Source organism: Streptomyces sp. NPDC002701, assembly GCF_042889045.1.
Lineage (GTDB): Bacteria > Actinomycetota > Actinomycetes > Streptomycetales > Streptomycetaceae > Streptomyces.
This window is the reverse complement of sequence record NZ_JBIAQL010000005.1, coordinates 1-57,671: the sequence shown is the minus strand read 5'-3', so window position 1 is coordinate 57,671 and position 57,671 is coordinate 1. Positions and strand designations below refer to the sequence as shown.

Sequence of the window (57,671 nt, the reverse complement as noted above, 5' to 3'; positions counted from 1 at the left end):
GGGGCACGACGAGTACTGGTCCCCGACGATGCGCCGCGCCGTGGACGTGGCCCGCGAGCAGGGCACCTCGCTCGTCTTCCTCTCCGCCAACACCATGTACTGGCGGGTGGAGCTGGCGCCCTCCGCGTCCGGTGTCCCCGACCGGCTGCTCACCTGCCGCAAGCGCCGCGGTCCCGGAAAGTCGGCTCTGTGGCGCGAGATCGACCGCCCGGAGCAGGAGGTCCTGGGCATCCAGTACGCGGGCCGGGTCCCCGAGGCGCACCCGCTCGTCGTCCGCAACGGCGACCACTGGCTGTGGGAGGCGACCGGAGCGCACGAGGGCGACGAACTGGAGGGCATGGTCGCGGGCGAGGCCGACCGCTACTTCCCGCGCGTCGCGCTCCCCGAGCACCAGGGCCGCATCCTGCTCTCCCACTCCCCGTACCGGGACAGTGAAGGGACGATCCGCCACCAGGAGACCTCGCTGTACCGCGCGCACTCCGGCGCCCTCGTCTTCGCGGCCGGCACCTTCGCCTGGTCCCCGGCCCTGGACCGCCCGGGGCACGTCGACACCCGGGTCCAGCGCGCCACCGCCAACCTCCTGGACCGTATCTGCAAACGGGACTGAAACCGGCAGCGCGGCGACCCGCACAGTCTCCACACCGACCCCTGGCCGAGCACGGACCTCCCATACGGGAGAATCGAGCCATTCACCCAGAACCACGGGGAGGAACCGTGTCCGGATTCGTCGAAAAGCCCGAGCCTTCCGAGGTTCCGGGCCTGGTGCACCTGCACACCGGCAAGGTGCGCGACCTGTACCAGAACGAGGCGGGCGACCTCGTGATGGTCGCCAGCGACCGCATCTCCGCGTACGACTGGGTGCTGCCCACGGAGATCCCCGACAAGGGCCGCGTCCTGACGCAGCTCTCGCTCTGGTGGTTCGACAAGATCGCCGACCTGCTGCCGAACCACGTCCTCGGCACCGAGCCGCCGCCCGGCGCCCCCGCCGAGTGGCAGGGCCGCACCCTGGTCTGCAAGTCCCTGCGGATGCTGCCGGTCGAGTGCGTAGCCCGCGGCTACCTCACGGGCTCGGGCCTCGCCGAGTACGAGGAGACCCGTACCGTCTGCGGTCTCGGCCTGCCGGAAGGGCTGACCGACGGTTCGGAGCTGCCCGGCCCGATCTTCACCCCGGCCACCAAGGCCGCGGTCGGGGACCACGACGAGAACGTCGCGTACGAGGAGGTCGCCCGCCAGGTCGGCGCGGAGACCGCGGCCCAGCTGCGGCAGGCGACCCTCGCCGTCTACAGCCGCGGCCGTGACATCGCGCGCGACCGCGGGATCATCCTCGCGGACACCAAGTTCGAGTTCGGCTTCGACGGCGAGACGCTCGTCATCGCCGACGAGGTGCTGACCCCGGACTCGTCCCGCTTCTGGCCCGCCGACCAGTGGGAACCGGGCCGCGCGCAGCCCTCGTTCGACAAGCAGTACGTGCGCGACTGGCTGACCTCAGCCGAGTCCGGCTGGGACCGCGGGAGCGAGCAGCCCCCGCCGGCCCTGCCCCAGCGGGTGGTGGACGCGACCCGCGCCAAGTACGTGGAGGCGTACGAGCGCCTGACGGGCACGACCTGGGTCTGAGCGCGTCCGGACAACGAAGAACCCCCGGTCGGTGACCGGGGGCTCTTCTTCGCGAGCGGACGACCAGGTTCGAACTGGCGACCTCAACCTTGGCAAGGTTGCGCTCTACCAACTGAGCTACGTCCGCGCTGCGCCGTGGCGCGAGAGCAACTATACCCAACCTCGCTCGCGTGCGAGACGCACCGCCGAGTGACGGTTCTCGACCCCCAGCTTGGACACGGCCGACGACAGATAGTTCCGTACGGTCCCCTGCGACAGGGCGGCCCGCTCCGCGATCTCCACGACGGGCGCCCCGTCCGCGGCCAGTTCCAGCACCTCGGCCTCGCGCGCGGTCAGCGGCGAGTCCCCGGCGGAGATCGCGTCGGCGGCCAACTCCGGGTCGACATAGCGGTTTCCCGCGTGGACGGTACGGATGATCTCCGCGAGCCGTTGCGCGCTGACCGTCTTCGGGACGAATCCGCGCACACCGGCCGCCAGTGCCCGCTTCAGATGCCCGGGCCGCCCGTGGCTGGTCACGATCAGCACCCGGCAGGAGGGCAGTTCGGTCCGCAGCGATGTGGCCACCCTCACACCGTCCGCGCCGGGCATCTGGAGATCCAGTACGGCCACGTCCGGTTCGTGCGCGCGGGCCATCGCCAGCGCCTCCGGCCCGCCGGCCGCCTCCGCGACCACGAGCAGGTCCTCCTCCAGACCCAGCAGCGCGGCGAGCGCCCCCCGGATGAGGTGCTCGTCGTCGGCGAGCAGCAGCCGGATGGGTCGTACGGACGTCATGGGGTGACCTCTTCACTCACGGAACGCGGAACGGAGGACGACGAAGGAGCCGAGGACGAGGAGGACGAGGAGGCCGGCGGCAGTGGTACGTCGGCCACGACCCGGAACAGGTCTCCGTCGACGGGCCCCGCCTCCAGCGTCCCGGCCACCGCGGCCAGCCGCTCCCGCAGGCCGGCGAGACCGGAGCCGCCGGCGAGCTCGCGGCCTCGTTCGCGCTCGGGCGGGGAGGCGCCGGCGGGAACCTCCGCCGGCTGCTCGACCCCGTCGTTCTCGACGGTGAGGACCACGTGGTCGCCCGCCGGCTCCAGCGACACACGGCACCGCCGGGCGTCCCCGTGCCGCAGCACGTTCGTGGTGGCCTCCCGTACGACCCAGCCCAGCGCCGACTGGACCGCCGGAGGCAGCCCCACCGCGGAACCGGTCACCGTGCAGACGACCCCGGCCGCCGTCAGGACGCCCTGCGCGCCGGAGAGTTCGGCACCGAGGTCGGCCTCACGGTAGCCGCGTACGACCTCGCGGACCTCCCGCTGCGACTCGCGGGCGATCCGCTGGACCTCGATCATCTGGTCCACGGCCTCGGGGCGTTCGCGGCGAGCGAGCTGTACGGCCAGCTCGCTCTTGAGGGCGATCACCGCGAGGTTGCGGCCCATGACGTCGTGCAGGTCGCGGCCGAAGCGCAGCCGCTCCTCGGCGACGGCGAGACGGGTACGGGTCTCGCGGGCCGCGTCGAGCTCGTACACGGCGTCGAGCAGCCAGACGGAGAAGAGGCAGGTGAAGGCGAGGAAACCGGCGGTGAGCAGAACGGCGAAGGACGTGCCGACCACGGCGGGCACGGCGACGCCCAGGGCGAGCGCCACAACTGCCCCGCCCACCGTGAACCCCGCCACGATCGCCAGCACGCGCCGCCGGCCGCGCACCCCGAGCGCCATCGTGCCCGCCCCGAAGGCCAGTACGCCCACGAAGAGCGAGGCGGGCGCCGAGGCGGCGTCCTTCCCGCCGGGTCCGTGCTCCATCAGGGCGATCGCGGCGGTCGCCAGCAGCGCGGAGACCACACCGAGCAGGACGAGCAGGCGTACGGGCTGGGGGCGGAGGCCGCGTGTCCAGTCGAGCGACCGGGACGCGACCACCGTGCACAGCACGGCGTGCCCGCACAGCAGGAGGAAGAGCCAGACGGTGTACGTGGCCTCCGCCCGCCCGACCATCGGAAGCCCGATCGCGGCGATCTCCACCACCCCGAAGAAGTGGAAGGACCAGCGGGTGTACGTCTCGACCTTCGCCGGCGTGCTCTGCCCGCGCCACCAGACACTCGGCCTGCGTATCACCGGTCTCCTCGTTCCCGTCGCCGGACGTCCCGCTCCCGCGCCGGTCAGCGCCTCGGCTCCCAGCGGAACCACTTCTGTACAGCAAACACCGCGAGCACGGTCCAGGCCAGTGCCGTCGCGACGGCACCCATGGCCTCGTACGCGGAGAGGTTCCCGGTCCAGCCGCCGCGGATCAGAGTGATCACCGGGGACAGCGGCAGCAGCTCGCAGACGGCGGCGACCCGGTCGGGCATGACCTCGAAGGGCACGACGGTGCCGGAGGCCAGCATCGACACGAGCAGCAGCGGCATCGCCGCGACCTGGGCGCCCTCCACGCTCTTGCTGAAACTCGCGGTCACCGCCGCGAGCGCCGGCCACATCACGAGCCCCAGCAGCAGGCCCAGCACGGCCAGCAGCGGTGCCTCGGGCGCTCCCACGTCCAGCAGCGCCGCGCAGACGCCTACCAGCACCAGGCACTGCACCAGGCCGATGAGGACCGACGGGACGGCGGCGCCGATCAGGATCTCCGCGTCCCGCAGTTCCCCGGTGCGCAGCCGCTTGAGGACGAGTTCCTCGCGACGGGCGGCGTAGACGCTCACGAGCGAGCTGTAGACGGCGAAGAGCAGCGAGAAGCCGACGGCGGACGGCAGGATGACCGAGCCGACGGAGAGCCCCGCCCCCTTCAGGTCCATGTCCTCGACGGTCGAGCGAACGCTGAGCGGCAGGACCAGCGGCACGAACACCGCGGCGAAGAAGGTGGCCCTGCTGCGGGCGATCAGTGTCAGTTCGGCCCGGGCGAGGGAGGTCATGCGCCCGACCGCGGTCACGGTCGGCGCCGCGGGTGCGGTCTCGGTCACGGTGTCCGTGCTCATGCCACGTGCTCCTTCTCGGACTGCTTGGCGTTCTTGGCGCCCTTGAGACCCCACAGGCCCCTGGGGTTCCGCGGTGGTTCCGGCTGGGCCGCCCGGGCGTCCTGCTGCGCCACGTCACGCGCGATGCGCAGGAAGGCTTCTTCCAGGGACCCGGACCGCACGTCGAGCCCGCGCAGTTCGACGCCGGCCCGCTCGGCCCACACGAGCAGCCCGGTGGCGGCCCGCTGCAGCTCGTTCGTACGCAGCCGGAGCACTCGCCCGGCGAGCTCGTGTCCGAGGACGCCGAGGGAGTCGAGCGGCGGCAGGTCGCCGGGGAAGTAGCCGGCGGGAAGTTCGAAGGAGATGCGGGACGGCTGGGAGGCGGTCACCTCGGCGGGGGTGCCGGAGACCGCGATCTGTCCGGCGTGCAGGATGGCGAGCCGGTCGGCGAGCTCTTCCGCTTCCTCCAGGTAGTGGGTGGTGAGCAGCACGGTCGTGCCCGCGGCACGCAGTTCGCGCACCAACTCCCAGGTCTCCTGGCGGCCTTCGGCGTCGAGGCCGGTGGTCGGCTCGTCCAGGAAGAGGACCTCGGGCCGCCCGAGGAGGGCGAGAGCCAGGTCCAGCCGGCGCTTCTCGCCTCCGGACAACTGCTTGACCCGGACGCCGGCCCTGCGGGTGAGGCCGACCAGTGACAGGGCCTCGCTCTCGGGGCGGGCTCCGCTGGTGCAGCCGGACCACATCCGTACCGTCTCCGAGACGGTGAGTTCGGACGGGAAGCCGCCCTCCTGGAGCATGAGGCCGATGTGCGGGCGGACCACGGAGCGTTCGGTGTACGGATCGTGGCCGAGGACGCGCACGCGCCCGCCGGCCGCCGGCGCGAGGCCCTCGATGAGTTCGACGGTGGAGGTCTTGCCGGCGCCGTTGGTGCCGAGCAGGGCGAAGAGTTCGCCGCGGCCGACCTCGAAGGAGACGCCTCGGACGGCTTCGTACCCTCCCGCGTAGACGCGTCGCAGATCAGTGACCTCGATCACGGGCTCGTTCGTATCCATGCCTCAAGCGTCCCGGCCGCCGGGGGGATGCGGCAGTGCACGCTGTCACTGCTGGACATGACAAATGTCAGACGCCAGCGACGACGGACGCACGCAGGTGCGCGCACACGAGAAAGGCCCCGGTCGATGACCGGGGCCTTTCTCCTTCTCTGGAGCGGACGACCAGGTTCGAACTGGCGACCTCAACCTTGGCAAGGTTGCGCTCTACCAACTGAGCTACGTCCGCATTGCCTCCGACCGGCTCTCACCGATCGGCGCGAGCACCAGCCTACCCGATCCCTCAAGGGGACCGGACCGGCGATGCAGAGCGGGTGACAGGAATTGCACACTGCGCCTTCCCCCTGGAAGGGGGATGTTCTGCTACTGAACTACACCCGCGTGACTCCGGTGAGCCGGGCCTTTCGGCCTTGCCCCTCGGCGTGCTCCAGACTCTAGCCGATGGCCAGGGGTACAACGCAAGTCGAGTTCCCCCAGGGCGGGATGCCCCCCACCCGACCCCCGCCAGGACCGCGCCCTTCAGGGCCACGGCCTTCAGCCCCGCGGCTTCCAGGGGCACGGGGAACGGCGTGCTCAACCCTCACGCACCCGCACCCGCCCACGAGGGCTCAGCCCGGCTTTTTGGGGGCGCGGGGAACTGCGCGCTCAGCCCCCACACACCCGCACCCGCCGAACACCGGACCCCATCCGCCCGGGGGGGCGAGGCCCCAGGCCCAAGGGGGCGAGGGCCCAAGCCCGAACCCTCACTCACTGCGCCGCGGCGAACGCCTCATACACCCGCTTGGGAATCCGCCCCCGAGCCGGCACCTCCAGCCGATTCGACTGCGCCCAGGCCCGCACGGCGGCCGGATCGGGCGCCACGGCGGTCTCCCGGTACGCCCTGCCGGACCGCGACCGCTTCCGCCCGGCCTCCACGTACGGCTCCAGCGCCCTGCGCAACCGCTCGGCATTCGTCGGATTCAGGTCGATCTCGTACGACTTGCCGTCCAGACCGAACGCGACCGTTTCCGCCGCTTCCGAGCCGTCGATGTCGTCGAAGAGAGTGACTACGACACGCTGCGCCACGAATATCGGTCCCTTCGTGCGGCACCTCTCCGGCGACGCGCGATGACGTGCGGAGATGCCGACTGTCCTGCTGCTTTTATGGGTGATTGGGCAAAGTATCTGCTATTGCCAATTCATTTGTACAGTGCCCGGCAATCCAATGTGAAGCTCGACTAAATCCCTTGGCGTGTCCTCGGGGCAATAGGTAGCCCGGTCTCGATCCGGATCTTTCCCAGGATTTTTCGTGAAGGCAGCCCGACGATAGGCCCTTGATGCCTGATCGTGATGACCGTCACGTAGTTTCCTACGAATCTACCCGCGTAGAAATTTTGTACGGGTAGTCTGAAGGAACCTGCTCAGCACCACACACCGGGAGTGCCAGTGGCACGCGTCGTAGTCGACGTCATGCTCAAGCCGGAGATCCTCGACCCCCAGGGCCAGGCGGTGCAGCGTGCACTGCCGCGTCTCGGTTTCGAAGGCATCTCCGACGTACGTCAGGGAAAGCGATTCGAACTGGAAGTTGACGGACCGGTGGACGACACCGCGCTCGCCCGCATCCACGAACTCGCCGAATCCTTCCTCGCCAACACCGTGATCGAGGACTTCACCGTCAAGGTCGAGGAAGTCGCGGAGGCCGGAAAGTGACCGCTCGTATTGGCGTCGTCACTTTCCCGGGAAGCCTCGACGACCGGGACACCCAGCGTGCGATCAGGCTCGCCGGCGCCGAACCCGTCGCTCTCTGGCACAAGGACAAGGACCTCCAGCAGGTCGACGCGGTGGTGCTCTGCGGCGGATTCTCGTACGGCGACTATCTGCGCGCCGGTGCCATCGCGCGCTTCTCGCCGGTGATGGAGACCGTCATCGAGCAGGCGAAGGCGGAAATGCCGGTGCTCGGCATCTGCAACGGCTTCCAGATCCTCACCGAGGCCCACCTCCTCCCCGGCGGGATGCTCGGCAACGACCACCTCCACTTCATCTGCCGCGACCAGAAGCTGAAGGTGGAGAACGCGTCGACCGCCTGGACCACCGACTACGAGTCCGGCCAGGAGATCCACATTCCGCTGAAGAACATGGACGGGCGGTACGTCGCGGACGAGCACACCCTCGACATGCTGGAGGCGGAGGGCCGGGTCGCCTTCCGTTACGTGACCGGCGGCGACGCGGCCGACGGTTACGGCAACCCCAACGGCTCGCTGCGGGACATCGCCGGCATCTCGAACGCGGCGGGCAACGTCGTCGGTCTGATGCCGCACCCGGAACACGCCGTGGAGCCCCTCGTCGGCTCCGGCCGCACGGACGGCCTCCCCTTCTTCACCTCGATCCTCAAGAAGCTGGTCAACGCATGAGCCGGACTCCTCTGGACACGGTCGAGCACGCGGCCGAGACCCCCGACGTCGACCTCCCCTGGGCCGAACTGGGCCTGAAGAAGGACGAGTACGAGCGGGTCGTCGAGATCCTCGGCCGCCGGCCCACCGGTGCCGAGCTCGCCATGTACTCCGTCATGTGGTCCGAGCACTGCTCGTACAAGTCCTCCAAGGTGCACCTGCGCCAGTTCGGCGAGAAGGCCCCGCAGAGCGACGCCCTCCTCGTCGGCATCGGCGAGAACGCCGGTGTCGTGGACGTCGGCCAGGGCTACGCGGTCACCTTCAAGGTCGAGTCGCACAACCACCCGTCGTACGTCGAGCCCTACCAGGGCGCCGCCACCGGTGTCGGCGGCATCGTCCGCGACATCATCGCGATGGGCGCCCGCCCGGTCGCGGTCGTGGACCCGCTGCGCTTCGGCGCCGCCGACCACCCCGACACCAAGCGCGTACTGCCCGGTGTCGTCGCCGGCATCGGCGGCTACGGCAACTGCCTGGGCCTGCCCAACATCGGCGGCGAGGTCGTCTTCGACGCCTGCTACCAGGGCAACCCGCTGGTCAACGCCGGTGCCATCGGCGTCATGCGGCACGAGGACATCCACCTCGCGAAGGCGTCCGGCGCCGGCAACAAGGTCATCCTGTACGGGGCCCGCACCGGCGGCGACGGCATCGGCGGCGCGTCGATCCTCGCCTCCGAGACGTTCGACGACGCCAAGCCGTCCAAGCGTCCGGCCGTCCAGGTGGGCGACCCCTTCCAGGAGAAGCTCCTCATCGAGTGCACCCTGGAGGCGTTCGCCGAGAAGCTGGTCGTCGGCATCCAGGACCTGGGTGCGGCGGGCCTGTCCTGCGCGACCAGCGAACTCGCCTCCAACGGCTCCGGCGGCATGCGCGTCACGCTGGACGACGTACCGCTGCGCGACTCCACGCTCTCGCCCGAGGAGATCCTCATGAGCGAGTCGCAGGAACGGATGTGCGCGGTCGTCGAACCGTCGAAGGTCGACCGCTTCCTGGAGATCTGCGACAAGTGGGACGTCATCGCCACCGTCATCGGCGAGGTGACCGACGGTGACCGCCTCGAGATCTTCTGGCACGGCGGCAAGATCGTCGACGTCGACCCGCGGACGGTCGCGCACGACGGCCCGGTCTACGAGCGCCCCTACGCCCGCCCCGAGTGGCAGGACGCCCTCCAGGCGGACGACGCGAACAAGCTGCCCAGGCCCGCCACTTCGGAGGAACTGCGCAGCCAGGTCCTCCAGCTGGTCTCCTCGCCGAACCAGGCGTCCAAGTCCTGGATCACCTCCCAGTACGACCGTTTCGTGCAGGGCAACACCGTGCTGGCGCAGCCCGAGGACTCGGGCATGATCCGCATCGACGAGGAGTCCGGGCTCGGGGTCGCCATCGCCACGGACGGCAACGGCCGGTACGCGAAGCTCGACCCGTACACGGGCGCGCAGCTCGCGCTGGCGGAGGCGTACCGGAACGTGGCGACGACCGGCGCCAAGCCGCTCGCCGTCTCCGACTGCCTGAACTTCGGCTCGCCCGAGGATCCGGCGGTGATGTGGCAGTTCGCGGAGGCCATCCGCGGTCTGGCCGACGGCTGCCTGCAGTTGGGCACCCCGGTGACCGGCGGCAACGTCTCGCTCTACAACCAGACCGGTGAGGTGGCCATCCACCCGACGCCGGTCGTCGCGGTCCTCGGCGTCATCGACGACGTCGCCCGCCGTACGCCCGTCGCCTTCGAGGAAGAGGGGCAGCTCCTCTACCTGCTCGGTGACACCCGTGAGGAGTTCGGCGGTTCGGCCTGGTCGCAGGTCGTCCACGATCACCTCGGCGGGCTGCCGCCGGCGGTGGACCTGGAGCGGGAACGCCTCCTCGGCGAGATCCTGATCTCCGCCTCCCGCGACGGCATGATCGACGCCGCGCACGACCTGTCCGACGGCGGTCTGATCCAGGCCGTGGTCGAGTCGGCGCTGCTCGGCCGCAACGGTGTGCGGCTGGTCGTGCCCGACGGGCTCGACGCGTTCACGTTCCTCTTCTCCGAGTCCGCGGGCCGCGCCGTCGTCGCGATCCCGCGCTCCGAGGAACTGCGCTTCACCGACATGTGCGGGGCGCGGGGGTTGCCTGCGGCACGCATCGGTGTCGTGGACGGGGACGCGGTCGAGGTGCAGGGCGAGTTCACGCTCCCCCTGACGGAACTCCGCACGGCCCACGAGGCGACGATCCCGGCGCTCCTGGCGTAGCGCACACCCCCACCGGGCAGTGCTTCGACCTCCGCCCGGAGGGGGCTGACCGCGCCGTTCCCCGCGCCCCTGACGGGGCACGGGGCCGACCCCCGTCGCTTCCAGGGAGCGCGGGGAACGGCGCGACAAGCCCCCGCGGGGCCGCACCCGACGACGTACCGGGGCGCCCCGTAAGGGGCGCGGGGAACTGCGCGACCAGCCACAGCCGGGCGGCACCCGACGTGCGACCCCAACCCCACAAGCGCATCGCTAGGCTCACCGCATGCCCCCGGCCAAGAAGCGACCCCGTACCTACGACCCCGCCAAGACGCGCACCGCGGTCCTGGCCCAGTTCGGGAACGTACGGGCGGCCGTACGCACCCTCACCCCCGACCAGCTCGCCGCGCCGGCCGGCCTCGGCGGCTGGACCGTACGGGAGCTGGCCGCGCACCTCACCATGGCGCTGGAGGCCGTGAGCCGCGGCCTGGACGGGGACGAGCCGGCCGGCCCCCCGCTCGCCCTGCTCGACTGGCCGTCCAGCACGGCCCCGCGAGCGGCCGAGGTCGACGACGACGTACGTACCCTCGCCGCCGCCGAGCCGGACCTCGACGCGCTGTACGAGCGCGCCGAGACCCGCTTCACCGAGCGTCTGCCGCGGGCGACGGACGCCCGGCTGCTCGCCACCCGGGTAGGGCCGATGACCCTGGCCGACCACCTGGTCACCCGCACCGTGGAACTGGTCGTCCACACCGACGACCTGAACACGGCCGTCCCCGGCCTCGACGTCCCGCACGACCGGCAGGCCCTCGCCACGTGCACCCGCCTGCTGGCGGACGCGCTCGCCGCGAAGGCGCCCGGCGCCTCCACCGAGGTCCGCGTACCGCCGTACGCGGTCGTGCAGTGCGTGGAAGGCCCGCGCCACACGCGCGGCACCCCGCCCAACGTCGTGGAGACGGACCCGCTGACCTGGATCCGTCTCGCGACCGGGCGTACACGGTGGCAGGCGGCCCTGGACGCCGCGAAGGTCAGCGCGAGCGGAGAACGCGCCGACCTGGGCGGACTGCTCCCCCTCATGGGCTGACCCCGGCGGCGGACCGCGGGGCACGGCCCCGGCGCCGGACCGGGGCCGCCGTCGCGCCGCCGTCACCCCGTGAGGGAACCAAGCACCCCACCCGCCCCGTCAAAGCGGCATGCACACGCAGCGAGTCAACCTCAGCGTCCTCGGCACCCGGGCCGGACTCAGCGCCCTGGCGGTCACCGGGCTCCTCGCCACGGCCGCCTGCGGCACGGAAAGCGGCGACAAGGAATCCGGTTCCCGTTCCGTCGGCACCCGGCAGGCGGCAGCCGAGATCACCGGCAAACAGTGGAACGTGGAGAGCGTGACCGTCGACGGCACGAAACACGACGCCCCGGACGGCGCCCACATCGAGTTCGCCGAGAACGGCACGGTGGGCGGCAACTACGGCTGCAACCACTTCGGGGCGAGCGCGAAGATCAAGGGCGACACGATCACCGTCGGCGACGACACCGTGAAGACCAAGATGGCCTGTACCACCAAGGGCACGATGGACTTCGAGTCGCAGCTCGGCGAGGCCATCTCCGACAGCACGATCAAGGCCGCGGTCGAGGGCGACAGGCTGACGCTCACCACCGGGGACGGGTACACCGTGAACCTCACCGCCGAGAAGCAGGCCGACCTCCATGGCACGAAGTGGGACGTCACCGGCACGGTCAGGGGCGACGCGAAGGGCGGCTCCGCCGTCGCCCTGTCCTCCCAGGCCAAGGGCAAGGTGCACCTCACCTTCGACAAGAAGGGGACCGTCGGCGGTCAGCTCGGCTGCAACAAGGTCACGGCGAAGGCGACGGTCGGCGACGGCACTATCACTCTGGGCACGCCGGGCACCACCCGGAAGATGTGCTCCGACTCACTCATGGACACCGAGCGGTCCCTGCTGAAGCTCTTCGGCGGCACGGTCACGTACCGGCTGACGGGCAGCAACCTGACCCTGACCAGCGAAAACGGTGCCGGTCTCGAAGCGGTCGCCGCGAAGTGACCCCCGGCGGGCGGCGCCCCGCGGCGCCGCCCGGGCACTTCCCCAATTCGGACCAGTGGTCGATCTCGCCTACACTCGGTTGCGTGCCACGTGGTGACGGACGACTCAGTCATGATCTGCTCCCCGGCGAGAAAGGGCCCCAGGACGCATGCGGCGTCTTCGGAGTCTGGGCTCCCGGTGAAGAGGTCGCCAAGCTCACTTACTTCGGGCTCTACGCCCTGCAGCATCGAGGCCAGGAATCCGCCGGAATCGCGGTGAGCAACGGCTCTCAGATCCTCGTCTTCAGAGACATGGGCCTCGTGTCCCAGGTCTTCGACGAGGCATCGCTCGGCTCCCTGCTCGGTCACATCGCGGTCGGTCACGCCCGCTACTCGACCACCGGCGCCTCCACCTGGGAGAACGCCCAGCCGACCTTCCGGGCCACCGGACACGGCTCGATCGCGCTCGGGCACAACGGCAACCTGGTCAACACGGCGGAGCTCGCCGGGATGGTCGCCGACCTCCCCAAGCAGGAGGGCCGTACCCCGCGGGTCGCGGCGACCAACGACACCGACCTGCTCACGGCCCTGCTGGCCTCCCAGGTCGACGACGACGGCAAGCCGCTGACCATCGAAGAGGCGTCCGCCAGGATCCTCCCGCAGGTCCAGGGCGCCTTCTCGCTCGTCTTCATGGACGAGCACACCCTGTACGCCGCCCGCGACCCGCAGGGCATCCGCCCGCTGGTCCTCGGCCGCCTGGAGCGCGGCTGGGTGGTCGCCTCCGAGTCCGCCGCCCTCGACATCTGCGGTGCGGCCTACGTCCGCGAGATCGAGCCCGGCGAGTTCGTCGCCATCGACGAGAACGGCCTGCGAACCTCCCGATTCGCGGAAGCGAAGCCCAAGGGCTGCGTCTTCGAGTACGTGTACCTGGCCCGCCCGGACACCGACATCGCCGGCCGGAACGTGTACCTCTCCCGGGTGGAGATGGGCCGCCGTCTCGCGAAAGAAGCTCCGGTCGAGGCCGATCTGGTCATAGCGACGCCGGAATCCGGCACGCCCGCCGCGATCGGATACGCGGAGGCGTCCGGCATCCCCTTCGGTGCCGGTCTGGTGAAGAACGCGTATGTCGGCAGGACCTTCATCCAGCCTTCACAGACCATCCGCCAGCTGGGCATCCGGCTGAAGCTGAACCCGCTCAAGGAAGTCATCAAGGGCAAGCGCCTGGTCGTCGTCGACGACTCGATCGTGCGTGGCAACACCCAGCGCGCCCTGGTCCGCATGCTCCGCGAGGCGGGCGCGGCCGAGATCCACATCCGGATCTCCTCGCCGCCCGTGAAGTGGCCCTGCTTCTTCGGCATAGATTTCGCCACGCGCGCCGAGCTGATCGCCAACGGCATGACCATCGAGGAGATCGGCACCTCACTGGGCGCCGACTCCCTCTCGTACATCTCCATCGACGGCATGATCGAGGCCACCACCATCGACAAGCCGAACCTCTGCCGCGCCTGCTTCGACGGCGAGTACCCGATGGACCTCCCGGACCCCGAGCTGCTCGGCAAGCAACTCCTGGAGACCGAGCTGGCCGCGGGTCCCGCGGCCACGGCCGCGGCCGACGCGATCCGTCGCCCGTAAGACCCCGCAGCAACACCGCTGTACGACACGAAAGTTCTCACCCTCATGTCTGAGACCACCGGTGCCAGCTACGCAGCTGCGGGCGTCGACATCGAAGCGGGCGACCGCGCCGTCGAACTGATGAAGGAGTGGGTGAAGAAGACGCAGCGCCCCGAGGTCCTCGGCGGCCTCGGCGGCTTCGCCGGCCTCTTCGACGCCTCCGCCCTCAAGCGGTACGAGCGTCCGCTGCTCGCCTCCGCCACGGACGGCGTGGGCACGAAGGTCGACCTCGCCCGGCAGCTCGGCGTGTACGACACCATCGGCCACGACCTGGTGGCGATGGTCATGGACGACATCGTGGTGTGCGGTGCCGAGCCGCTCTTCATGACCGACTACATCTGTGTCGGCAAGGTCCACCCGGAGCGCGTGGCCGCCATCGTGAAGGGCATCGCCGAGGGCTGTGTCCTGGCGGGCTGCGCCCTGGTGGGCGGCGAGACGGCCGAGCACCCGGGTCTGCTCGGCCCGGACGACTTCGACGTCGCCGGCGCCGGTACCGGGGTCGTGGAGGCCGACCGGCTGCTGGGCGCGGATCGTATCCGTACGGGTGACGCGGTGATCGCCATGGCGTCCTCCGGCCTTCACTCGAACGGGTACTCACTCGTCCGGCACGTCCTCTTCGACCGCGCGGGGCTGAAGCTCGACCAGCACGTCGCGGAGTTCGGCCGCACGCTCGGCGAGGAGCTCCTGGAGCCCACCAAGATCTACTCGCTGGACTGCCTGGCGCTGACCCGCACGACCGACGTGCACGCGTACTCGCACGTCACGGGCGGCGGCCTCGCGGCCAACCTGGCCCGGGTGATCCCGGACGGGCTGCACGCGATCGTCGACCGCGCCACCTGGAGCCCGGCTCCCGTCTTCGACCTCGTCGGCACCACCGGCCAGGTCGAGCGGCTGGAGCTGGAGAAGACGCTGAACATGGGCGTAGGCATGATCGCGATCGTCCCGCAGGACTCCACGGACACGGCCCTGGCCACCCTCGCGGACCGCGGCGTCGAAGCCTGGGTCGCAGGCGAGATCACCGCCCGCGACACCCACGAAACAGGCGCAACCCTGATCAACGACTACGCCCCACGCTAGACAACGAGCCCGCGCCCCACCAGGGGCGCGGGGAACGGCGCAGTCTTTTAGGGGCGCGGGGAACTGCGCGACCAGCCCCACCGACCCGCAGCCGACCGACTCGACCGGCCGCACAACTCGACCAGCCGACGGCAGGCAAGTCACCCCGGGCCGCCCGCCAAGGGCCATGCACAAAACCCGGTCCGGTTGACAACCCCGGACCGGGTGAAGCGCAGCTAGTACGACGAGCGCAGCCGGTACGTCAAGCCCCGCGGCGTTGCGACGCAGGACCGGACTCGTCGTCCTCGTCCTCGTCGTCGTTGTAGAGATCCGCGTACTGGGCGTACGGGTCGTCTTCCTCGTCGTCGTCCTCGAACGGCTCGCCATTCGGCGGCTGTTGCGAAGTCGAAGCGCCCAGCTCATTGGCCAGACGCGACAGATCTGTCCCGCCGCTGCTGTACTTCAGCTGGCGGGCGACCTTCGTCTGCTTGGCCTTTGCCCGGCCGCGCCCCATGGCTCGACCCCCTCGGATACGGGGCTCGACGGCCCCAGAGTCTTGACACGCGTTCATGATCTGGAACGGACTCTCCGTGGAGAGACCGGTCCGTAGGGCTTCCACGGTACCTGAGCCCACGCCCATACGGTACGTCGCCCGCAGGACGCGCCTGTGCCCAGAACCCGCGAGGTGCCCTGTCCCCGCTGGTCAACCGCGATTTTAACCTCTTCTCGGAGAGCGACCCGCCGACGAACGTGAGAGTTCTCTCCCACACCCGCCGACAGGCCCCCCGCGGGACCTCACGGAGGGCCCCCGGGCGTCAGGGACGGCGGGCCTCCGCCATCCGGTGCTCGGCGATCCGGTCGGCCGCGGCGGCCGGCGGAATCCCGTCCTCCTTCGCACGAGCGAATATGGCCAGCGTGGTGTCGAAGATCTTCGCGGCCTTCTCCCTGCACCGGTCGAAGTCGAAGCCGTGGAGCTCGTCCGCGACCTGGATGACCCCGCCCGCGTTCACCACGTAGTCCGGCGCGTAGAGGATGCCCCGGTCGGAGAGGTCCTTCTCGACGCCCGGGTGCTCCAGCTGGTTGTTGGCGGCACCACAGACGATCTCCGCGGTGAGCGCCGGCACGGACTCGTCGTTCAGGGCGCCGCCGAGCGCGCAGGGGGCGTAGATGTCGAGCCCTTCGACCCGGATCAGCCGCTCGGTGTCCGCGGCGACCTCCACGGAGGGGTGCCTGTCGGCGATGCGGCCCACGGCGTCCTGCCGCACGTCCGCGATCACGACCCGGGCGCCGTCCTCCAGCAGGTGTTCCACCAGGTGGCGTCCGACCTTGCCGACGCCCGCGATGCCGACGGTGCGCCCGCGCAGGGACGGATCGCCCCACAGGTGCTGGGCGGAGGCCCGCATGCCCTGGAAGACCCCGAAGGCCGTCAGGACGGACGAGTCGCCCGCGCCGCCGTTCTCGGGGGAGCGGCCGGTCGTCCAGCGGCACTCGCGGGCCACGACGTCCATGTCGGCCACGTAGGTGCCGACGTCGCAGGCGGTCACGTACCGCCCGCCGAGCGAGGCCACGAAGCGGCCGTACGCGAGGAGCAACTCCTCGGTCTTGATCTGCTCGGGGTCACCGATGATCACGGCCTTGCCGCCGCCGTGGTCGAGCCCGGCCATGGCGTTCTTGTACGACATCCCGCGCGAGAGGTTCAGCGCGTCCGCGACGGCCGCCTCCTCGCTCGCGTACGGGTAGAAACGGGTGCCGCCGAGGGCGGGGCCCAGGGCGGTCGAGTGGAGGGCGATGACGGCCTTGAGGCCGGTGGCGCGGTCCTGACAGAGCACGACCTGCTCATGGCCCCCCTGGTCCGTCCGGAACAGGGTGTGGAGTACGTCGTCAGGGCTGCCGGTTACGTCGGTCACGGTGGTGACTCCCAGGTAAGTAGCGGCGGTCGGGGCGGCCCTCGTACGGGTGGCGGGGGTCCGTGTGGCACGAGATTAGAGCCTGTGCCGGACCGCCATCGGCGCAGTGGTCAGGATCACCCCCGCGCGGAGTACGGTCACGAGGGGGCGTGGGACGATTTGGAGTGATTTCCCGCGCGCCCCCGCGCGGGCCCCGCGGTTTTCCACCGGGTCGGATGGGGAGGGAGCAAGCGTGCCCAAGGTGTCCTCGTTGATCGTCCCGTACGCGTCCTATCTCCGCGTCTACGAACCGCTCGCGGCCTTCCCGGAGCCGGAGCGTGGCCACTGGGCACGCTATGCGCGCCGCCTCGAGCGTCCCTCGTACCAGGACGAACTGCGCCGCTCGCTGGCCGACCTGCTGCCGGTGCCGCCGGTCCCGGTGCCGGTGCACGAGAGCGGCGACGCGTTCGTCGCGGACGTGGACGGCGTGCTCTGTGTGTGCCCCTGGCGGACCCGGCTGCGCGGCTGGGAGGCCCTCGGCGACCTGACGTCGGAGCTGCCGGCGCTCGTCCTGGACGCGGCCCTGCCGCAGCTGGTACGCCGTCAGGCGGCCCAGGACTACGAGCGCTGGCTGAGCCGGAACCCCGACGCCCGGCCCTGGATCCGCACGGCGACCTGGCAGGTCCCGCTGAACTGGTTCGTGCTCGTCTCGGACGAGGAGCGCGAGTACGAAAAGGGGGCGGGGTCCGCGGCGGGTGCGGCGGCCGAGGAGGACGCCCCCGTGCTCCGCTACCGCACGCCGATGGTGCAGGCGCGGCGGCGGGTGGCGCGGGCCCTGCGGACGCTGCGGGACGCGCTCGACGAGGGGCCGCTCATCGACGGCCTGGTGGACGTGGGGCGCTGGCTGGAGGAGTTCCATCCGCGCTCGCTGGTGGAGCTGGACTACGGCGGCCTCGTACACGTCCTGCCCGCCGGGGAGTTGGACGGCGACCACTCCGCGGCGGACGTCGCCGAGGGCATCGAGGCGCTGCGCACGGGCGACGGGGCCGGCGCCGGGGAGGCGTACGGCCGGCTCGTGGAACGGTGGCGGTCGGTCCGGGACCGGCGTTCGGCCAACTGAGGCGCACGGGGCCCAAGAGGCCCTGCGGGACCGGTGTTTCCCATGTGGCACGCGACCCGGCAGGACGTAAGTCCCGATCCGGGTCTTACGGGGTAAGCGTGACGGACGGCACTAACACCGGACCTTGCGTCTAACGCCCCTCCTCATGCCAAAATAGGACAAGGAGTCCGGGGAGGACTCCCTCTGCCCGCTTATGGGTGGAATCTCGGCATTGTGCGCTATGGGGGGTCTCTCGTGACTCCTGATCGTCCTGTGACTGATCGTCACAGTGGCGTGACTGTCCGCTATGGCATGGTCCATCGGCTTCCGTCGCTGATGAACACCTGGGAGGGCAATTCCATCGGTTTGGCCGACGTGGCTGGACGGATGGTGTAGTTGTAGTGCCGAGGACAAGCCGTTCGTCCTATAACCGACTCGACCCGCATCCGCCATTTCGGGCAACGCGGGTCAAGGTGCAGAATTTAGAGGAAAGAACCGAGAACGATCGGTTCTCCCGAGGAGGCCGCTCATGACCGCTCGCACCCCTGATGCCGAGCCGCTGCTGACCCCGGCTGAGGTCGCCACGATGTTCCGCGTGGACCCGAAGACGGTCACGCGGTGGGCGAAGGCCGGCAAGCTCACGTCGATCCGCACGCTCGGCGGGCATCGCCGTTACCGCGAAGCCGAGGTCCGCGCACTGCTTGCGGGCATTCCGCAGCAGCGCAGCGAAGCCTGAACAACAACTTCATAGCTCCATAGCAGGGCATTTCGGCGGTTCCCCCAACTTGTCGGCAGGCCCTGACCCAAGCACTGAGCGACGCGGATCCCGCCCCAACGGGGTCCACGCCCGAGCAAGAACCACAAGCAACGTGGGTGCGTCGTAGATCGCGCTGGACTCCGCCGAGTCCAGCGCGATCTTTTTTGTGCGCTGGTCATGGGGTGTGCGCGTCCGCCGGGTCGGTCTGTGAGCGGGCTTGTCGCACTCTGGGTGAGGCTGTCGGATCGGCTGTGCGTCCCCTCGGCGTGGAGTGCAATTGCACATATTAAATTGACCTGTTGCGGGTGGGGGGTGAGTTCCGCATGTTTGAAAACATATGCGGTGACACCCGTCACATGTCCTGGTCCTTGTTGCGTGCGGCGTGACTGCGCTAAAGGGGCCTCGGCATCTCGGGGCGCGCGAGGGGTAGTTGACGCCCGCGACGGCTCAGGCCGAGGAGGGGTGCTCGTCCCCCAGAGCGTCCCCCAGGACCTCCTCCACGGCTCCCTCCGTGGCGTCCTCGGGGGCTCCGTCGAGGTCCTCGGGGCCGGACTCCGAAGCCAGGCGCAGGAGGCGGTGACAGATCGGGCAGTGCCGCGTTCTGTGCGGGTGGCCGGAGGCGGCCGACAGGTGGGCGCGGAGGAGGGCTCGCGTCTCATGCCGGGCTGTCGCCGCCATGGTCACCTCCGGGGGTGGGGCCGAGGATCGGGGTCGGTGCTCGTAATTCAGGTGCGCCTGGTTTCTGAGTACTTGCGGAATGTGACTGCGTCAAGACCGAGAGTGTGCCCTGTGGGGTTGCGGGGGGTGTGCGGTGCCGGTGGTGGGCGAGTGCCGGCCGGCGGGGGCCTCTCGCGCGGTTCCCCGCGCCCCCGGCGGTGCCCGGCGGGGAACCGGGTACGCGGAAGGCCCCGCATCCTGGCGGATGCGGGGCCTTCTCTTCTTCTGCTGCGGTCCTGACGGGATTTGAACCCGCGGCCTCCACCTTGACAGGGTGGCGAGCACTCCAAACTGCTCCACAGGACCTTGTTTCGCAGTGCGATCTTGCGTTGCGCTGCGAGACAGGACTCTACAGGAGGGTTGGCCTCCCGAGCGAACTCACCCGGTGTGCGGAAGCCGTCACGGTGCGGCCGCGTCGATCGCCTTCACGATCCGCTTGTCGGAGACGGGGTACGCCGTGCCCAGCGCGTGCGCGAAGTAGCTGACCCGCAGCTCCTCGATCATCCAGCGGATGTCCAGGACCGAGGACGGGACGGGCCGGCCCTGCGGCAGCTGTTCGAGCAGCCAGGCGTACTCGTCCTGCATCTCGTGGACCTTCTCCATGCGGCTCGTGTCCCGCTGCACGTTGGTCGGCATCTGCTGGAGCCGGCGGTCCGCCGCGACCAGGTAGCGCATCAGGTCCGGCAGCCGCCGCAGACCCGTCGCCGTGACGAACCCGGGCCGTACGAGGGCGTCCAGCTGCGTCCGTACGTCCGCCAGGTTGGCGAGCAGCACAGGGCTCCGTACGCCCTTCAGGCGGCGCTCACAAGCCTGCCAGGCGGCCAGCACCTGCTCGACCTGGCCGACCGTGCGGACCGTCGTGTCGACGATCTCCGCGCGCACCCTCTCGTACAGCTTCCGGTACGACTCCTCGTCCCAGGCCGGGCCGCCGAAGTCCCCGATCAGCTTGTCCGCGGCGGCCGTCGCGCAGTCGTCGAACAGGGCCTGCACCGAGCCGTGCGGGTTCGCGGACAGGGCGAGCTTCTGCGCGTTCGTCAGCTTGTCCGACGCGAACTTCGCCGGGTTCACCGGGATGTTGCGCAGGATGAGCCGCCGCGTGCCCTTCCACATCGCCTGCTGCTGCTCGGCCTCGGTGTCGAAGAGGCGTACGGAGACGGTGTTCGTCTTCGGGCCGTCGTCGACGAGAGCGGGGTACGCCTTCACCGGCTGGCCGGCCCGCCGCGTCTCGAACACGCGGGTGAGGGAGCCGATGGTCCAGTCGGTCAGCCCCGAGCGTTCCAGGGACTCCCCGCCCTCCCGCTCGGCGGTCGCCGCCGCGGCCTGCGAGATGGCCGCGCGCGCCTTCGGCTTCAGCCGCAGCTGCAGGGCCGCGAGGTCCTTGTCCTCGGCCAGCTTGCGCCGCCGCTCGTCGACGATCCGGAAGGTGATCTTCAGGTGGTCGTCGAGCCGCGACCAGTCGAAGTCGTCGGCGGTGAGCGGCACGCCGACCATGCGCTTCAGCTCGCGTGCCATCGCCACCGTCAGGGGCTCCTGCAACGGGACCGTTTGCGCCAGGAACCGTTGCGCGAAGTCGGGCGCGGGCACGTAGTTGCGCCGGATCGGCTTCGGCAGGGAGCGGATCAGCTCGGTGACGACCTGCTCGCGCAGACCCGGGATCTGCCACTCGAAGCCCTCGTCCGTGACCTGGTTCAGTACCTGGAGCGGGATGTGGACGGTCACGCCGTCCGCGTCGGCGCCCGGCTCGAACTGGTACGTCACCCGGAACTTCAGCCGGCCCTGCCGCCACGCGTCGGGATAGTCGTCCTTGGTGACCGCCCCGGCCGACTCCCGGATGAGCATCGAACGCTCGAAGTCGAGGAGTTCGGGCTCCTCCTTGCGTTTGTGCTTCCACCAGGAGTCGAAGTGGGCGCCCGACACGACGTGTTCGGGCACCCGCTCCTCGTAGAAGTCGAAGAGCGTGTCGTCGTCGACCAGGATGTCCCGGCGCCGCGCCCGGTGCTCCAGCTCCTCGACCTCGGTGAGGAGCCGGCGGTTGTCGGCGAAGAACTTGTGGTGCGTACGCCAGTCGCCCTCGACGAGCGCGTTGCGGATGAACAGCTCACGGCTGGTCTCCGGGTCGATCCGCCCGTAGTTGACCTTCCGCTGCACGACGATCGGCACGCCGTACAGCGTGACCTTCTCGTACGCCATCACCGCGGCCTGGTCCTTCTCCCAGTGCGGCTCGCTGTACGTGCGCTTCAGCAGGTGCTCCGCGAGCGGTTCGATCCACTCGGGCTCGATCTTCGCGTTGACGCGGGCCCAGAGCCGGGACGTCTCGACGAGTTCGGCGGACATCACGAAGCGCGGGGGCTTCTTGAAGAGCGCCGAGCCGGGGAAGATCGCGAACTTGGCGTTGCGGGCGCCCACGTACTCGTTCTTCGAGGAACTCCTGCCGCCCTCGCGCCCGCCGTCCTTGCCGCTCCCGGTTCCGGTGCCGCTCTCCTTCACGTCCTTCATGCCGATGTGGGAGAGCAGGCCGGCGAGGAGGGACAGGTGGACCTGCTGCTCGGGCGCGTCGTCCTCGTTCGGATGGATGCCCATCTGCTTGGCGACGGTCCGCAGCTGCGTGTAGATGTCCTGCCACTCGCGGATGCGCAGGAAGTTCAGGTACTCCTGCTTGCACATGCGCCGGAACGACGACGAGCCGCGCTCCTTCTGCTGCTCGCGCACGTACCGCCAGAGGTTCAGGTACGCCAGGAAGTCGGAGGTCTCGTCCCTGAAGCGGGCGTGCTGCTGGTCGGCCTGGGTCTGCTTCTCGGCGGGCCGCTCGCGCGGGTCCTGGATGGAGAGCGCGGCCGCGATCACCATGACCTCGCGCACGCAGCCGTTCTTGTCGGCCTCCAGGACCATCCGGGCCAGGCGGGGGTCGACGGGCAGCTGCGAGAGCTTGCGGCCGGTGTCGGTGAGGCGCCTGCGCGGGTCCTTCTCCGCCGGGTTGAGGGCGTTGAGCTCCTGGAGGAGCTGGACGCCGTCGCGGATGTTGCGGTGGTCCGGCGGGTCGATGAAGGGGAACTTCTCGATCTCGCCGAGCCCGGCCGCGGTCATCTGGAGGATGACGGACGCCAGGTTCGTCCGCAGGATCTCGGCGTCGGTGAACTCCGGGCGGGCGAGGAAGTCGTCCTCGGAGTAGAGCCGGATGCAGATGCCGTCGCTGGTACGGCCGCAGCGGCCCTTGCGCTGGTTGGCGCTGGCCTGCGAGATCGCCTCGATGGGCAGCCGCTGGACCTTCGTGCGGTGGCTGTACCGGGAGATGCGGGCGGTGCCCGGGTCGATCACGTACTTGATGCCGGGGACGGTGAGGGAGGTCTCGGCGACGTTGGTCGCCAGAACGATCCTGCGTCCGGTGTGGGGCTGGAAGACGCGGTGCTGCTCGGCGTGCGAGAGGCGCGCGTAGAGGGGGAGCACCTCGGTGAACCGGTAGTTCTTCTTGGTGAGCGCGTCGGCCGTGTCGCGGATCTCCCGCTCGCCGGACAGGAAGACGAGGATGTCGCCCTTGCCCTCGCCCTGCAGCTCCTCGACGGCGTCGCAGATCGCGGTGATCTGGTCGCGGTCGACATCGTCGCCCTCCTCCTCCAGGAGCGGGCGGTAGCGCACCTCCACGGGATACGTGCGTCCGCTGACCTCGACGATCGGGGCGTCCCCGAAGTGCCGGGAGAACCGCTCGGGGTCGATGGTCGCCGAGGTGATGACGACCTTCAGGTCCGGCCGCTTCGGCAGCAGCTGGGCCAGGTAGCCGAGCAGGAAGTCGATGTTCAGGGACCGCTCGTGGGCCTCGTCGATGATGATCGTGTCGTAGGCGCGCAGCTCGCGGTCCGTCTGGACCTCGGCGAGCAGGATGCCGTCCGTCATCAGCTTGACGAAGGTGGCCTCCGGGCTGACCTGGTCGGTGAAGCGGACCTTCCAGCCGACGGCCTCGCCGAGCGGGGTGTCCAGCTCCTCGGCGACGCGCTCGGCGACGGTACGGGCGGCGATGCGGCGGGGCTGGGTGTGCCCGATCATGCCGCGGACGCCACGGCCCAGTTCGAGACAGATCTTGGGGATCTGGGTCGTCTTGCCGGAGCCGGTCTCGCCCGCGACGATCACGACCTGGTGATCACGGATGGCGGCCGCGATCTCGTCCTTCTTCTGGCTGACGGGGAGCTGTTCGGGATAGGTGACGGCGGGCACGCGGGTGCGCCGCTCGGCCATGCGGGTCTCGGCCTTCGTCACCTCCGCCTCGATCTCGGCGGTGACGGCGGCGCGGGCCTCGGGCTTGCGGATCCGGCGCGCGCCCTCGAGCCTGCGCCCGAGCCGGTGCGCGTCGCGCAGGGACAGCTCGGCCAGACGGGAGGCGAGATCGCCGAGGGCGGGGGCAGGATGCGTAGACATACGCGGTCCAGGATCTCACCTCGGGGAAACGTGGGGCGAACGCTTTTGCGCGCGGACCGGTCCCCGGACGGACGTCACGGAGCGGACGTCACGGAGAAATATCCCTTACGTCCCCTTAGCGTGGGCGTATGTCCGAGATCCCGCACCTGCCGCACGGTGCCCATGGGAGGCCGCCCACCCGGCGTGAGCGCTGGAGCTCCTTCAAGGAGTCCCCCTTCTTCCCCGCGTCGGTCCTGGTGCTGATCCTCGCCGCCGCGGCGGGTCTCTTCGCGGGCTCGTACACGTACTCCATGGCGAACCCGACACCGCGCCATGTGCCGACCGCGACGGTGGGCGCGTACGACGAGGGGCGGGGCCGGGCCTTCGTCACCGGGATGGAGAAGGCGCTGGACGCCTCTCTGAAGCTCCATGCGTACGACAGCAGGGCGGCGGCCGTCGAGGCGGTGGACGACCAGAAGGTCTTCGCGATCCTCGACGTGCGGGACGCGGGCCGGGCGGTGGTCCTCGATGTCTCCGGGGCGTCCGGGGCCTCGGTCGCGGAACTGCTGAGGCAGGCCGCGCCGGCGGTCGGCAGGGCGACCGGGGTGGCGGTCACGGTCCGGGACATCAAGCCGCTGCAGGCCGGCGACCCGCGGGGCCTCGCGATCTTCTACATCTCCCTGGCGGCCGTGATCATCGGCTTCGTCGGGGCGATCCAGCTGAGCGTGCACGCGCGGGCGCTGAACCCGCTGGAACGCATCGCGTTCACGGCCGCGTACGCCCTGCTCGGCGGGTTCGTGATCGCGGCGGTGGTCGACTGGGTGCTGGGCGCCCTGGATCTGCCGTTCGTCGAGTCGTGGCTGATCCTGGCACTGACCATGTTCACGTCCGGCATGGTCTTCACGATGTTCAACACCCTGTTCGGGCGCTGGGCGATGCTGCCCACCTGGGGACTGATGGTCCTGCTGGGCAACCCCTCCTCGGGCGGCGCGGTCTCCTGGCCCCTGCTCCCGTCACCGCTCGGCGTCATCGGCCGCTGGCTCCCGCCGGGCGGCTCGGTCAACGCCCAGCACACGGCGGTGTACTTCCCCGGTCACCAGCACGTGTTCCCGTTCCTGGTCCTGACCGGCTGGGCCCTCCTCAGCTGCGCAACGTTCTGGACCTGGCGCCACCGCCACCCCGGCGGCAGAGAAGGAGGCCCGTCCCACGCGGCGGACACCCCACCCCGGGAGACACCGGGAGACGGAGCAGCGGCATGAGCCCCGCCGGCCTCAGCAGCGCCGACCCGGCACCGGCGCTCTCAAGGCACACGCGGCAGATGCGGCCCGGCACCGGCGTTTTCAAGGGGCGCGGGGAACTGCGCGACCAGCCCTCACGCACCCGCACCCGAACGACTCGGCGTCCGGGGCCGGGCGCACGGCGAAGGCCCCGTCCACCTGGACGGGACCTTCGGGTGGTGGCTGGGGCCGGGATCGAACCGGCGACCTATCGCTTTTCAGGCGATCGCTCGTACCAACTGAGCTACCCAGCCACGCGGTCCAACAAAGAACCGCAGCGGTCCTGACGGGATTTGAACCCGCGGCCTCCACCTTGACAGGGTGGCGAGCACTCCAAACTGCTCCACAGGACCCAGCTGTTGTGTACGGACGAGCGAACTCAGTGTCGCACACGGTGTTGCGTGCCCCCAACGGGATTCGAACCCGTGCTACCGCCTTGAAAGGGCGGCGTCCTAGGCCGCTAGACGATGAGGGCTATCGGCCCGCCTGGGCGCTTCGCAGCGCGTCGGGGACGTGAGAAGCATATGGGATGTCGGGAGGGATCGCCAAAACGGTTTACGGGGCGGGCGAGGAGGGGGTCGTGGTGGTGGCCGCGCCGGGCTGGTTCTCCTTGGGGAGATGGCGGCTGACCTCGGCCGTCGTGAGCCCGAGACCCCCGAGTCTGATCTCGTCCCAGGCTTGCAGACGGCGCGTGTCGCGGTCCAGGTAGAGGATCGACGTCTCGATCGGATCGGGGTTCCTGCCCTCCACCGCGCGCAGCCCGCTGCCACCCGTCGAGCCCTCGATGCGCAGCCGCGTGCCGTACTTCAGGACCTCCATCTCCTGGTGGTGGACATGGCCCGCCAGGACCAGCGGCACGTCGCCGTCCGTCTCGCGCGCGGCCGTCGGATTGTGCGCGACGGCGATGTCGACCGGCGTGCCGGCCGCCTCCTGGTCGCGCAGCGAGGAGGCGAGGCGGGCCCCCGCGAGCTCCTCCGACCGGGCGCCGCCCACCTCGGCCGAGCGGTCGGGGGTGAACTGCGGGTCGCCGATGCCCGCGAACCGCAGACCCGCGACCGACACGGCCCGGCCGTCGTCGAGCACGTGCACGTTCTTCATGCGCTCCAGATACTCCTGCGTGGTCCGCGAGTCGTGGTTGCCGCGCACCCACACGTACGGCGCCCCGAGGTCGGCCGCCGGGTCCAGGAAGCCGTTCTCCGCCGCCGTCCCGTGGTCCATCGTGTCGCCGGAGTCCACGATGACGTCGATCTCGTACTGCTTCACCAGCGAGGCGATGATCTTCCAGCTCGCCGGGTTGAGGTGGATGTCGGAGACGTGCAGGACCCGGATGGTGGAGGGGTCCGGCGCGTACGCGGGAAGCGTGGACGTGGCGTCGTACAGCTTCGTCACGTTCGTCACCAGACGGGCCAGCTCCTTCTGGTAGACGTCGAACTCGCTGACGATGCTGCGCGCGTTGCCGACGACCGACGGCGCGGAGGAGAGCAGGCCCGAGAACTTCGGCTCCAGTACGGACTTGGGGTTCCAGGTGGCGAAGGCCGTCGCCCCGCAGGCGGCCAGCAGGGTCAGCGCCATACCGCCCGCCGCGAGGGCCCGGCGCGGGCGGCGGTAGACCGCGAGGCCCAGCGCGGTCGCGCCGGAGACGACGGCGACACAGGACCGTACGGCCAGGTCGAGCGTGCCGGCGCCGACGTCCTGGGCGACCTCGTCCTGGAGGCCGGAGAGCCGCTCCGGGTGGTCGACGAGCGCCTGGGAGCGGACCGGGTCGAGCTGGTCGACGTCCACGTCCAGCCGCAGCGGCGCCGTGTGGCTGCGCAGTTCGAGGGCGCCGAGCGGCGAGACGTTGATCTTCGTGCCGCCCGTGAGGGAGGGGCGCAGCGTCATCGTGGTGTCCATGGGGCCGACCGGCGCGCGCACGTTCCCGACGATCAGCAGACCCAGCCACGCGCCGAGCAGCACGACGGCGACGAGCCCGAGCGCGCGGGTGTACGGGTGCGGCTGGGCGACGAGTTCGATGACGGGGTGGGAGCGGCGGGACCGGTAGTGGCGTACGAGGATGCGGGGAGCTTTTCGCACGCGGTGCAGAGCGGCGGCAGCGGGGACGCGGGCCATTGGGCCCGTATGCCCAAGGGGTGCGGCCGGTATGCGGCGGGGGCCCGCCCGCCGGGGTCGCGCCGGGCCCCGTAGGTGGCGGCCCTGGCGTCCGGGCGCCCGTACCGGACAATGGTCGGGTGCTGGAGATGACGCGCGAGGAGTTCGAGGAACTGGTCGCCGAGGCGCTGGACCGGATCCCGCCGGAGCTGACGCGCCTGATGGACAACGTGGCGGTGTTCGTCGAGGACGAACCGCCCGCCGACGACCCCGAGCTGCTCGGGCTCTACGAGGGGACACCGCTGACCGACCGCGGCGAGTGGTACGCGGGAGTGCTGCCGGACCGGATCACCGTCTACCGGGGGCCCACGCTGCGGATGTGCGGGAGCCGCGAGGAGGTGGTGGCGGAGACCGAGGTGACCGTGGTGCACGAGATCGCCCACCACTTCGGCATCGACGACGCCCGACTGCACGCCCTCGGCTACGGCTGACCGCCGACCGCCGACCGCCGACCGCCGACCGCCGACCGCCGACCGCCGACCGCCGACCGCCGACCGCCGACCGCCGGTCGTCGGTCGCGGGGCACCAGTCGCGGGTCGCCGGGCGCGGCCGGCGTCCGGGCTCCGGCCGTGGGCGGCATCCCGGCGCGTGCGGGATGCCGGCGCGTGCGGGCGGCCCCGTCGTGCACGGGGATACGCGGACCGACCGGCATCCGGTCGTACGTCGGCCGTACTCCGCTCCCCGTCCGCCGCTCTCCGCGTACGGTCGCGTGTCCTCTTGCGTGCGGGGGGAGTTGGGCAGGGGGACTCCTCAACCCTTCCCCGTTCCCGGGCCGCCGGGCCATGGGGGGACCCCTTCCGGAGGTAGCTGCCCGTGCGCGCCCTGTACGTACCCGTCCGTCTGGCCGCCGCTGCCCTGGCCGTCGCCGCGTCCGCCGGCTGCATGAGCGTCGGTGACGACGAGGGGAGCCGCGCCAACCCCTCGCACTCGGCGGGACGGCGGGGCGGCGAGGTGCCCGACGGAGGGACGGCGGTGAGCGGCGGCCCCCCCGGGCGGCACGGAACGAGTGACGGAAAACACGCCAGGGCCAAGCCGAAGAGGTCCGCACCGGGGGCGGCGTCGCCGTCGGCCGGGGAGAGCGGATCGGCCGCGCCGAAGAAGCCGGGCAAGGCCCGCACCGACGGGAAGAAGCCCGGGCCAGGGGTGCCGTCGCCGACAAAGGCGCAGCCCACGCCGACGCGTCCGGAGCCGGAGCCGACGCCCACCAAGGAGACGCCACCGCCGCCCCCGGACCCGACCACCGCCGAGCCGTCGTCCTCCGCGCACCCGGAGCCCGAACCGCAGCTCGTCGAGCGCCGGGAGCCGGCACCGCAGGCCGGGATCGCGGCCTGAGCAGCGCCTGGCGAAGCTCCCGTGAGGACCAGCGCACGCCTCTGACCTGCGAATTCGTCCTCGGTTTGCCTTGGGCGCCACAGGGTGCGTATGGTAGTAGATCGTTTGATCCCAATTGCCCGGCGCCATCACAGAGCGCCGCGTGGCGCGTACTCTCCCCTTACCGTGGCTGACCGCATTGAGGCGGTCGTTTGCGAAATCACGGAGTTGACGGGCGCGTGCCGACGAGACTCCGGAAGGTTTCGCATTCGCATGTCCATTTCCAGTACTGATCACATCGTCGTGCCCGAGAACGAGGCGAACGAGACGATCGACGAGACCGCGGCTCCCGCGGCCCTCGACCTCCCCGAGGCCACCACCGCCGAGGTCACGACCCCCGAGGTCACCTTCGGCAGCCTCGGTCTCCCCGAGGGCGTCGTGCGCAAGCTCGCGCAGAACGGTGTGACCAGCCCCTTCCCGATCCAGGCCGCGACCATCCCGGACGCCCTGGCCGGCAAGGACATCCTCGGCCGCGGCCGCACCGGCTCCGGCAAGACCCTCTCCTTCGGTCTGCCGCTGCTGACCCAGCTCTCCGGTGGCCACACCGAGAAGAAGAAGCCCCGCGGCATCATCCTCACGCCGACCCGTGAGCTCGCGATGCAGGTCGCGGACGCCCTCCAGCCGTACGGCGACGTCCTCGGCCTCAAGATGAAGGTCGTCTGCGGCGGTACGTCGATGAGCAACCAGATCTACGCCCTGGAGCGCGGCGTCGACGTCCTCGTCGCCACCCCGGGCCGCCTGCGCGACATCATCAACCGCGGCGCCTGCTCGCTGGAGAACGTCCAGGTCGCCGTGCTCGACGAGGCCGACCAGATGTCGGACCTGGGCTTCCTGCCCGAGGTCACCGAGCTGCTCGACCAGATCCCCGGCGGCGGCCAGCGCATGCTGTTCTCGGCCACCATGGAGAACGAGATCTCCACGCTGGTCAAGCGCTACCTGACCGACCCGGTGACGCACGAGGTCGACAGCGCCCAGGGCAACGTCACGACCATGTCGCACCACATCCTCATCGTGAAGCCCAAGGACAAGGCGCCGGTCACCGCCGCGATCGCCTCCCGCAAGGGCCGCACGATCATCTTCGTCCGCACCCAGCTGGGCGCCGACCGCATCGCCGAGCAGCTCTGCGACTCGGGCGTGAAGGCCGACGCGCTGCACGGCGGCATGACGCAGGGCGCCCGCACCCGGGTCCTGGAGGACTTCAAGAAGGGCTACGTCAACGCGCTCGTCGCGACCGACGTCGCCGCCCGCGGCATCCACGTCGACGGCATCGACCTGGTCCTGAACGTGGACCCGGCCGGTGACCACAAGGACTACCTGCACCGCTCCGGCCGTACGGCCCGTGCGGGGCGCAGCGGCACGGTCGTGTCGCTCTCCCTGCCGCACCAGCGCCGGCAGATCTTCCGCCAGATGGAGGACGCGGGCGTGGACGCCACGCGCCACATCATCCAGGGCGGCGCCGCCTTCGACCCGGAGGTCGCGGAGATCACGGGTGCCCGGTCGATGACCGAGGTCCAGGCCGAGTCCGCGGGCAACGCGGCGCAGCAGGCCGAGCGTGAGGTGTCGCAGCTCACCAAGGAGCTGGAGCGCGCGCAGCGGCGTGCCGCCGAGCTGCGCGAGGAGGCCGACCGGCTGATCGCGCGGTCCGCGCGGGAGCGTGGCGAGGACCCGGAGGCCGCGCTCGCCGAGGCGGCCGCCGTCGTCGAGGCCGCCGCGGTGGCCGTGGCGCAGGAGCCGGTGGCGCAGTCCGCCGCCGAGCCGGTGCGCGAGGAGTCGCGTCAGCGTCGTGACGACCGGGGCAACTACGAGCGCCGCGACCGTCGTGACGAGCGTCCCTCGGGCGGTTTCCGCCGGGACGACCGTCGTGACGACCGTTCGTCCGGTGGTTTCAACCGTGACCGTCGTGACGACCGTTCCTCGGGTGGTTTCAACCGCGACCGTCGCGACGAGCGTCCCTCCGGCGGTTTCCGCCGGGACGACCGTCGTGACGACCGTTCCTCGGGTGGTTTCAACCGCGACCGTCGCGACGAGCGTCCCTCCGGCGGTTTCCGCCGGGACGACGAGCGTGGCGCCGGCCGTTCTTCCTTCGACCGTCGTGACGACCGTTCGTCCGGTGGTTTCAACCGTGACCGCCGTGACGACCGTTCCTCGGGCGGCTTCAACCGCGACCGTCGTGACAACGACCGTCCGTCGGGTGGCTTCAACCGTGACCGCCGCGACGGCGACCGTCCCTCGGGCGGCTTCCGCCGGGACGACCGTCCGTCCGGCCACCGCGGCAGCGACCGTCCGTTCAACCGCGACCGCCAGGGCGACCGTCCCACCGGTGGTGGCTTCCGCTCCGGCGGCCACGACCGCCCGTACGGCCGTCGTGACGACCACCGTGGCGCGGGTTCCGGCACCGGTTCCGGTTCGGGCTCCGGCTCGTCCTTCCGCCGCGACGACAAGCCCCGCTGGAAGCGCAACGGCTGACGCCCGCTGACGACGTAGCGCACGAAGGGCCCGGACGACCTCGGTCGTCCGGGCCCTTCGGCGTTCGCGGCCGGCCGATTGCCAGCAGCCGTCCGGCGACACGGCCGCGAGCCGGCTGTGTTTCGGCCAGATCAACCGCAATGTGGCGCATGTCATACCCCAGGTGAGGGAATTGCTGGGGTCATGACAGATGACGCCAGAGTGAGTGGGCTGTCGGACGAAGAGCGGCTGGCCCAGCTCGGCTACACCCAGGTTCTCGCCCGCCGCATGTCGGCGTTCTCCAACTACGCGGTCTCCTTCACGATCATCTCGGTCCTGTCGGGCTGTCTGACGCTCTACCTGTTCGGCATGAACACCGGCGGGCCCGCCGTGATCACCTGGGGCTGGGTCGCGGTCGGGCTCATGACCCTGTTCGTCGGGCTCGCGATGGCCGAGATCTGCTCGGCGTACCCGACCTCCGCGGGCCTGTACTTCTGGGCGCACCGTCTCGCCCCACCGCGTACGGCGGCGGCCTGGGCGTGGTTCACGGGCTGGTTCAACGTCCTCGGCCAGGTAGCGGTGACCGCCGGCATCGACTTCGGCGCGGCCTCGTTCCTGGGCGCGTACCTGAACCTGCAGTTCGACTTCGAGGTCACCCCCGGCCGTACGATCCTGCTCTTCGCGGGCATCCTCGTCCTGCACGGCCTGCTGAACACCTTCGGCGTACGCATCGTCGGTCTCCTCAACAGCGTCAGCGTGTGGTGGCACGTCGTGGGCGTGGCGGTGATCGTGGGCGCGCTGACCTTCGCGCCGGACCGGCACCAGTCGGCGTCCTTCGTCTTCACGGAGTTCGTGAACAACACGGGCTGGGGCAGCAGCTTCTACGTGGTGCTGCTCGGCCTGCTGATGGCGCAGTACACCTTCACCGGGTACGACGCCTCGGCGCACATGACGGAGGAGACGCAGAACGCGTCCACGGCCGGCCCGAAGGGCATCGTCCAGTCCATCTGGACGTCGTGGATAGCGGGCTTCGTCCTCCTCCTCGGTTTCACCTTCGCGATCCAGTCGTACGACGGCGCCCGCGAGTCCCCGACGGGTGTGCCGCCGGCCCAGATCCTGCTGGACGCGCTCGGTGCGACCGGGGGCAAGCTGCTCCTGCTGGTGGTGATCGGCGCGCAGCTGTTCTGCGGCATGGCGTCGGTGACGGCCAACTCCCGCATGATCTACGCCTTCTCGCGGGACGGCGCGCTGCCGTTCTCCCACATCTGGCACGCCGTGCATCCGCGGACGCGCACCCCCGTCGCGGCGGTGTGGCTCGCGGCGCTGGGCGCGCTGGTCCTCGGCCTGCCGTACCTGATCAACGTGACCGCGTACGCGGCGGTGACGTCCATCGCGGTGATCGGCCTCTACATCGCGTACGTCATCCCGACCCTGCTGCGGCTGCGGAAGGGCGAGGCGTTCGACCGGGGCCCGTGGCACCTGGGCCGCTGGTCCCGCCCGATCGGCGTCGTGGCGGTGGCCTGGGTGGGCGTGATCACGATCCTCTTCATGCTCCCCCAGGTCTCGCCGGTCACCTGGGAGACCTTCAACTACGCGCCCGTCGCCGTCCTGGCCGTCCTCGGCTTCGCCGCGGCGTGGTGGTTCGCGTCGGCCCGCCACTGGTTCCTGAACCCGGACCACGAACGCACCCGCGCCCGCGAGGCGGCCCGCGCGGGCACCCCGGAGCCGCTCGATCCGTGACGAGGGCGTGACGGGGGGTGCCGCCGGGTGACGTCCGGCGCGGCCGGGACACCGATACCCGATCGGACTCCCGGCCGCGTCCGGCTATGCTCGTTCCTGCATCGACGCGGGTCGGTGCGTGCACCGGTGTCGACCGGTGCGCGGACCCTTAGCTCAATTGGCAGAGCAGTGGACTTTTAATCCATTGGTTGTGGGTTCGAGTCCCACAGGGTCTACGCGAGAGCCCCCGGCTCAGAGGTACTTGGAGCTGGGGGCTCGTGTTGTTCGTGGTGTCTGACGGGGGCCACCCTCGGGGGGCTCGTCACCGGTCGGCTCATCTGATCAGCAGCAGGGCCGTCCACATCACCGCTGCCAGCGTCGGCAGGAGGTAGGCGATCAGTACGATCGAGCGGCCCCGGGCGCGGCCCTGTCTGCGGTCCGCCCAGCTTGTCCACGTGGCCGCGTACTCGGGCAGGCGCTGGAGTGCGCGGCGCTGTACGTGCTGGTAGTACAGGCGGTGCCGGTGGCCGACGTACAGCCAGGTCAGGGCCAGTACGAGGCCGAACGCGGCCAGGACGCGCGCCGCGACCAGGTGTTGCTCCGAGGCGAGGAGCGTCGTGTGGGCCACGGCGAAGAGCGACTGGCCCACCAGGAAGAGGTTGCCCCGCTGGAACAGCATCGTGTTCTCGTGCAGCGTGTGCTGCCAGAGGCGGTCGTCCTCCGCGAGGCGCTGCGCCTGTGCTTGTGCCCGTGACTCACTGTCGTCCCCCATGGCACCGTTCTGCCCGGCCGTCGCGCGGAGCCACCGCTTCCGCCCGTCGGAACTGTCGCTGGGATCAGCCCGCCGTGAGCTTCGCCAGCGGCAGCGTGTGCTGGGTCTGGAGGACCTTCGCGCGGAGGTAGAGGACGTTGTGCGCCGTGGTGAAGACGCCCGTGGGGACCCGGTGCCGTACGCCGATGCCGAGGGCGCGGAGCTGCTCCGCCTTGTCCGGGTTGTTGGACAGGAGGTCCAGCTCCTCGATGCCGAGAGCCGCGAGCATCTGGGCCGCCGCCGTGTAGTCGCGGGCGTCCTCGGGCAGGCCGAGGGCCGTGTTGGCGGCGTACGTGTCGAGCCCCTCGTCCTGGAGGGCGTACGCGTCGAGCTTGTTGTAGAGGCCGATGCCGCGGCCCTCCTGGCGGAGGTAGAGGAGGACGCCGCCGCGCTCGGCGATCTGCTCGACGGCCTCGCGCAGCTGCGGGCCGCAGTCGCAGCGGGAGGAGCCGAAGGCGTCGCCCGTCAGGCACTCGGAGTGCAGGCGGACCAGGGGTGTGGCGCCGGCGGGGTCGCCCAGGACCATCGCCACGTGTTCCCGGCCGTCGGTCAGGCCGTGGAAGGTGACCAGTTCGGCGTCGACGCCGTAGCCGTCGTGGAAGCGCAGGGGCACCCGGACGCGCGAACGCTGGGTGGCGGCGGGGTAGTCGGGCATGCGGCTCTCCGGTCCACGTCTCTCATCTGCTTCAGATTTGAAGCAGATGCTCATGAGTCGGGACCCTACTGCATGCTTTAAAGTTAAAGCAATGGGAATCGTCAGGGCTGGGGCTGAGGGCTGCCGTCGTGGATCCGCTGGTGGATCTGCTCGTGGTGGTGCGCGTGGCGGTGGTGCCCGCTCGCGGTGGTGCTCGCGGTCGTGGATCACGGGCACGGGCCCGACGAGCGGCGGCGCCACGGGACGTCGTCCGGGACGGCGCCCGCCTCGTCGCCCTGCAGGCCCCGCGCGACACCCGCGCAGATCTCCTCCAACTGCCCCACCTGCTCGGGCGTGAGGTGGTCGAAGAGGGTCGCGCGGACCGTCTCCACATGCCCGGGTGCCGTCCGCTCCAGCAGCGTCATCCCCGCGTCGGTCAACACCGCGATGCTGCCGCGCCTGTCACTGGGGCACCCTTCGCGGCGTACCGCCCCGTCCTTCTCCAGGCGCGTCACCGCGTACGTCAGGCGGCTGCGAGTGATCTTCGTCCGCTCGGCGAGGCCAGTCATCCGCAAGCGGCGCCCGGGCGCCTCGGAGAGGTTGGCCAGGATGGAGTAGTACAGGTGCGGCATGCCGGCCTCCTGCTGGAGCTGCCGGTCGATCGCGTCCTCCAGAAGGTGGGAGGCGGCGATGTACGCGCGCCAGGCGCGCTGCTCCTCGGGGGTGAGCCAGCGGGTCGTCATGTCCCCAGTGTAGGTTTGCTTCAAAATTGAACCAAGCGTCGGCCCGCGCAGATCCCCAGCATGCGAAAGACTCGGGCCGCGCCCGCGAGAGAGAGCGAGTCCATGCCCCACCCCTACGTCCTGTTGTCCGCCGCCGTCTCCCTCGACGGCCGCCTGGACGACACCGGCCCCGAACGGCTGCTGCTCTCCGGACCGGCCGACTTCGACCGGGTCGACGAGGTACGGGCCGGCTCCGACGCCATCCTGGTCGGCGCGGGCACCCTGCGCGCCGACAACCCCCGCCTCCTCGTCAACTCCGCCGAGCGGCGCGCCGCCCGCGTCGCCGCCGGCCGTCCGGAGTACCCGCTGAAGGTCACCGTCAGCGGCACCGGCGACCTGGACCCCGAAGCCAACTTCTGGTCCACCGGCGGCGAGAAGGTCGTCTACACCACCGAGGAGGGCGCCGCGACGGCCGCCGACGCGCTGCGCGGCCTGGGCGTCGACATCGTCCCCGTCGGTCCCGGCCTCGACTGGCGCGCCGTACTCGGTCACCTCCACGGCGTACGGGGTGTACGGCGGCTCATGGTCGAGGGCGGCGGCCGGGTCCACACCCAGCTTCTCCAGCAGGGCCTCGCCGACGAACTGCAGCTCGCCCTCGCGCCCCTCGTGGTGGGCCAGCCGCACGCGCCGACGCTGTTCGGGTCCGGCGAGTACCCCGGCGGCCCCCGCAGCCGGCTGCGCCTGGTGGAGACACGGCCCGTGGGGGACGTGGTGCTCATGCGGTACGTGCCCACCGCGCCCGGCACCGGACCCGTACCCTCCGCCGCCGACCACCGGTGGCTGGCGCTCGCCTGCGAACTCGCCGCCGAGTGCCCGCCCTCGCGGACCGCGTTCAGCGTCGGCGCGGTCGTCGTCGCGGCCGACGGCACGGAGCTGGCCCGCGGGTACTCCCGCGAGTCCGACCCCCTCTCGCACGCCGAGGAAGCCGCGCTCGCCAAGATCGAGCCGGGCGATCCCCGGCTCGCGGCCGCCACGGTCTACAGCAGCCTGGAACCCTGCGCCCGCCGCGCCTCACGGCCCGCGCCCTGCGCCCGGCTGATCCTCGACGCGGGCGTGCGCCGGGTCGTCACCGCGTGGCGCGAGCCCGACACGTTCGTGGCGGCGGCGGACGGGAACGGCCTGCTGACCGCGGCCGGCGTCGACGTCCTGGTGCTCCCGGAGTACGAGGACGCGGCGAAGGCGCCCAACCGGCACCTCGGCTGAGCCGGCGTTCACCGCGCATTTACCCATGTGCTGCGCGTCCCGCGGATGGCGTACACTGGTCTCAACGACGCGGGGTGGAGCAGCTCGGTAGCTCGCTGGGCTCATAACCCAGAGGTCGCAGGTTCAAATCCTGTCCCCGCTACTGAAGACCTGAGGCCGGAATCCATGGGATTCCGGCCTCAGGTGTTTTCCCGTCCACGTCTCCCCGTCCATCGTCCGGGGGGCGTGCGCCCGCACGTCGGACGAGGTGGCGCTCACCCGCCCGGTCCCCGTCGGCTCGCCCCGCGCTCCCGCTCCCGGAACGCTGGACGCAGGCCGAGGGCAGGAGACAGGTGAACGGGCGTCGAGCGGGCGAGCAGCGGGCGCCGGGTTCCGCCGAGCCCTCCGCCTCCGCCGAAGCCTCCGCCGAGCCCTCCGCCGATCCGGCGCCCGGCTCCGTCGCGGCGCCCGAGAGGCGGTCCCTGTCGTACACCCGCGAATCCGTCCGCGTGCTGCCGGCGCTCCTGATCGTCGCGGGTGTCCTCTACGACCTCCTCACCCCGCGGTACTTCACCGCGGCCCCCTTCCTCACCGCCGCCCTGCTTGTCGCCGCACCGCTCCTGTCACTCCGCGCCACCGTGTGGACGGGCATCGCGGGGACGACTGCCATGGTCCTTGCGACCCTGCGGTTCACCATCGACGCGAGTGCCGTCACCGAGATCGCCACCGTGGCCACGGTCGCCTGCCTCGCCGTCGTCATCAACCGGCTGGTGACCCTGGGCAACGCCCGCCTCGCCTCCGCGCACGAGATCGCCGAGGCCGCCCAACGGGCCGTACTGCCCGAACCGGCCGCGCGGACCGGCGGGCTCGACCTCGCGGTCAGATACGTGGCGGCGCAGGCCGACGCCCTCATCGGAGGTGACCTGTACGCCGTGCAGGACACCTCCTACGGCGTCCGGCTCGTCGTGGGGGACGTACGAGGGAAGGGCATGGGCGCGGTGGCGGCCGTGGCCGTCGTCATCGGGGCCTTCCGCGAGGCCGCCGAACAGGAGGCCACCTTGGGGGCGGTCGCCCAGCGGCTGGAGCGGGCACTGACGCGCGAGGGAGTCCGGCGGGACAGCGTCGAGGTCTTCGAAGGCTTCATCACCGCCGTGCTCGCCGAGATCCCGCACGGCACCCAGGGCGTACGCCTGGTCAACCGCGGCCACCCCGGGCCCCTCCTCCTGCTTCCCGACGGAACCGTGCGCACGCTCGCCGCGGCGGAGCCCGCGCTGCCCCTCGGCATGGGCGACCTCGGGGCCTGGCCCGACCGCGTGCAGGAGGCGGAGTTCCCGTGCGGGGCCATGCTGCTCTTCCACACGGACGGACTCTCCGAGGCCCGGGACGAACGGGGCGACTTCTTCGATCCGGCGCGACGGCTGGCCGGGCGGTTCTTCACCGGCCCCGACGCGCTGCTCACCGAGCTGGTGGCCGATGTCGACCGGCACACCGGGGGCGGGAGCACGGACGACATGGCGCTGCTCGCCGTGCGACGGCCGTGATCCCGGCCCGCCGTGCCCCACACTGCGGGTGCTGCGTGCCGTGCGTGTGCGGCATGTGCTGCGTGGGGTGCGTGGGGTGCGTGTGGTGATTTTACGAGGGCTATATCACCTGCAGTAGTCGAATGACGCCCCTGCGCACAACGGCTGACACATCGTCAGCAAAATTGGTGCCCGTGAACGGCGATCGACTCGCCCGATTTACCCCGCTGACGTCCTGTTGGTCCAGGCCAGGAGCCGTAACGATCATCAAGAACAGCTTGGAATCAGGTGCCTCGGTCTATTAACGTTCGATAACGCAGCGCGGTCGTCCCAGCCGTCACAAGAGACGGCTCCGTGCGCACGCGCCGAATCCCGCAAGGGAACCGGGGAACCACCTACATGGGGTGAATCGCGTGTCTTTCGCGGTGGAGTACACCGCGGTTGACGCGCGTAGGAGACCTTCCTGCTCCGAACCCGTCAGCTAACCCGGTAGGCGAGAAGGAAGGAAAGGAGCGCGCCCACGTGGCGTCCAATCGGCCTGCGCCCGCACCCTCGTTCGTGCCGAACGAGTTGACGGGTGAGACCTCGGGTGAGAAGAAGCCCGACACCTTCGCCTTCGGTGCCCCCAAGGACGAGGAGACCTGGGAGGTCTGGAATCCCAGTGCGGACACCGTCCTTCCCGTCCGCGGCCGGCACCGCGTCTCCAAGCAGCGTGGCGGAGGACTCGCGCGCAGCTCGACCGTCCTGGGCGTCGGTGTCATAGCCGCCGTCGGCGCGGGCGGTATGGCCACCGCGCAGACCGGCAAGCCGCCGGTGTCGATCTCGGTCCCCGACCTGCCGAACGTGGGCTCGCTGATCTCGGACGACGAGGTCCCCGAGGGTTCCAGCACGCCGCTCACCGCCGCCGGCCTCACCACCGCCGACGCCGAGCAGGGCAACGCGGACGCCGGCGAGGCCCTGCGCGCCCGCATCATGCTCCAGGCCGAGCTCCAGCAGGACCAGGTCGACCGCGAGGCCCAGGCGGCCGCCGAGGCCGCCGCCGCGAAGAAGGCCGCCACGCTCGCGGCCAAGGAGCAGGAGGCGGCGAAGGCCAAGGCCGCCGCGGCCAAGGAGAAGAAGGAAGAAGAGGCCAGGGCGAAGGCCGAGGCCGCGCGCCTCGCCGAGCTCGCCAAGCAGTACACGCTGCCCACCTCCTCGTACACGATCACCTCGACGTACGGCCAGGCCGGTTCGCTGTGGTCCTCAGGCCAGCACACGGGTCTGGACTTCGCCGCTCCCACGGGTACCCCGCTCAAGGCGGTTCACAGCGGCACGATCACAGAAGCGGGCTGGAACGGCTCGTACGGCTACCGCACGGTGCTCACGCTCGACGACGGTACGGAGATCTGGTACGCCCACCAGTCGTCGATCGGCGTCAGCGTCGGGCAGAAGGTCAGCACCGGCGACGTCATCGGCCGTGTGGGCGCGACCGGGAACGTCACCGGCGCGCACCTTCACCTTGAGGTCTACACCAGCGGTGGTGCGCCGGTGGACCCGATGGCCTGGCTGCGGGGCAACGGGCTCAACCCGTAGCAACTCGGATCAACCCGTAGCAACTCGTACAGCAGCGGCTGTCTTTGTTCCATCGAGCCGGAACCCGAACCGAACGGTTCGGGTTCCGGCTCGTCTGTGACGACAGGGGCTAGGAGCGGTACGGGTTGTATGCCGGGTATCCCTGCGGGTACCCGTACCCGGGCCAGGGTGACGGCGCCGGGGGCGGGGCCGTCACCCTGGCTGCGTACTCCAGCGCCGGGCGGGCCGGCTCCCGGCGGGCCCACAGCTCGTGCAGCAACTCCCGCTCACGCACCGCGAAGTCCGCTCCCGCGCGGCCGTGCCGGCCCCGGTGGCGCAGGAACGCCAGCGACGTCGCGTACGCCTCGTACTCCGCCACCGCCCGGCCTGCCTCGCGGCCCCCGTGACGGGTGGCGTACTCCCTGGCCAGCCGCCGTGCCCTCATCGAGCCCAGGACGAACGGCTCCGGTGCGGCGAGCCAGCCGGCCATGGCGTACGACGGCAGTTCGGTGCGGACCGTGCCCAGTTCGCGCTGGCGGGTCCACACGGCAAGCCAGGTCAGCAGTCCGAAGGCCGGGACCATGAAGACCGCGTAGACCGCGAAGAAGCCGTACTCGCCGAAGGCCGACGAGCCGTTCCACATCGCGTGCATGCCCATCGCGAGCAGCAGCCCGACGATCGGGAACAGCACGCGGCGCACCTGCTGGCGGTCCGCGGAGAGCGCGGCGATGCCGAAGCCGATGCCTGTGAGCACGGTGAACAGCGGGTGCGCGAACGGCGACATGATCACCCGTACGAAGAACGTGGCCGCCGTGACGGAGAAGAGGCCGGTGTCGCCGGTGAGCTGGTCCGTACCGAACGCCGTCCCGAGGTAGAGGATGTTCTCGGTGAACGCGAAGCCGGTCGCCGTGACGCCGGCTATCACCACGCCGTCGACTATCCCGGTGAAGTCCCGTCTGCGGAACAGGAAGACGAGCAGCACCGCGGCGGCCTTCGCCGACTCCTCCACGACCGGTGCTATCACCGTCGCCCCGAGCGTGTCCGCGTGCGACGGGTCCGCGGTGGCCGTCGCTATCCACTGCGTCGCGAAGCTGTTCGCGACGATGGCTATCAGCGCGGCCGCGCAGGCGCCCCACGCGAAGGAGAAGAGAAGGTTTCTCCAGGGGCCCGGGTCGACGCGGTCCAGCCAGCGGAACGCCGAGACGAGCAGCGGGACGGGCAGGACGGAGAGGCCGAGGCCGACCAGGAAGCCCTCCGTGCCGGTCTGTCTGCGGACCAGGGCCAGGATGACGAGGCCGGACAGCGTGAGCAGGGTGGTCAGGGCGGCGTAGCGCACCCACTTGCGCTGCCACCAGCGCGTGCCTCCGGCGGGGGTGCCGGGGGGTGCCGGGGGTGGGGGGCTGGTGGCCATGACAAAAACCCTAACGAGGTTGGGGTGTGGCCCGCGAGAGTGCCCTGTCGGGGTGCTCAGCTGCCTGTGCTGCGTGTGCCGCCTGTGCTGTCTGTGTCTGTGTCTGTACTGGCCGGGTCGGTCGTGCTGTTCACATCAAGCGGTACGCGGCGGAACAGGAGATCGTTCACCACGTGGCCCTTGTCCAGACCCTGGCCCTCGAAACGGGTCAGGGGGCGGAAGTCGGGGCGTGGCGCGTAGTCGTCGTCGGGCTGGGTGTTCTCGAAGTCCGGGTGCGCGGTGAGCACTTCCAGCATGACCTCGGCGTACGGTTCCCAGTCCGTCGCGCAGTGCAGCAGCGCGCCCGGGCGGAGGCGGGACGCGGCGAGGGTGAGGAACTCCGGCTGGATCAGACGCCGCTTGTGGTGGCGCTTCTTGGGCCAGGGGTCGGGGAAGTAGACGCGCAGGCCGGCGAGGGCGTGCGGTGCGATCATCTCGCGGAGCAGGATGATGGCGTCGCCGTTGGCCACGCGGATGTTGGACAGGCCGGCCTGGTCGGCGAGGTTCAGCAGGTTGCCCTGGCCCGGGGTGTGGACGTCCACGGCGAGAATGCCGGTGCCGGGGTCGTCGGCGGCCATCTGCGCGGTCGCCTCGCCCATGCCGAAGCCGATCTCCAGGACGACCGGGATGTCCGCGGCGAAGAGGGCGGGGAGGTCGAGGGTGCGTTTTCCGTCGATGTCCAGGCCCCACTTGGGCCACAGGCGCTGCAAGGCGTCCGCCTGGCCCTGGGTCACCCGGCTGCGGCGGGGCTGGAAGCTGCGGATCCGGCGCTCGAAGTGCGAGCCCGCCGGGTCGGGCTGGGGGCCGTCGGGGAAGCGGGGTTCGCTCTTGGGGCGGGGGGTTCGGGGGGTGCGGGGTGAGTCAGACACAGTGGGGCGATTTTACGTCCGTGTGTGGGGGGTCGGGGCCGTGCCGGTACGTCGAGTCCGCCGCAGCCGGGCATACGGATCCCCGCTGCCATGGCGGGCACGGTTCGGAAGAGCTACGCGGCGGACTGCGACGTACCGGCACGGCCCCTCGCGTCCCGACGACGTCCCGGCGATCTCGGATGCTGTTCCGGCGGCGTCCCGACGACGCCCCGCTATGCGTGTGCCGGTGTCCGTCCGATGGCCGCGAGGGTCTTCTGGGCGATCTCCCTGCCGATGGGGAGGGAGGCCGTGGCCGCGGGGGAGGGGGCGTTCAGTACGTGGACCGTGCGGGGGCCCTCCTGGATCAGGAAGTCGTCCACCAGGGTGCCGTCGCGCAGGACGGCCTGGGCACGGACGCCCGCCGGAGTGGGGATCAGGTCGTCCGGGGTCGCCGCCGGGAGCAGGCGGCGGACCGCTCGGGTGAAGGCGGTTCTGGAGAATGAGCGGTGCAGTTCTCCGGTGCCGTAGCGCCAGTGGCGTCCGGCCATGCGCCAGGAGCCGGGCCAGGCGAGCGTCGAGTACAGCTCGCGGGCGCGGACGGTTCGCCAGTCGTAGCCCTCGCGGGCCAGGGCCGGAACCGCGTTCGGGCCGATGTGGACGCTGCCGTCCAGGCCGCGGGTGAGGTGGACCCCGAGGAAGGGGAAAGCGGGGTCGGGGACCGGGTAGACGAGTCCGCGGACCAGGTCGGGGCGGGCGAGGGTGTAGTACTCGCCGCGGAAGGGGACGATCCGCATGTGCGGCTCGTCGCCGGCGAGGCGGGCGATCTCGTCGCAGTGCAGCCCGGCGCAGTTGACCAGCACGCGCCCGCGGACCACTGTGCCGTCGTCCGTGCGGACGGCCACGCCGAGGTCGGGGCGGCGGTCGATGTACGTGACCTTCGTGCCGTACCGGATGTCGGCCCCGGAGGCGTCCGCGAGGCGGCGGGCCACGGCCACGAAGTCGCACACGCCGGTCGTGGCGACGTGGATCGCGGCGAGGCCACGTACCTCGGGTTCGTACTCGCCGATCTGGGCGGCCCCCAGTTCGCGGACGGGGATGCCGTTCTCCCGGCCGCGCTGGACCAGTGCGTGCAGTCTGGGGAGCTCGTCGCGCCGCGTGGCGACGATCAGCTTGCCCGTCACCGCGTGCGCGATGTCGTACTCCGCGCAGAACTTGACCATCTCGGCGCCACCCTGAGCGGCGAACCGTGCCTTCAGGGAGCCCGGCCGGTAGTAGATCCCGCTGTGGATGACCCCGCTGTTGCGGCCCGTCTGGTGCCGGGCCGGGCCGGGCTCCTTCTCCAGCACCGTCACGCGTGTGCCCGGTGCGGCTCGCGTGATCGCGTACGCCGTCGACAGACCGACGATCCCCCCACCGATCACCAGCACGTCACAGTCGTAAGCGGTCCCCGCCCGCACCATCCGCCCGCCCACCCCCCTCAACAGCAACAACAGCAACATGACGCAGTGCACTACTGATAGTGCACTGCGCCACTGACAAGACCCTCAAACCCACGTCGACCGCGCACCATCGTTTGGGAGCACGGGCAACTGCGCGGTCGATGGCTGCGGACCCGCAGCCGCGTTTCAGGGGCGCGGGGAACTGCGTGATCAGCCACGGCGTGCCCGCGCCCTCAAGTCCACCTCGGCCCGCAGACGCGAGGGCAGTCAACCCACTAGGCCGGTGCCATCAGCAACGGCCTGGCCCGCTCGCGCAGCTCGACCACCCGCGGCTCGTCCCCGTACGGCTCCAGCCGGTGCAGCAGGTCCTTCACGTACTCCGTCGTGCGGGCCGACGAGATCCGCCCCGCGACCTCCACCGCCCGCACCCCCTGCTCGCAGGCCGCGTCGAGGTTGCCCGACTCGAGTTCCGCGACCGCCGACACCACCAGCCGCAGCCCGTGGGACCGTACGAACTCCTCCGTGGGCCTGGACAGGGCCTGCTCCGTGAAGCGGCGCACCTGGCGCGGAGCCTTCAGATCGCGGTAGCACTCCGCCGCGTCCGCCGCGAACCGGTCGTACGAGTAGAAGCCGAGCCAGGAGGGGTCCTGGTCGCCGTCGCGGGCCCGCTCCAGCCAGCCCTCGGCGGCCTTGAGGGCGCCACCGGCCGCGTGGGCGTCGCCCGCGCGCGCGTGGGCCCGTGCCTCGACCAGGCGGAAGAAACTCATCGTGCGGGCGGTGGCCAGGCCGCGGTTGCGTTCGAGGGCGGCCTGCGCGAGGTCCACGCCCTCGTCGCCGAAACCGCGATAGGTCGCCTGCAGTGACATGGAGGCCAGTACGTAGCCACCTAAGGGAACGTCCGCCGCCGCGCGGGCCAGGCGCAGCGCCTGGATGTAGTAGCGCTGGGCGGCCTCCTGCTGGCCCGTGTCGAAGGCCATCCAGCCGGCCAGGCGGGTCAGTTCGGCGCTCGCTCCGAAGAGGGCCCGGCCCACCTCGTCCGAGTACGAGCCCAGGAGCAGCGGTGCCGCCTCGACCCGTAAGCACTCGGGCACCATGGAAGAACGCCAGTCGCCGCCTCCGTATTTGGAGTCCCAGCGCCTGGCGTCCTCGGCGGCCTCCCGCAGCTTCAGTACGTCGCTGTGGCCGACTTTCAGCGGCGCTGCGGAACCCTCCAGCGGGCCGGCGTCCCGTGCCACCGAGCTGTCGGCCGGGGTTATCAGCCATCGTGAGGCGGGAGTTGCATATGCGCTCACTGCGAAGGATCCGGCGAGCGACTGCCAGATGCCGCCGGCGCCGGCCCGGCGCCCGGCGAGGTCGAGGCGGTACAGATCCGTCGCCGACTGCACGGCCAGACCCACGTCGCGGGGGAAGGCGAGGCCCACCTCCGGCGCGGGGTCCGCGTCCGCCAGGCCGATCTCGTGCAGCGGCACCGGGCGGCCGAGTTTCTGGCCGATGGCAGCGGCGATGAGGTGCGGCGCGGCACCCTGCGGCACCATGCCTTTCGACACCCAGCGCGCCACCGACGTCTTGTCGTAGCGAAGAGTCAACCCGCGTTGAGCGCCAAGGTCGTTGACGCGACGCGCGAGTCCTGCGTTGCTGATTCCCGCGAGGGCGAGAACGGCGCCGAGTTTTTCGTTCGGCCCGCGTTGCTCCCTGGACATGCGCCACCCCTCGACACAGACGGCTGCCGCGCGGGTGTGACCCCACGGCATTCGTGCTGTGTCTCCCCGGGCGCAGACCCCCGGAACCCCACCCGCACACGCACGTGGCTGAGCCCTCAGGAATATGCCTCCCGCGAAAACACAGGCAAACACAGGGTAGTTCGCCGCATCCCAAGCGTTAAGGGGCATTGTTCCGGTTGGCGGGATTGTGGTCCGCGGGTCAGCACGGAGCGTCGTGTCGTGCTCCCGCTGTGTGGCAGTGCGCCCGTCCGTGCGCTCTTCTCCGGCCATCGGCGGAGCGCTTCGATGGATGACGCGTGGGTCGGCCCGCTGTACTGGATCCAGTGGGCTGGGGGACACCGCCGCCTACATCCCCGCGGGCGGCAGACCGGTCCGGGAGGCGGAGCCCGCCTCCCGGACTGTGCGTTGCGCACAGCCTGTACGGAGAGTGTGCAAGGCTGGCTGTCCATCCCCGATTTGGCTGAATATCGCCCCCGTGTTCCGCAGGCAAAAACCGCGTTTACCACGGTACTTGCGGGCGCGTTGGGTGTTTTGGGGGAGCGTTTCGGGGGCGCATTCACGTCGTAGTCGCGGAAGAAATTCTTCGCGACCGCCATTTCCCGCGCGTGAGTTCACCGCCGAGGGGGCATCTCCCCAGGGGCGCACTCGGGGAGCGCAAGCGGACCCACCGGCCCTCCGGCACGCTTGCTTCGTGGCAGCATGGGGACCGGTTCGTGCGGTGCCCTGGTTGTCCACAGCCTGTGGAGGCGGCGATGCGGTGGTTGGTGGGATGGAGCAGTACCGCCGCTCGTGCGCCCGAGATCGGCTCGGCGGGCGCGACCGGCAACGACGGTGAGACGGTGCACCCGGTCGGGTCCCAGCTCCTGTGGGGCGACCCCGATCCGCTCTGGGCGGTCGGCGACTGGCGTCCCGACGAGGTGCGCGTCGTCAAGGCCGACGACCAGAACCGCATCGCGGTGCTCGGTACCTGCGGCGCCTCCGACGAGGACCTGCGCCTGGGCCTGGTCGCCGCGCGCGGCGGGGCACTCCGGCACCTGACGGCCTGGGCCGGCAGTTACACGGCCGTCGTCCAGGTGGGCCGCCGGGTCATGGTCTGCGGCGATCTCGCGGGCGTAAGGCCGGTGTTCTACACCCCGTGGGCGAGCGGCACGGCCTACGCGACCGCCGCCCTGCCCCTCGCCGACCTCATCGAGGCCAACCTCGACTTCGGGCACCTGGCGGCCCTGCTCGCGGCCCCCGACGTACCGGCCGCCCTCCAGGACTCGACTCCTTACGAGGGAGTGCGGCGCATTCCGCCCGGGCACGCGCTGATCCTGCGCGCCGGCGCTCGGGAGATCGCCGGATACGAGCCGGTGGCCTCCCTCGCCGTCGCGGCACCCACCGCCGACGCCGACAGCGCGGTGGACGGCGTCCGGGACGCCCTCGTGGAGGCCGTCCGCACGCGGCTCGCCGCCCCCCGGCACGTACCGGGAGCCGACATAGACCCGGGACCCGTCCCCGGGATGGGGCCCGCCGAGCGGCGCGCCGCCCGCGGCATGCCCGTGCCCGGCATCGGGGCCGACCTCTCCGGAGGCCCCGCCTCCGGCACGCTCGCCCTCCTCGCCGCCGGCCTGCCCGGCGCCCCCGGCACCGTCCTCGGCCACGGCACCGGCGCGGGCGAACGCCTCCTCGCCGTCACCTTCAACGACCTGGCGGTCAAGGGACGGGAGGCCGAGGTGGAACGGGCCGGCACCCTCGCCGCCAACCCCCGCCTGCACCACGTGGTGGTCGCCGGCGGTGAAGAGGTCCTCCCCTACGCGGAGTTGGAGGGCCCGCTGACCGACGAGCCTGGCCCGTCCCTGGTGACAGCCGTTCGACACCGGGCCCGGCTGGCCTCGGGCAGCGCGGACCACTTCACGGGGTACGGCGCCCGACAGGTCCTGGACGCCCACCCGGCCCGCCTCGCCGACCTGCTCATGGACCGCAAACGACGCCATCTCGTGCGCCCGGTCGCCGCACTGACGAAGGCCGACGGCTCCGTCTTGGTCCCCGCGCGCGTGTACGGCGCGGCGCGCAGACTCTCCCGTACGCCGTACCTGGTCGGTGTCGAGGGACTGGCGGACCGGCTGCTGCGCAAGCAGTTCGAGGAGCCGGGAGGTGCCGTGGGGGCGTCTCTCGCCGCGCTCACGTGGGCCAGACCGGGTCCCGCCGCGCGCTGGCTGACCGGCGAGGCCCTCGCTGAAGTATCGGTTCGCCTGAACGGTGCGACGACCCGTGCGAGCGTCGGCCCCGGTCAGCGCCCCGGCGACTTCCGGGCCCGCTCGGCCCTCGCCCGGCACGCCGCGGACCTCCGCATCCTGGAGCAGGCGGCCGAGGTCCGCTTCCAGCGGCTGCACGCCCCCTTCCTCGACAACCAGGTCGTACGCGCCTGTCGTGCCCTGCCCGAAGCGCTGCGCGTCCAGCCCGGGGCGCGGGCCGCGATCCTCCGTACGGTTCTGGAGGGCGCCGGGGTCGCCGACCTCCCGCCCGGCTGGGGCGCCCCCTCCCACGCGTCCTCGACCGCCGCCGCGCGCACCGGGCTGCGGGTCGCCGTGGACGAACTGGTGGCCCTGTTCGACACGCCTCTGCTCGCACAGGCCGGTCTGGTGGAGGCACGCGTCGTCCGTAAGGCCCTCCGGGCGGCGGCCGACGGCGAGCCCCTCCCCCTGGAGGGCCTCGCCGACCTGGTCTCCCTCGAACTGTGGCTCCGCCGCCTGCTCGACCGGCGGGGAACGTGCTGGACGGGCACGCCCGCCCGCCAGCGCGCCGTCCCGGCAGGCATCCGACCGCAGCGGGGGGTGTTGGGGGCGGGGGCCCGGCGGGGGTAGGGGTCACTTCCTTTCAACCCGTCCGGAGTCTGAGGACGAGCGCGTCCGGCCACACTCCAGCCCGTCCGGCGTCTGAGGACGAGCGCGGAGCGCGACAGGGGGGTCTGGGCGCGCAGCCCCTGGGGTCGATGGGGGTCCCCCCGCTTGAGCGAAGCCGAGAGTGGGGGAGGGAAGGGGCGGCGGGGGCGAAAACCCCCGGTCCACTCACCGGCACAGGAACCGCGCCTCACCCCAGCCCGCCAGAGCCCCCACGTCGAGGACGGAACCCGGTTCCACGACCAGACGGACCGTTCTCCGGCCGGCCAGGTCCACCCGCACCGGCACCGCCGCCGACCCCCCACGCACCACCTCCGACCGCCACACCCGCACCCCGTCCGCGAACACGGAGAACCGCACCCGCCCGGCCCTCGCCGTCAGGTCGTCCACACCGGCCATCGCCTGGTACGAGGAACACGGACGATTGAGATCGACGGTGACCGAGGACGTGCCCTGCACGGTGACCCCGTCCGCGTACCGCTTCCCGCCGATCGACATGCCGTACCGCTGCCAGACCCAACTGCTCTCGCCGAGCCGCATCTCGGGCTTGGTGCCGTCCCCGGTGAGGCCGTACTCGAGCGCGTTCCACCGGAACACGGACGGAGCGGGAGCGGGAGGCGGTGGCGGCGCGGGGGCGGAGGGAGCAGGGGGAGCAGGGGTCGGTGTGGGTTCGGGCGCGGCCGTCGGAGTGGGCTTCGGCTTCGGCTTCGGGGCTGACTCGGACTCGGGCGCGGACCCGGCCGCGCGGGAACGTGTCGGCGCCGGCGTGGGTCTCGCCGACGCCGCGACCACCGGCTCGGCCGCCGCCCCGGGCGGTCGCGACGGCTCCGGGGACGGTGCCCGCCCGCTCGGCTCGACGACCGGACCGGGCGGACGCGGCCCGGCCGCGTCGGCCTCGGGCCCCTTCGCCGGAGTGTCGTCGCCCGCCAGCGCCAGCACCACCGTCGCGACGGCCGCCGCGACGACACCCGCCACGAGGCCGGCCTTCGCCGGCGTGCCGAGCCCTTCCGCCGCCGCCCCGGCGCCCCCGGAACCGCCACCGCCACCCGCGGCGGACGCCGCCCCGGCGGCCCCGGCCGCACCCACACCGGTCCCGCCGGCGATGAGGGCGGCGGCCTTCGCGTACCCGGCGGCACCGAACCAGCCGATGACCGCGACCGGCACGACCGCGGGGATCCCGTTCGCGACCTCTTTGATCTGACCGGCGGCCAGCCGGCACTTGGCGCACTCCTCCAGGTGCTTGCGCAGGCCGCGCTCGGCGCGGCTGCGCAGCCCGCCCCGCGCGTACGCGCCGAGCCGGTCGGCATGGCGCGCGCACTCCTCGTCCATGGTGCGCGCGGCGCTCACATGGGCCTGCAGGTACGCCTGCTTGAGGCCCTCACGGGCCCGACTCGCCAGCACGCGGGTGCCGTTGGCGTCCAGGCCGAACAGCGGGGCGACCTCACTGGGCGACTCGTCCTCGACCTCGGTGTGCCACAGCACGGCCTGCCAGCGCTCGGGCAGCGAACGGAACGCCTGCATGGCCATCGACTGCTCTGCCTCGTGCATGGCCCGTACGTCGGCGCCCAGCTCGTGACCCGCTTCGAACGAACCGGGGGGCGCGGTGTCCTCCGACAGCTCCGGGCCGCGCGCGGCCTGGGCCGCGAACACGGCGAAGTCGTCGACCAGGTGCTCCCGCCGCGCCGACCTGGTCCAGCCCGCGGCGACGCGTCGTACGGTCGTCAGCAGATAGGCGCGTACGGAGTGCCGGGGACCGCTGCCGCCGCGGACGGCCTGGAGGGTGCGGGCGAAGACCTCGGCGGTGAGGTCGTCCGCCGTGTGGGCGTCCCGGCAGCAGGTGCGCGCGTAGCGGCGGACGGCGTCCGCGTGCCGCCGGAACAGTTCCTCGTAGGCCGTGTCGTCGCCCGAGCGCATCCGCTGGAGCAACTCGGCGTCGGCGGGCGGCAGTTCGACCGGAGGAGGCAGGACGCCGCTGTCACGCCACTCACGCTGCGCCGGAACACCTGCTTCCGTTTCGGTGCTCCTGAGTGGCTCGTCCCGACCGTCAACACTCATCGCGGAAAGCCCCCGCCTGCACCCTCGGACCCGAACATCGGGAAAGAGTGCCACAGGGACCCGTCCGCGTTACCCACAGGAACGAACCAACCACCCGTCCGAGCGGACCACTCGAACAGCCTCGCAAGCCCCGTAAGGGGCGCGGGGAACTGCGCGACCAGCCCCCACGCACCCGCACCCGAACAACCACCACACGCCGCCGGAGGCAACCCACACCCCGCCGGACGCCTACGCGGGACGCGACCGCAGCCCCTCCAGCAGGATGTCCAGCAACCGCGCCGACGCGGCCGCCTGCTGCGCCGCGTCCGGCAGCGACGGCGCCGCCGTCGCTATCACCAGCAGCACGTCCGACACCGTCACGTCCGGACGCAGCTCACCCGCCCCGCGCGCCCGGTCCACGAGCCGGCCCACGACCTCCAGCAGCTGGGCCGCCCCGGCGTCGTCCTCGCCGGGCTCCCCGATAGAGGACGGCCGCTGCTCCACGAGCCGCAGTTCGGGCCCGCCGGGCTGGGACCGCTGCTGCGGTACCCGCGCCTCGTCCAGGACCGAGGTCCCGTCGAGGACCGTGCCCTCGGCGTCCTCGTCGCCGACACCCACCCGCAGCACCTGCGGCGGCAACAGCCGCCCCGCGCCCGAGGCCACCGACGTCCGCAGGAAGCGCGAGAGCGCCGACCACGGCTCGTCCTCCTGCCCGAGCGCGGAACGCGCCTGGTCGGTCAGCCGGGAGGTCTCCTCCTCGGCTATGCGCCGGACCAGGACGTCCTTGCTCGGGAAGCGCCGGTACACCGTGCCCACGCCGACCCGCGCGCGCCGGGCCACGTCCTCCATCGGAGCGCCGTACCCCAGCTCGCCGAAGACCTCACGAGCCGCCCGCAGCACGTGCTCCAGATTGCGCTGTGCGTCCACCCGCAGCGGCGTCGTGCGCGACACGTCCGCCGCGCGTCCGTTTCCCGCCGCCGCACTGGCCGCGCCGCCCGTCGTCAGGGCGGACGCAGATGTCCAATGAGTGTCCTGAATATGCATGTGTGTTCCCCCGGTAATGACGTCTCCCCCCGGAGACTCTCCCCGTCATCGACAGCCGGAGTCAGTGGAACGGCCTTCGCCGTGAGCCCCGCCGTACGGACTCGTCGAGCGCATCCCCCTACACCCCGATGACAGACGAACATAGTTGAGTGGGAGTCAATTCAGAAGGGGGAGGTTCCGCACGGAGCGCCCCCCGATCGGAGTACGGGCCGCTTACGTCCCGGTTGCGCCCCCTAAGACCACCCCGATCACACCCGCTGACCTGCGCACTCTGTTCGCGCCCCGGTGAATCGGACGGGCCCCGGCTTCTCCGGCGTCCGGTCACACAAATTGACGGGCCTGTGGACAAACGCCGACAGCCGTTGCGTCATGGGTGAGTGAAGGAACGTGCGCGCATTCTCGTTGTCGGCGGCGGCTACGTCGGGATGTACACCGCCCTGCGTCTCCAGCAGAAGCTCAGACCGGAGCTGAAGCGGGGTGACGTGGAGATCGTCGTGGTCACCCCCGACCCCTACATGACCTACCAGCCGTTCCTGCCGGAGGCGGCCGCGGGCTCCATCTCGCCGCGCCATGTCGTCGTGCCCCTGCGCCGCGTCCTGGACCGGTGCCGTGTCGTCATCGGCGAGGCGGAGTCCATCGACCACGCGAAGCGCACCGCGACCGTCGTCACCCTCGCCACCGAGGAGGAGGGCACCGGACCCGACCAGATCGCGTACGACGAACTGGTCCTGGCCCCCGGCTCCGTCTCGCGCACCCTGCCGATCCCCGGCCTCGCCGAGTACGCCATCGGCTTCAAGACCGTCGAGGAGGCCATCGGGCTGCGCAACCACGTCATCGAGCAGATGGACATCGCCTCCTCCACCCGCGACCCCGCGATCCGCGACGCCGCCCTGACCTTCGTCTTCGTGGGCGGCGGCTACGCCGGGGTGGAGGCGCTCGGCGAGCTGGAGGACATGGCCCGCTACGCCTCCCGCTACTACCACAACGTCAAGCCCGACGACATGAAGTGGATCCTCGTCGAGGCGTCGAACCGCATCCTTCCCGAGGTCGGCGAGGAGATGGGCAGGTACACCGTCACCCAGCTGCGCCGCCGCAACATCGACGTGCGCCTGGAGACCCGCCTCGACTCGTGCTCCGACCGGGTCGCCGTCCTCAGCGACGGGGCCCGCTTCCCGACCCGCACGGTCGTGTGGACCGCCGGAGTGAAACCCCATCCGGTCCTGGCGGCCACCGACCTGCCGCTGAACGAGCGCGGGCGGCTGAAGTGCACCCCCCGACTGACCGTGGACGGCACCACGCACGCGTGGGCCGCGGGCGACGCGGCCGCCGTACCCGACGTGACCGCGCCGGAGCCCGGCAGGGAGACGGCCCCGAACGCCCAGCACGCCGTACGCCAGGCCAGGGTCCTCGGCGACAACATCGCCCACTCCCTGCGCGGCGAGGAGCTGGAGACGTATGCGCACAAGTACGTGGGCTCGGTCGCCTCCCTGGGGCTGCACAAGGGTGTCGCACAGGTCTACGGGCGGAAGCTGAAGGGATACCCTGCCTGGTTCATGCACCGCGTCTACCACCTGAGCCGGGTGCCCACCTTCAACCGCAAGGCGCGCGTGCTCGCCGAATGGATTCTGTCGGGCCTCTTCAAGAGGGAGATCGTCTCTCTCGGTTCGCTCGAACATCCCCGTGCGGAGTTCGAACTGGCGGCCGGTGGACAACCTCCTCGGGACCCGAAGGGGTCGTCCTGACCGGAAGCAGGAACTCCGCTCATGGGACCGGCGTCTGACGGATGCCGGTCCGGTCGGACACACTGATCCACGACCATGGGCGGGCCGACCGCTCGCCCTTCGACCCCACGAGGCCAGTCCCACAGTGAACTTCACGCGCTGGAGCGCCCGGCTCCCCGGAACGCAGCGCCGCGCCGCCGCGCGGGCCGACGGACTGCCGACGGCACTCCCTCCGGAGGGCTCCGTGCCCGCGGCACGCGCCGAACGCCCGACGGCCGAGGGCACCCCGGTCGCACTCGCCCCCGCCGTGGACGAGCTGCCGGTCCGCGAGGTCCTGGACCGCATCCCGGCCCTCGTCGCCCTCGTCCACGGCCCGGATCACCGCCTGGCGTACGTGAACGACGCCTATGTGGCGGCCTTCGGCGTCCGCCCCGTCGGCGAGCCCGCACGCGACGCGCTGCCGGAGCTGACCGGGATCGGCCTGCTGCCGCTCCTCGACCAGGTCCTGCGCAGCTCCAAGCCGCGCACGGTCAAGTCCCGCAAGGTCCCCGGCGGCCGTTCGTACACGTTCACGTGCACCCCCGTCCCCGTCGAGGTGTCGGCCCCCGGAGAGGGCGGCGGCGTCCTGATCTTCGCCGCGGACGTCACCGACCACGCCGAGGCCGCCGAGCGGCTGCGGGCCAGCGAGCGCCGGCAGCGCGAGACGGCCGTCACCCTCCAGCGCTCCCTGCTGCCCCAGGAACTGGAGGAACCGGACGACCTGCGCGTCGCCGCGACCTACCACCCCGGCGGCACCGAGACCGCGGTCGGCGGCGACTGGTACGACGTGATCACCCTCGGCGGCGGCCGCACCGCCCTCGTCATCGGCGACGTCATGGGCCGCGGGGTCCGCGCCGCGGCCGTCATGGGCCAGCTCCGCACGGCCGTGCGCGCGTACGCCCGCCTCGACCTGCCCCCGCACGAGGTGCTCCAGCTCCTCGACGGCCTCGCCATGGAGATCGACGCCAACCAGATCGCCACCTGCGTGTACGCGGTCCACGACCCGAACGAGGGCCGCCTGGTGTACGCCTCCGCGGGCCACCTCCCGATCCTCGTCCGGGACGAGAGCGGCACCGTCCTGCGCGCCGACGAGCCCACCGGACCCCCGCTCGGCACCGGCGGCTGGATGCACGCCTCCGGCTCGGTGCCGCTGGGCCCCGGCTCCACCGCCGTGCTCTACACCGACGGCCTGGTCGAGCGCCGGGACGCGGACCTCGACGAGGGCATCGCCTCCCTGGCGGGCGCCCTCGCCGGCGCCACGGGCTCCCCCCAGGTGGTCTGCGACCGCCTGGTCCGCTCGGCGGGCGTGAAGGCCGACCACGACGACGACGTGGCCGTCCTGGTCCTCCAGCACCCCGCGCGTACGGGACCGGACGGCGACCTCTTCCGCAACGCCGCCCTGGAGCTGCTCGGCGGCGTGGAGGCGGCCCCACGCGCGCGTGCCTTCGCCTCCGGGGTCCTCACCAGCTGGCGCTTCCAGCCCGACCTGCACGACCTCGGCGTCCTCGCCGCCAGTGAACTCGTCGCCAACTCCCTCCAGCACGGCACCCCGCCGATGCGCCTGAGACTGCGCCGCACCGACCGCCGCCTGATCGTCGAGGTCACCGACGGCGACGACCACCTCCCGCGCCGCCGCCGCGCCGAACCGGCCGACGAGTCCGGCCGCGGCATCGCGATCATCGCCGCCATCGCCTCGAACTGGGGCTCCCGCCGCACGCCCGGCGGCGGGAAGGCGGTGTGGTGCGAGTTCGCGCTTCCGGGCACCGGCTGACCGTGCGGGCCGGCGCACCATGCGCCGCAGGAGCCGCGCGGCATCTGGTCAGCCCCGCTCCGCGGTGCTAGTAGCTCATCCATGACCAGCTCACCGAAGGCAGACGCAGCGGGCTTTCCGCTCAAGGGCAGCGCTCCCGAGCGCTACGAGGAGTACAGCGCACCGATCATGGCGCCGTTCGTCGAGGCGCTGCTGGACGCGGTGGACCTGTGCCCGGGCCACCAGATCCTCGACCTCGCCTCCGGCACCGGATTCGTGGCCCGCGCGGCCGCGGCCCGGGTCGGCCCGACGGGCCATGTCGTGGCCGCCGACCAGAGCGAGGCGATGCTGGGGGTGGCCGCCGCCAAGGCACCCCGTATGTATCCGGACATCGAGCTCACGGTGGCCCCCGCCGACCGCCTCCCCCAGCCGGACGACACCTTCGACACCGTGCTCTGCCAGCAGGGCGTCCAGTTCTTCCCCGACCTCGGGGCGGCCCTCGCCGAGGTGTCCAGGGTCCTGCGCCCCGGCGGGCGGTTCGCCGCCACCGCCTGGAGCGCCTGGGACCGCTCGCCGTACTTCGCCGCCCAGCGGGGGGTCCTCGCCGAACACGGCGGACCGTCGGCGGAGGCGCACTTCGCGGCCGCCTTCTCCTGCCCCGCCGACCGCCTCACGGCCGCCCTGACCGACGCGGGCTTCCGCGAGGTGACCGCCCGTGACATCACCTTCCGCGTCACCCTGCCCCCGCTCGCCGGCTTCGCCCGGGGCCACCTCTCGGCCGTTCCCTGGGGCCAGGCGATCGCGGACGCGGGCGGCCCCGACGGACTCACCCGGGCGGCCGAGTCGATCACCACGTCCCTGGCCGGTCATACGAACCCCGACGGCACGACGACCGTCCCGTTCACGTCCACCCTGGTGACAGCGGTCGGCTGAACCGGCCCCGGTCACGACGAGACGGCCGTCACCAGGTACATGGCGACGGCCGTCGTACGTCTGTACGCGTGCCCGGTCAGGCCGCCTGTACCTGCTCGGCCGGCGTCCCGCCCCGCACCACGACCCGGCTCGCCGCCAGCGAGGGCTGGTTCTGTACGGGAGTGAGCTGCCGCCCCAGCCGCACCGCCAGAAACGTGATGCCCAGCGAGAACAGCAGGAACGTCACGATGTACGGAACGTGCAGCGAGGCACCCATCGGGCCGCCCACCGCCGGACCGACCGCGAGAGCGAGCTGCTTGACCAGGGCGAAGGCCGAGTTGTACTGCCCGGCCAGGCCATTCGGCGCCAGATCCGCGACCAGCGGCGCCACGGTCGGCGACAGCATCGCCTCACCGAGCCCGAACAGCGCGTACGTCGACACGAACGCGGCCGTCGCCATGGCCTGGCTGCCGTGTCCGAGCCCCGCGTACCCGGCGGTGATCCAGGCGAGGGCCCAGATCAGCCCGACCGCGCCGATCACCCGGGACCGCTTGTGCCGCTCGACGAACTTCAGCACGGCGAACTGCGCGACGACGATCATCGCCGTGTTCGCGGCGAGGGCCGTGCCCAGCGCGGAGGTGGAGATACCGGCCGCCTCGACGCCGTATGCGCTGAGCCCCGACTCGAACTGTCCGTAGCAGGCGAAGAAGAGCACGAAGCCCAGCACGCACAACTGCACCATGGCCCGGTTGCCGAGCAGCTGCTTCCAGCTGCCCCCGGTCTGCGTCGGCGCACCCTCGACCTTGGGCGCCCGCGGCATCCGTACGGTCGCCATGACCACCACGAGCAGCAGGAACATCGCCGCCTCGATCGCGAACAGCAGCGTGAACGAGCTCGCCCGGGAGGTGTCGACGAGGTGACCGCCGATGAGCCCGCCGACACCGAGCCCGAGGTTCTGCAGGAAGAACTGGGTGGCGAAGGCGCGCGACCGGGTCTCGGCCGTCGAGCAGTCGACGATCATCGTGGCCAGCGCGGGCTGCATCACGGCCTGCCCGGCGCCGAGCGCGGCCGCGGACATCAGTACGGCCGTCGAGCCGGCCGCCAGCCCCAGGCTCAGCGCGCCCACGGCGGCGGTGACCAGGGCGAGGAGCAGCACCGGCAGGGGGCCCCGCCGGACGATGGCCCGTCCGGCGAACGGCAACACCACGAGCGCGGCCACGGCGAAGACGGCGAGCACGAGACCCGCCGTCATGGCACCGAGGTCCCGTACCTGCGCCACGTAGACGTACAGGTACGGGACGGTAAAGCCGAGCCCGAACGCGCTGAGTGCGTTGCCCACATGGATCCGGCGCATCTCCGCGCCCATCGCCCTGGTCACTTTCACCTGCCTTGAGAGAAGAAGTCCTACGCCTGCCTCACGATGTAGGCATGAAGACTTCGAAGATAAACTTCGAAGCTAAACAGTACATCTCGAAGGACTTCAACGCCAAGCGGGGGCGTGCCATACTGCGCCCATGGGTGACACCCCGGCGAACGAGCCGACGCTGGACGAGCAGATCGCCGCCTACCAGCGCGAGTTCCAGGACCTCGACCCCCAGGTCGAGAAGATCGTCTCGGCGCTCGGCCGCCTCAACCGCCGCATGAATGTCGCCTACGGGCGCCAGACCGCCGCCCTCGGCATCAGCAACGCCGAGTGGGAGGTCCTCAAGGCACTCGTCCTGTCAGGAGCGCCCTACTGCCTGGGGCCGAGCGACCTGGCGAAGCGGCTCGGCCTCACCCCGGCGGCCATGACGCACCGGATCGACCGGATGGTGGCGGAGGGTCTCGTCACCCGGGAGCGTGATGAGACGAACCGGGTCCGCGTCATCGTGGAGCTGACGCACGAGGGCCGCGACAAGTGGCTGGAGGCCATGCGTCTCGCCACCGTCTTCGAGGAGGACCTGCTCCAGGACCTCTCCCAGGACGAGCGCGGTGTCCTTGGAGAAGTGCTGACCCGACTGCTGCGCCGCGTCGAAGACGCCCAGCCGGACGCCGGCGGGCGGCTCACCGACCTTGACTGAGGCCCGAGTTGGGCCTGGACGCGCCCGATGCGGACGGCGGGCCAAGGGTTTGCCGAATGGCCGCCCGGGGCAGACTTGACACTCCCCTCGCGGGTCCGTAAGGTACTTCGAGTTGCCGCGGGGCCGTAACGGTTCTGCGACCACACCTCCGCCGCGGATGCGGCACACCCAACCACCAGCACGATCTCCCAACGGGATTGAATTCGGCGCGCCCGCGCGTCCGAATGCATTTCGATGGGGCCGGTAGCTCCGATTAGGAACTGCCGAGAGGATCCGCTAACGTTTGGGACGTCGGAACGGCCCAACAGCCGCAAAGACAAACACGGTTGACTGGAACTCAGGCCCGAAACGGTCTGGTAGAGTCGACACCGCCGGAAAGGGAAACGCGAGAGCGGGAACCTGGAAAGCACCGAGGAAATCGGAGCCGGAAACGGTCTGATAGAGTCGGAAACGCAAGACAGCAAGACAAGAACACAGCAGGACCGAAGGGAAAAGCCCGGAGGAAAGCCCGAGAGGGTGA

At 71.2% G+C, this 57,671-nt stretch carries 44 protein-coding genes, 9 tRNA genes and 1 riboswitch (1 of these 54 running past the window's edge); of the genes, 26 read left to right on the top strand and 27 right to left on the bottom strand.

Annotated elements, in window-relative coordinates; translation table 11 throughout:
- Both ACFYXC_RS16055 and ACFYXC_RS16050 read left to right on the top strand, forming a co-directional pair.
- A protein-coding gene (locus ACFYXC_RS16055; protein WP_389551786.1) for a N,N-dimethylformamidase beta subunit family domain-containing protein crosses the window boundary here: on the top strand, window positions 1-607 show its end. It extends 914 nt beyond the left edge of the window; only the last 607 of its 1,521 coding nucleotides appear in the window; its start codon lies beyond the left edge, outside the window; the stop codon is at window positions 605-607.
- Between the two features lie 107 nt (window positions 608-714).
- Entirely contained in the window at window positions 715-1,614 is a 900-nt protein-coding gene (locus ACFYXC_RS16050) for a phosphoribosylaminoimidazolesuccinocarboxamide synthase (RefSeq protein WP_388920945.1), read from the top strand.
- A gap of 54 nt (window positions 1,615-1,668) precedes the next feature.
- Here the strand turns inward: ACFYXC_RS16050 and ACFYXC_RS16045 are convergent.
- From ACFYXC_RS16045 to ACFYXC_RS16010, 8 genes are all read right to left on the bottom strand, one after another.
- Window positions 1,669-1,741 (bottom strand) — tRNA-Gly (locus ACFYXC_RS16045).
- A gap of 23 nt (window positions 1,742-1,764) precedes the next feature.
- On the bottom strand, window positions 1,765-2,385 hold the full coding sequence (locus ACFYXC_RS16040) for a response regulator (RefSeq protein ID WP_389551782.1): 621 nt from the start codon (window positions 2,383-2,385) through the stop codon (window positions 1,765-1,767).
- Entirely contained in the window at window positions 2,382-3,704 is a 1,323-nt protein-coding gene (locus ACFYXC_RS16035; protein ID WP_389552794.1) for a sensor histidine kinase, read from the bottom strand. The genes ACFYXC_RS16040 and ACFYXC_RS16035 overlap by 4 nt, the downstream gene beginning before the upstream one ends.
- Window positions 3,705-3,751: 47 nt before the next feature.
- Window positions 3,752-4,558 (bottom strand): ABC transporter permease, encoded by an 807-nt coding sequence (locus ACFYXC_RS16030; protein ID WP_388920939.1) that lies wholly within the window; start codon window positions 4,556-4,558, stop codon window positions 3,752-3,754.
- Complete coding sequence (locus ACFYXC_RS16025; RefSeq protein ID WP_389551779.1) at window positions 4,555-5,586, bottom strand: ABC transporter ATP-binding protein; 1,032 nt, start codon at window positions 5,584-5,586, stop codon at window positions 4,555-4,557. The genes ACFYXC_RS16030 and ACFYXC_RS16025 overlap by 4 nt, the downstream gene beginning before the upstream one ends.
- Window positions 5,587-5,736: 150 nt before the next feature.
- Window positions 5,737-5,812: transfer RNA gene (locus ACFYXC_RS16020), tRNA-Gly, on the bottom strand.
- A gap of 80 nt (window positions 5,813-5,892) precedes the next feature.
- Window positions 5,893-5,964, bottom strand: a tRNA-Gly gene (locus ACFYXC_RS16015).
- A gap of 366 nt (window positions 5,965-6,330) precedes the next feature.
- Complete coding sequence (locus ACFYXC_RS16010; protein ID WP_389551776.1) at window positions 6,331-6,648, bottom strand: Lsr2 family protein; 318 nt, start codon at window positions 6,646-6,648, stop codon at window positions 6,331-6,333.
- 360 nt (window positions 6,649-7,008) lie between these two features.
- On the opposite strand from ACFYXC_RS16010, the gene purS reads away from it, so the two are divergent.
- The 7 genes from purS (at window position 7,009) to purM (ending at window position 14,987) form a co-directional block, all read left to right on the top strand.
- Entirely contained in the window at window positions 7,009-7,272 is a 264-nt protein-coding gene (gene purS, locus ACFYXC_RS16005) for a phosphoribosylformylglycinamidine synthase subunit PurS (protein ID WP_055518089.1), read from the top strand.
- Window positions 7,269-7,973, top strand: coding sequence for a phosphoribosylformylglycinamidine synthase subunit PurQ (gene purQ / locus ACFYXC_RS16000; protein ID WP_389551773.1), 705 nt, complete (start codon window positions 7,269-7,271; stop codon window positions 7,971-7,973). Before purS ends, purQ begins: the two co-directional genes overlap by 4 nt.
- Window positions 7,970-10,228 carry a phosphoribosylformylglycinamidine synthase subunit PurL gene (purL, locus tag ACFYXC_RS15995; RefSeq protein WP_388920926.1) on the top strand — a complete coding sequence of 753 codons (2,259 nt, stop codon included), beginning with the start codon at window positions 7,970-7,972 and terminating at the stop codon, window positions 10,226-10,228. Before purQ ends, purL begins: the two co-directional genes overlap by 4 nt.
- Window positions 10,229-10,490: 262 nt before the next feature.
- Entirely contained in the window at window positions 10,491-11,288 is a 798-nt protein-coding gene (locus tag ACFYXC_RS15990) for a sterol carrier family protein (protein WP_389551769.1), read from the top strand.
- A 109-nt stretch (window positions 11,289-11,397) separates the two neighbouring features.
- The gene (locus tag ACFYXC_RS15985) at window positions 11,398-12,261 is read left to right on the top strand and encodes an META domain-containing protein (protein ID WP_389551767.1); all 864 of its coding nucleotides are present in this window, start codon (window positions 11,398-11,400) and stop codon (window positions 12,259-12,261) included.
- Window positions 12,262-12,344: 83 nt separating this feature from the next.
- A complete protein-coding gene (purF, locus tag ACFYXC_RS15980) occupies window positions 12,345-13,871 on the top strand; it encodes an amidophosphoribosyltransferase (protein WP_388920917.1) in 1,527 nt (508 codons plus the stop codon).
- A gap of 45 nt (window positions 13,872-13,916) precedes the next feature.
- Window positions 13,917-14,987: a phosphoribosylformylglycinamidine cyclo-ligase gene (gene purM, locus ACFYXC_RS15975; protein WP_389551764.1), complete on the top strand. Its 1,071-nt coding sequence runs from the start codon at window positions 13,917-13,919 to the stop codon at window positions 14,985-14,987.
- A 241-nt stretch (window positions 14,988-15,228) separates the two neighbouring features.
- On the opposite strand, the gene ACFYXC_RS15970 is transcribed toward purM, so the two are convergent.
- Window positions 15,229-15,480: a DUF3073 domain-containing protein gene (locus tag ACFYXC_RS15970; RefSeq protein ID WP_149512621.1), complete on the bottom strand. Its 252-nt coding sequence runs from the start codon at window positions 15,478-15,480 to the stop codon at window positions 15,229-15,231.
- Between the two features lie 301 nt (window positions 15,481-15,781).
- Window positions 15,782-16,873 (bottom strand): Leu/Phe/Val dehydrogenase, encoded by a 1,092-nt coding sequence (locus tag ACFYXC_RS15965; protein ID WP_389551761.1) that lies wholly within the window; start codon window positions 16,871-16,873, stop codon window positions 15,782-15,784.
- A gap of 232 nt (window positions 16,874-17,105) precedes the next feature.
- Here ACFYXC_RS15965 and ACFYXC_RS15960 point away from each other — a divergent pair, with 232 nt between their 5' ends.
- Window positions 17,106-17,972 carry a hypothetical protein gene (locus ACFYXC_RS15960; protein WP_388920887.1) on the top strand — a complete coding sequence of 289 codons (867 nt, stop codon included), beginning with the start codon at window positions 17,106-17,108 and terminating at the stop codon, window positions 17,970-17,972.
- Between the two features lie 508 nt (window positions 17,973-18,480).
- Window positions 18,481-18,687 (top strand): developmental transcriptional regulator BldC, encoded by a 207-nt coding sequence (bldC, locus tag ACFYXC_RS15955; RefSeq protein ID WP_003949541.1) that lies wholly within the window; start codon window positions 18,481-18,483, stop codon window positions 18,685-18,687.
- A gap of 468 nt (window positions 18,688-19,155) precedes the next feature.
- Here the strand turns inward: bldC and ACFYXC_RS15950 are convergent, their stop codons facing one another.
- From ACFYXC_RS15950 to hrpA, 3 genes are all read right to left on the bottom strand, one after another.
- The gene (locus ACFYXC_RS15950; RefSeq protein WP_389551758.1) at window positions 19,156-19,386 is read right to left on the bottom strand and encodes a DUF6274 family protein; all 231 of its coding nucleotides are present in this window, start codon (window positions 19,384-19,386) and stop codon (window positions 19,156-19,158) included.
- A 270-nt stretch (window positions 19,387-19,656) separates the two neighbouring features.
- Window positions 19,657-19,731: transfer RNA gene (locus ACFYXC_RS15945), tRNA-Asp, on the bottom strand.
- A 93-nt stretch (window positions 19,732-19,824) separates the two neighbouring features.
- Window positions 19,825-23,832: an ATP-dependent RNA helicase HrpA gene (hrpA, locus tag ACFYXC_RS15940; RefSeq protein ID WP_389551755.1), complete on the bottom strand. Its 4,008-nt coding sequence runs from the start codon at window positions 23,830-23,832 to the stop codon at window positions 19,825-19,827.
- 128 nt (window positions 23,833-23,960) lie between these two features.
- Between hrpA and ACFYXC_RS15935 the strand changes: the two genes are divergently transcribed.
- Window positions 23,961-25,070, top strand: coding sequence for an ABC transporter permease (locus ACFYXC_RS15935; RefSeq protein WP_389551752.1), 1,110 nt, complete (start codon window positions 23,961-23,963; stop codon window positions 25,068-25,070).
- A 195-nt stretch (window positions 25,071-25,265) separates the two neighbouring features.
- On the opposite strand, the gene ACFYXC_RS15930 is transcribed toward ACFYXC_RS15935, so the two are convergent.
- From ACFYXC_RS15930 to ACFYXC_RS15915, 4 genes are all read right to left on the bottom strand, one after another.
- Window positions 25,266-25,342: transfer RNA gene (locus ACFYXC_RS15930), tRNA-Phe, on the bottom strand.
- Between the two features lie 24 nt (window positions 25,343-25,366).
- Window positions 25,367-25,441 (bottom strand) — tRNA-Asp (locus ACFYXC_RS15925).
- 49 nt (window positions 25,442-25,490) lie between these two features.
- Window positions 25,491-25,563: transfer RNA gene (locus ACFYXC_RS15920), tRNA-Glu, on the bottom strand.
- An 80-nt stretch (window positions 25,564-25,643) separates the two neighbouring features.
- Window positions 25,644-27,197, bottom strand: a complete 1,554-nt coding sequence (locus ACFYXC_RS15915; protein WP_389551749.1) for a metallophosphoesterase — start codon at window positions 27,195-27,197, stop codon at window positions 25,644-25,646.
- Window positions 27,198-27,316: 119 nt separating this feature from the next.
- Between ACFYXC_RS15915 and ACFYXC_RS15910 the strand changes: the two genes are divergently transcribed.
- From ACFYXC_RS15910 to ACFYXC_RS15890, 5 genes are all read left to right on the top strand, one after another.
- Entirely contained in the window at window positions 27,317-27,667 is a 351-nt protein-coding gene (locus ACFYXC_RS15910; RefSeq protein WP_388920872.1) for a metallopeptidase family protein, read from the top strand.
- Window positions 27,668-28,049: 382 nt separating this feature from the next.
- Window positions 28,050-28,568: a hypothetical protein gene (locus ACFYXC_RS15905; RefSeq protein WP_389551746.1), complete on the top strand. Its 519-nt coding sequence runs from the start codon at window positions 28,050-28,052 to the stop codon at window positions 28,566-28,568.
- A 252-nt stretch (window positions 28,569-28,820) separates the two neighbouring features.
- Entirely contained in the window at window positions 28,821-31,073 is a 2,253-nt protein-coding gene (locus ACFYXC_RS15900) for a DEAD/DEAH box helicase (RefSeq protein WP_389551744.1), read from the top strand.
- A 183-nt stretch (window positions 31,074-31,256) separates the two neighbouring features.
- A complete protein-coding gene (locus ACFYXC_RS15895; RefSeq protein WP_388920862.1) occupies window positions 31,257-32,792 on the top strand; it encodes an amino acid permease in 1,536 nt (511 codons plus the stop codon).
- 142 nt (window positions 32,793-32,934) lie between these two features.
- Window positions 32,935-33,007, top strand: a tRNA-Lys gene (locus ACFYXC_RS15890).
- 98 nt (window positions 33,008-33,105) lie between these two features.
- On the opposite strand, the gene ACFYXC_RS15885 is transcribed toward ACFYXC_RS15890, so the two are convergent.
- The 3 genes from ACFYXC_RS15885 to ACFYXC_RS15875 all read right to left on the bottom strand — a co-directional run bounded on the left by ACFYXC_RS15885 (window position 33,106) and on the right by ACFYXC_RS15875 (window position 34,959).
- The gene (locus ACFYXC_RS15885) at window positions 33,106-33,543 is read right to left on the bottom strand and encodes a hypothetical protein (RefSeq protein ID WP_389551740.1); all 438 of its coding nucleotides are present in this window, start codon (window positions 33,541-33,543) and stop codon (window positions 33,106-33,108) included.
- A 64-nt stretch (window positions 33,544-33,607) separates the two neighbouring features.
- Window positions 33,608-34,237 carry a GTP cyclohydrolase II gene (ribA, locus tag ACFYXC_RS15880; RefSeq protein ID WP_388920856.1) on the bottom strand — a complete coding sequence of 210 codons (630 nt, stop codon included), beginning with the start codon at window positions 34,235-34,237 and terminating at the stop codon, window positions 33,608-33,610.
- A 206-nt stretch (window positions 34,238-34,443) separates the two neighbouring features.
- Complete coding sequence (locus ACFYXC_RS15875; RefSeq protein ID WP_389551736.1) at window positions 34,444-34,959, bottom strand: MarR family winged helix-turn-helix transcriptional regulator; 516 nt, start codon at window positions 34,957-34,959, stop codon at window positions 34,444-34,446.
- 102 nt (window positions 34,960-35,061) lie between these two features.
- Between ACFYXC_RS15875 and ACFYXC_RS15870 the strand changes: the two genes are divergently transcribed.
- The 4 genes from ACFYXC_RS15870 (at window position 35,062) to ACFYXC_RS15855 (ending at window position 39,272) form a co-directional block, all read left to right on the top strand.
- Window positions 35,062-36,201 carry a dihydrofolate reductase family protein gene (locus ACFYXC_RS15870; protein ID WP_389551733.1) on the top strand — a complete coding sequence of 380 codons (1,140 nt, stop codon included), beginning with the start codon at window positions 35,062-35,064 and terminating at the stop codon, window positions 36,199-36,201.
- Window positions 36,202-36,269: 68 nt separating this feature from the next.
- Window positions 36,270-36,343: transfer RNA gene (locus tag ACFYXC_RS15865), tRNA-Met, on the top strand.
- 190 nt (window positions 36,344-36,533) lie between these two features.
- Complete coding sequence (locus tag ACFYXC_RS15860) at window positions 36,534-37,721, top strand: PP2C family protein-serine/threonine phosphatase (protein WP_389551730.1); 1,188 nt, start codon at window positions 36,534-36,536, stop codon at window positions 37,719-37,721.
- A 332-nt stretch (window positions 37,722-38,053) separates the two neighbouring features.
- Window positions 38,054-38,211, top strand: a riboswitch (cyclic di-AMP (ydaO/yuaA leader).
- An 11-nt stretch (window positions 38,212-38,222) separates the two neighbouring features.
- Complete coding sequence (locus tag ACFYXC_RS15855; RefSeq protein ID WP_388920843.1) at window positions 38,223-39,272, top strand: M23 family metallopeptidase; 1,050 nt, start codon at window positions 38,223-38,225, stop codon at window positions 39,270-39,272.
- A gap of 109 nt (window positions 39,273-39,381) precedes the next feature.
- Here the strand turns inward: ACFYXC_RS15855 and ACFYXC_RS15850 are convergent, their stop codons facing one another.
- The 4 genes from ACFYXC_RS15850 to ACFYXC_RS15835 form a co-directional block, all read right to left on the bottom strand.
- The gene (locus ACFYXC_RS15850) at window positions 39,382-40,662 is read right to left on the bottom strand and encodes a PrsW family intramembrane metalloprotease (RefSeq protein ID WP_389551727.1); all 1,281 of its coding nucleotides are present in this window, start codon (window positions 40,660-40,662) and stop codon (window positions 39,382-39,384) included.
- Window positions 40,663-40,718: 56 nt separating this feature from the next.
- Entirely contained in the window at window positions 40,719-41,570 is an 852-nt protein-coding gene (trmB, locus tag ACFYXC_RS15845) for a tRNA (guanosine(46)-N7)-methyltransferase TrmB (protein ID WP_389551724.1), read from the bottom strand.
- A gap of 212 nt (window positions 41,571-41,782) precedes the next feature.
- Window positions 41,783-43,048: an L-2-hydroxyglutarate oxidase gene (lhgO, locus tag ACFYXC_RS15840; protein WP_389551721.1), complete on the bottom strand. Its 1,266-nt coding sequence runs from the start codon at window positions 43,046-43,048 to the stop codon at window positions 41,783-41,785.
- Between the two features lie 215 nt (window positions 43,049-43,263).
- On the bottom strand, window positions 43,264-44,688 hold the full coding sequence (locus ACFYXC_RS15835) for an MFS transporter (RefSeq protein WP_388920835.1): 1,425 nt from the start codon (window positions 44,686-44,688) through the stop codon (window positions 43,264-43,266).
- A 773-nt stretch (window positions 44,689-45,461) separates the two neighbouring features.
- Between ACFYXC_RS15835 and ACFYXC_RS15830 the strand changes: the two genes are divergently transcribed.
- Window positions 45,462-47,555 carry an asparagine synthase-related protein gene (locus tag ACFYXC_RS15830; protein ID WP_389551718.1) on the top strand — a complete coding sequence of 698 codons (2,094 nt, stop codon included), beginning with the start codon at window positions 45,462-45,464 and terminating at the stop codon, window positions 47,553-47,555.
- Between the two features lie 204 nt (window positions 47,556-47,759).
- Here ACFYXC_RS15830 and ACFYXC_RS15825 read toward each other — a convergent pair whose 3' ends face one another.
- Together ACFYXC_RS15825 and ACFYXC_RS15820 are read right to left on the bottom strand one after the other, a co-directional pair.
- The gene (locus ACFYXC_RS15825; protein WP_389551716.1) at window positions 47,760-49,646 is read right to left on the bottom strand and encodes a sigma-70 family RNA polymerase sigma factor; all 1,887 of its coding nucleotides are present in this window, start codon (window positions 49,644-49,646) and stop codon (window positions 47,760-47,762) included.
- Between the two features lie 228 nt (window positions 49,647-49,874).
- Window positions 49,875-50,669, bottom strand: coding sequence for a TetR/AcrR family transcriptional regulator (locus ACFYXC_RS15820; RefSeq protein WP_389551713.1), 795 nt, complete (start codon window positions 50,667-50,669; stop codon window positions 49,875-49,877).
- 377 nt (window positions 50,670-51,046) lie between these two features.
- Here ACFYXC_RS15820 and ACFYXC_RS15815 point away from each other — a divergent pair, with 377 nt between their 5' ends.
- From ACFYXC_RS15815 to ACFYXC_RS15805, 3 genes are all read left to right on the top strand, one after another.
- Complete coding sequence (locus ACFYXC_RS15815; RefSeq protein WP_389551710.1) at window positions 51,047-52,411, top strand: NAD(P)/FAD-dependent oxidoreductase; 1,365 nt, start codon at window positions 51,047-51,049, stop codon at window positions 52,409-52,411.
- A 124-nt stretch (window positions 52,412-52,535) separates the two neighbouring features.
- Window positions 52,536-54,200: a SpoIIE family protein phosphatase gene (locus tag ACFYXC_RS15810; RefSeq protein ID WP_388920820.1), complete on the top strand. Its 1,665-nt coding sequence runs from the start codon at window positions 52,536-52,538 to the stop codon at window positions 54,198-54,200.
- Window positions 54,201-54,281: 81 nt separating this feature from the next.
- Window positions 54,282-55,112 (top strand): class I SAM-dependent methyltransferase, encoded by an 831-nt coding sequence (locus ACFYXC_RS15805; RefSeq protein WP_389551707.1) that lies wholly within the window; start codon window positions 54,282-54,284, stop codon window positions 55,110-55,112.
- Between the two features lie 76 nt (window positions 55,113-55,188).
- Here the strand turns inward: ACFYXC_RS15805 and ACFYXC_RS15800 are convergent, their stop codons facing one another.
- Window positions 55,189-56,457, bottom strand: coding sequence for an MFS transporter (locus ACFYXC_RS15800; protein WP_389552791.1), 1,269 nt, complete (start codon window positions 56,455-56,457; stop codon window positions 55,189-55,191).
- 148 nt (window positions 56,458-56,605) lie between these two features.
- Here ACFYXC_RS15800 and ACFYXC_RS15795 point away from each other — a divergent pair, with 148 nt between their 5' ends.
- A complete protein-coding gene (locus ACFYXC_RS15795; protein WP_388920814.1) occupies window positions 56,606-57,151 on the top strand; it encodes a MarR family winged helix-turn-helix transcriptional regulator in 546 nt (181 codons plus the stop codon).
- Window positions 57,152-57,671: the final 520 nt, after the last annotated feature.

Coding starts and splice junctions, on each gene's coding strand:
- ACFYXC_RS16040 (WP_389551782.1), bottom strand. CDS start 2,385: ATGACGTCCGTACGACCCATCCGGCTGCTGCTCGCCGACGACGAGCAC.
- ACFYXC_RS16030 (WP_388920939.1), bottom strand. CDS start 4,558: ATGAGCACGGACACCGTGACCGAGACCGCACCCGCGGCGCCGACCGTG.
- ACFYXC_RS16025 (WP_389551779.1), bottom strand. CDS start 5,586: ATGGATACGAACGAGCCCGTGATCGAGGTCACTGATCTGCGACGCGTC.
- purL (WP_388920926.1), top strand. CDS start 7,970: ATGAGCCGGACTCCTCTGGACACGGTCGAGCACGCGGCCGAGACCCCC.
- ACFYXC_RS15990 (WP_389551769.1), top strand. CDS start 10,491: ATGCCCCCGGCCAAGAAGCGACCCCGTACCTACGACCCCGCCAAGACG.
- ACFYXC_RS15985 (WP_389551767.1), top strand. CDS start 11,398: ATGCACACGCAGCGAGTCAACCTCAGCGTCCTCGGCACCCGGGCCGGA.
- purM (WP_389551764.1), top strand. CDS start 13,917: ATGTCTGAGACCACCGGTGCCAGCTACGCAGCTGCGGGCGTCGACATC.
- ACFYXC_RS15970 (WP_149512621.1), bottom strand. CDS start 15,480: ATGGGGCGCGGCCGGGCAAAGGCCAAGCAGACGAAGGTCGCCCGCCAG.
- bldC (WP_003949541.1), top strand. CDS start 18,481: ATGACCGCTCGCACCCCTGATGCCGAGCCGCTGCTGACCCCGGCTGAG.
- ACFYXC_RS15950 (WP_389551758.1), bottom strand. CDS start 19,386: ATGGCGGCGACAGCCCGGCATGAGACGCGAGCCCTCCTCCGCGCCCAC.
- hrpA (WP_389551755.1), bottom strand. CDS start 23,832: ATGTCTACGCATCCTGCCCCCGCCCTCGGCGATCTCGCCTCCCGTCTG.
- ACFYXC_RS15935 (WP_389551752.1), top strand. CDS start 23,961: ATGTCCGAGATCCCGCACCTGCCGCACGGTGCCCATGGGAGGCCGCCC.
- ACFYXC_RS15915 (WP_389551749.1), bottom strand. CDS start 27,197: ATGGCCCGCGTCCCCGCTGCCGCCGCTCTGCACCGCGTGCGAAAAGCT.
- ACFYXC_RS15900 (WP_389551744.1), top strand. CDS start 28,821: ATGTCCATTTCCAGTACTGATCACATCGTCGTGCCCGAGAACGAGGCG.
- ACFYXC_RS15895 (WP_388920862.1), top strand. CDS start 31,257: ATGACAGATGACGCCAGAGTGAGTGGGCTGTCGGACGAAGAGCGGCTG.
- ACFYXC_RS15885 (WP_389551740.1), bottom strand. CDS start 33,543: ATGGGGGACGACAGTGAGTCACGGGCACAAGCACAGGCGCAGCGCCTC.
- ribA (WP_388920856.1), bottom strand. CDS start 34,237: ATGCCCGACTACCCCGCCGCCACCCAGCGTTCGCGCGTCCGGGTGCCC.
- ACFYXC_RS15875 (WP_389551736.1), bottom strand. CDS start 34,959: ATGACGACCCGCTGGCTCACCCCCGAGGAGCAGCGCGCCTGGCGCGCG.
- ACFYXC_RS15870 (WP_389551733.1), top strand. CDS start 35,062: ATGCCCCACCCCTACGTCCTGTTGTCCGCCGCCGTCTCCCTCGACGGC.
- ACFYXC_RS15850 (WP_389551727.1), bottom strand. CDS start 40,662: ATGGCCACCAGCCCCCCACCCCCGGCACCCCCCGGCACCCCCGCCGGA.
- lhgO (WP_389551721.1), bottom strand. CDS start 43,048: ATGTTGCTGTTGTTGCTGTTGAGGGGGGTGGGCGGGCGGATGGTGCGG.
- ACFYXC_RS15835 (WP_388920835.1), bottom strand. CDS start 44,688: ATGTCCAGGGAGCAACGCGGGCCGAACGAAAAACTCGGCGCCGTTCTC.
- ACFYXC_RS15830 (WP_389551718.1), top strand. CDS start 45,462: ATGCGGTGGTTGGTGGGATGGAGCAGTACCGCCGCTCGTGCGCCCGAG.
- ACFYXC_RS15825 (WP_389551716.1), bottom strand. CDS start 49,646: ATGAGTGTTGACGGTCGGGACGAGCCACTCAGGAGCACCGAAACGGAA.
- ACFYXC_RS15820 (WP_389551713.1), bottom strand. CDS start 50,669: ATGCATATTCAGGACACTCATTGGACATCTGCGTCCGCCCTGACGACG.
- ACFYXC_RS15805 (WP_389551707.1), top strand. CDS start 54,282: ATGACCAGCTCACCGAAGGCAGACGCAGCGGGCTTTCCGCTCAAGGGC.
- ACFYXC_RS15800 (WP_389552791.1), bottom strand. CDS start 56,457: ATGGGCGCGGAGATGCGCCGGATCCATGTGGGCAACGCACTCAGCGCG.
- ACFYXC_RS15795 (WP_388920814.1), top strand. CDS start 56,606: ATGGGTGACACCCCGGCGAACGAGCCGACGCTGGACGAGCAGATCGCC.